Here is a 50,576-nt window from a genome sequence, read left to right on the forward strand (position 1 = left end):
TGGCCGAAGAGGTTGCGGTCGCTGCCCTGCTGGACAGGCGCCGAGGTGGCCGGAGCCGACTTGCCGATCGACGCGGTGTTCGAATTGTCGGTCGAAGCGGCAGCAGCCTGGTTGGCGCCGTTGGAGCCATAGTTGTCGCTGCCCGCGAAAGCGCTGCCGGAGAGGGCCAGAACGGCGGCGGCAGCAATGAGGATCTTGTTCATTTTAATACTCCTGAATTTGTAGGTCCACCAGCGCGGCAGGGTCACCCGCCGCGTGCCGGGGATGGCTATTAATTGTTGCCGAAGAGGTTGTGGTCGGCGCCCGTCACAGGCGTCTGGGCAGCCGGCTCCGACTTCTTGGTCGAAGCGGTGTAGGAGCTGTCGACAGTGGCCGTGGGGGTCGCGGCGTTCGAACCATAATGGTCGCTGCTAGCGAAGGCGCTGCCGGAAATAGCCAGAAGGGCGGTGGCAGTGAGAATGATCTTTTTCATTTTTGTACTCCAGTATTTTTCCCGTCCGTCTAGCGGCGTGTCTTGGGATTAAATCGCGTCGTTCGGACAGCCCCGATGTGGGAGAGCCCCCTTGCCGTTTCCAATCACGAAGTTGTTCAGCGTGGACCATGACTCCACCACTTGAAATTGTACCAACGCCTTCTACATGTCTTATTTTTCCATTTGATATCAAATAGTTGCATAAGATCACGACCCGATCACCAACTGTGTCGGAAGGCTGGGCGTTCACACCGTCCTGCACGCACCGTCAACAGAAACGAACCGTTCGGTTCGATTTTAGACTCTGCTAATAGTCACTTTTCGAAACCATTAACCCTTTTCCGGCCCGCTGAGGGTCGAAAACGGTGCCCGCGCATCTGGCGAGAAGAGGCGATTCCCCCGCTGCAACCGCGCCGGGACGATCCCGCGTACGTGTCGCGCCGCATGGATGCGATGTCGCTTTCGTGCCGATGTCGCAAACCCTGTCGTGATTAGATCGAGCGATCTCAGGTGCCGCTGCGTGACGACGGAGCGGAGAATTGGGAAGCCGGTTAGATTCCGGCGCTGCCCCCGCAACGGTGGTGGAGTTCAAGTCGCAACGGGAGACCACTGGGCGAAAGCTTGGGAAGGTGTCGCGATGGTCCGCCAGGACAACTCCAGAGCCCGGAAACCAGCCCGAGATCGCTAGAACTCGACTGATCGCGGTGGGCGGTCAAGGGGCGGATGGTGTTGTCCGGCTTTCGCCGGCTTGCGCCCAGTCCTTCCTCCATCACCACCAGTTCAGTCCTTGAAAATGAGGACAGGACATGGACGCGCGCAACGACATGCTGAGGCTTTTGAACGGCCGCAGACAGGGCCTTTCGCTGGAACAGCCCTTCTATACCGACCCGGACTACTTCAAGCTTGACATGGAACTGATCTGGTATCGCGACTGGCTGTTCATCGGCCATGATTGCGAGTTGCCCAAGCCGGGCAGCTTCATCACCGTGCAGATCGGCGACTATCCGGTCGTGCTGGTGCGCGATCAGCAGGGCAAGATCAACGCTTTCCACAATTCCTGCCGCCATCGCGGCAGCCGCGTCTGCAACACCGACAAGGGCATGGCCGCCAAACTGGTGTGTCCCTATCACCAGTGGACCTACGAACTCGACGGCCGGCTGCTGTTCGCCCGCCAGATGGCCGATGGGTTCGACAAGAGCCAGTTCGGGCTCAAGCCGGTCGCCTGCGAAAGCGTCGCCGGCTATGTCTTCATCTGCCTGGCCAAGGAGCCCGCCGACTTCGCGCCGATGCGGGCGATGATCGAGCCCTATCTCCAGCCGCACCGGCTGAGCGAGGCCAAGATCGCCTTCGAGAGCACGATCATCGAGAAGGGCAACTGGAAGCTGGTCTGGGAAAACAACCGCGAATGCTACCATTGCGCGGGCAACCATCCTGAGCTGTGCAAGACCTTCCCGGAAGCGCCGACCGTGACCGGCGTGCAAGGCGCCGACAGCGATCCGGAGATGCTGGCCCACTGGGCGAAGTGCGAAGCTGTTGGCCTGCCCAGCAAGTTTCGCATCGACCCGGCCGGACAATACCGCGCCACCCGCGCGCCGCTGCTGCGCGATGCCCAGAGCTACACGACGACCGGCAAGCGGGCGGTGAAGAAGAACCTGTCCGACAGCGTCTCGGCCGACCGGATCGGCACGCTGATGCACTATCACTACCCGACAACCTGGAACCATATCCTCGTGGATCATGCGGTGACGTTCCGCGTGCTGCCGGTCAGCGCCACGGAAACAGCGGTTACGACCAAATGGCTGGTCCACAAGGATGCCGTGGAAGGCGTCGACTACGATCTCGCCGAACTCACCCATGTCTGGACCGAGACCAACGACCAGGACCGCCGCATCGTCGAGGAAAACGCCTTCGGCATCCTGTCGCCGGCCTACGAGCCCGGTCCCTATTCGGAGCTGCACGAGGGCGGCGTCATCCAGTTCGTCGACTGGTACGCGCGCTTTATCGGCCCACGGCTTTCCGAAGACGGCCGGCCTGCTCTGCGCAGTGTCGCCTAGCGCATGTCGGCCAAAACTGTGCAGCGGCTTTGGGATCACGACACGCCCAAAATGAAAGGTATGCAGGGATGAACGCCATGACTGATCTTGGGCTCTATCGCCACCTCGACCAGATGGCGCCGTGGAACGACAGGCTGCAGGTGCTGGAAGTAACCGGCGTCAGCGACGAGGCGCCCGACGTCAAGACCTTCACCTTCCGCTCCGACAACCAGACCTGGTTCCGCTACAAGCCGGGCCAGTTCGTGACGCTGGAATTGCCGACACCGGACGGCCCGCTGATGCGCACCTACACGCTGTCATCATCGCCGTCACGGCCATTCTCGATCGCGGTGACGGTGAAGGCGCAGGCGGGCAGCGTCGGCACACGCTGGATGTTCGATCACCTGACGCCCGGCTCGCACGTCAAGGCCTATGGACCGGGCGGCGGCTTTTCGCTGCACAGCCACCCGGCGGCGAAATACCTGTTCATCTCGGCCGGTTCGGGCGTGACGCCGATGATGTCGATGCTGCGCTGGCTGAACGACTGCGCGCCATGGACCGATGTCGGCTTCGTCAATTGCGCGCGGCGCCCGGAAGAGATCATCTTTCGCAAGGAACTCGAACTGCTCGGCGGCCATATGCCGGGCCTGTCGCTCGGCTTCATGATCGAGGAGCGGTCGAGCCGCGAGGGCTGGTACGGCCATATGGGCCGCATCGACGCCATCCGGCTGCCGCTCCTGGCGCCCGATTTCCGCGAACGCGAAATCTTCTGCTGCGGCCCCGACCCTTTCATGCGCGCCGTGCGCGGCATGCTGGAGGCCGCCGGGTTCGACATGGCAAAATACCATCAGGAGAGCTTTGCCGCGCCGGCGATGGAGGAAATCCCAGCGCCGTTTGCCTCGCCGGCTGAAGACGGCGCGGCGATTTGCGTCGAAGCCGCGACGCCGATCCGCTTCGCGCTTTCGGATGTCGACGCCGACTGTGTCGCCGGCCAGACCGTGCTGCAGACGGCGCGCGCCTCGGGTGTGCGAATACCGGCCGCCTGCGAATTCGGCCTTTGCGGAACTTGCAAAGTGAAGAAAGTCTCCGGCAGCGTCGAGATGAGCCACAATGGCGGCATCCTCGATCATGAGATCGATGATGGCTTCATCCTGGCCTGTTGTTCCAAGCCATTGTCGCCGCTTGAAATCGAGGCTTGATCCGCCCGGCTTTCGACTGAACCCGGAAATGGTCCCGCGTTGCCGGCAAAGGTTACCTTGCCAAGGAAGACCTGAAAGTTTACAGGCGTTGTTGGTGGAAGCGGTCCTGCTGGCGGGCAGGAAATGCAGGACGGGGCAACAATGACGCATGACTCCCACGCCTATGCGGTAGCGAGCCGGGATATCGTTTTCGAATCTTTCGATGGCGAGGCCGTGGTGCTCAATCTTGCCAATGGCAAATATTTCGGCTTTTCCGATTCCGGCAGCAAGGTATGGCAGGCGCTTTCATCCGGCGCGGACGCCCAGGCTCTGGTCGGGCTGAGCGCCGGCGGCTCGACAATAGGCCAGGCCGAACTCGAACGCTTCATATCGCAATTGCTCGAATTGGGTTTGCTGGTGCGCTTGGACGCGGCGGCGCAGCCTTTGCCGGGCGATTTGCCTGCCGAGCTTGCCGCCACGAACGAGCCGCTCAATGTGAGCATTCACGACGACCTCGCCGACCTGATCGTCGTTGATCCCATCCACGAGGTCGAGGAACCCCTCGGCTGGCCGGCGGTCAAGCAGGCTTCCTGACGGGGCGGCCGCAGCGTGATGGAAGGCGATTGATGCCGCGCGTCACGCTCGAAACCTTGCCGGATTACGCCAGGTATCTCATCGCCGCCGCTGAAGGCGCGGCCGCGTACTATCCGACCATGCGAAAGGTTCGCCTGCCCTGGCTTGAACTGACCGCGCATCTCGGTCACGGCGTGCTTGCCGATGCATTGGGCCATGCTTTCATCGAGCCCGCGCATGATCAGCCGGCACCGTCCACGGGTCGCATCTTCATCGCGCATCCCGGCATTGACGGCATCCCGGAGCCGGCGCACTGGGGCGATGCCCATTTCACCGAGCACGGTTTTGCCAAACGGCTCGCCGAAGCCGGTTTGCGCGGGCACCATTTCCACGACCTGGATTTCTGGCAGGTCTACGATCCGCACCGCCGCGTCGGCGTGCAGCTGATGGCCTCGGCCGATGCCTTTCCGCCCTGGGAGCCGGGAGCACCGCTGCGCGCCTTCCTGCACTGGGAATATGCCGCGCGCGGCATGCGGCTGACGCATGCCGGCACGCTTGGCATCGACGGCAACGGTATTCTGCTTGCCGGCTCGGGCGGGGCCGGGAAATCGGGGACCGTCGCCGCCGGCCTGCTTAACGGGCTCGACAGTGTCGGCGACGACTATGTGCTGATCGATCTCACCGACGGCGTGACCGCGCGCCCCCTTTTTTCGACGTTGAAGCAGGACACGGAAGGTTTCGCCCGGCTGGGCCTGCGGCAGCGGCTAACGGCGCAAGGCCCGCTGAACTGGCAAGGCAAGCACACGTTCCATATTCATGATATCGCGCCTCGGCCGGTGCCCGCCATGCTGGACATCGTCGCGCTGGTGGTGCCACATATCAGCGGAGGCGGAGCAAGTTCGATTATGCCGGTGTCGCGCAGGGATGCCATGATTGCCTTGGCGCCGTCCGGCATCGCCCAGATGCCGGGCGAGCGCGAAAGCGGCTTTCGCTTCTTCAGCGAATTGACGCGCCACCTGCCGTGCTTCCGTTTGTCCCTCGGCATCGACCCGGCAGAGATCGCCCGCACGATCGAGGATTTCCTGACACGAGGCGCCCGGTGAAGCTCAGCGTGATCATGCCTGTGTACAATCGCGAGCGCTATGTCGTCTCGGCGCTGCGCTCGCTCGTGCGGCAGCAAGATGCCGCCGATCTCGACATCATCGTGATCGACGACGGCTCGACCGACGGGTCGCCGGAGGCCGTGCGTTCGATGATGGCCGAGAACCCCTGCATTCGTCTTTTCCGGCAAGAGAACATGGGCGTGACCCGGGCTCGCAACGCTGGTCTCAGACTGCTCACGCCGGAAACGGAGCTCGTGTCGTTCCTCGATTCGGATGATGTCTCGCCTGCGGGACGATTCAAGGCCGATATCGCATGCTTTGACGCCGACCCCGCTCTGGAGCTTACCTATTCCCTGATGATGATGGTCGAACACATCGACGACGATCTGCTGGAACCCTGCCCCGGCAGCCATTTCATGACCGTGCGGGGAATTCATCTGTCGTCAGGCATTTTCTCGCGTAAGCTCATCGAACGGATCGGCGGCTTCGACGAGGCCTTCGGCCAGGCCGAAGACACCGACTACCTGCTGCGCACCTTTGAAAGCGGCCCCAGATTCGTCCTGCCGGATACCGTATCGCTTTACTACCGACGTCATCCCGGCAACATGACAAAGCAGGTCGACACATCCCTTCGGGAATTCTTGCGGGCCATCCACAAATCGATGAAACGGCGCAAGGCCGACCCTTCACTGCGCGGGATCGAAGGCATCTTCGATGTCAAAGAACTCGCCAACTGGCGCTTCATGTAGCATGCGGAGCTATGGCGTCGTCATACCGGCCTTCAACGCCAGCGGCACCATCGCCGAGACGCTGCGATCGGTCGCGGCGCAGACAGTGCGGCCTGAGCTGGTGGTGATCGTCGACGATGGATCCAGCGACGATCTCGCGGCGGCGATCGGCGGAACGGACCTGCCGCTGCAATTGCTGCGCCAGGCAAATGCCGGACCTGGGAGCGCCACGACAAGGGGCATCGCCGCCTTGTCGACGCCGCTCATTGCAACGCTCGATGCCGACGATCTGTGGCTGCCGAGCAAGGCCGAAACACAGCTCGCGCATCTCGAAAGGCATCCCGCAACGTCGGGCGTTTTTTGCCATTTGCGAAACTTCCGCAATGACCGGCCCGATGCACCCGAGGACGCGATCGTACCCGGTTGGTCGCGGACCACGATGCTGATCCGGCGCGAGGCCGCCGAGACCGTCGGACCAATCGTCGATCCGCCGGGCGGCCGCGGCGAAATGATCGACTGGATCGCGCGGGCACGCGAGACGGGCCTTGCCCTCGACATGGTGGAAGAGGTGCTGGCGCTGCGCCGCATCAGGCCCGGCAGCCTGTCCTATGGCCGCGATGCGGCGCGCGACCGCGGCTATCTCGAAGTGGCGCGGCTCGCCATGCTGCGACGGGCCCGGAACAAGGCCGGCGCGGGCTGATGGCGGGCATTCGCCGCATCAGCCGACGTTTCCCGGACTATGGCTGGTCCTGGCCGACGGGCGGGCTCGACCAACTGCTCAAGGCTGCCCTTCTTGTCGATGAGGACGCGGCCGCCGGTTGCGCCATGCAGTGGCTAAGCGCGAACGACATCGATCTTGTCTCCTTCAGGGAACACCGGCTGCTGGCCGCGATCTGCGATCGGTTCGGCCGGAAATTGGCCGGCCAATCCGCCTATCCGCGCCTTGTCGGCCTGCAAAAGATGCTGTGGACCAAGTCGCGCATGGCGATGCGCGAGGCCGAACCGGCGCTGCAGGCGATGACGGATTCCGGCTGCCTGGTGATGCTGATCAAGGGTGCCAGCCGCATTGCCTTGAACGCCTCGGCGCAGCGTGGCCGGGTGGCGCACGACATCGACATATTGGTGCGGCCGCAGGACATGCCGGCGGCATTCGGCGTGCTGCGCGACGGCGACTGGCAGATCGCCACCGGGGTGAGTCCCCAATATCTGAGGACAAGGCTGGCGTCGCTGCGCTCGATGAATTTTTTCAAGGGCAGTTATGGCGATATCGATCTGCACCAGCTTGCCTATGACGGCTCGCAGCAAAGCGACGAGGATGACCAGGCGATCTGGCAGCGCGCGGCGACGGCCGAATTCAGCGGTGTCGGCGTGCTGGTGCCGTCGCCCGCGGATCGCATCGCGCTCGCCATCGCGCATGGCGGGCTCGATGCCCATACCCACAGCGATTGGCTGGTCGATTGCGCGGTGGCCATTCGCACCGGCGGCGTCGACTGGGACGTGTTCCTCGATGTCGTCGCCAGGCGTGGCCTTGCCGTTGCCGCGGCGGTGGCGCTTTCCTACCTTGCGCTCGCTGTTGGCGTGACGGTGCCTGACAAGGTGCTGGCGCGCGTGCTGGACATGGCCGACCGCACCGGCCTTGCACGCTGGTCGGCGGTGCTGCAGGCCAAGCCGCGAACCGACTTCGGCAGGCTGACCTGGCTGTCGCGCGGCTTTGCCAAGCAGTTGCGGCTGAGACGCAAGAGCGGTCGGCTGCGGCAGGAGCCGCCCGCCAGGGCATGGCGCGGCAGAGCATGGCGCGGCAGGCAGGCACCTCGCGAGCCGCTGGAAGGACAGTCGCCCCTGGCCTTCTCGCAGACGATACCGTGCCCTGCGACGGCAGGGGAGATGATGCTGGACATCACGATCAGGATCAGCGTCCCGCCGGTCCGGCGCCGCATCGAAATGGAGATCAATGTGGGCGACGACCACGTCGCGCGTCTGCGTGCGATGGCCATCAGCCGGTCTGGTGGAGAGCGGGTGCTGTGCTTTCGCGGCAAGGTTACGTTCGATGGCCGACAGCATGCCCTGACGCTGGAAGCGCGACCGTCCCGGCAGTTCCGCCAATGGGACGATCAGGCGACGGTCGCCACCTACGGCGCTTTGCCTTTCCATCTGGTCTCGGCGATTTTTTCACCGCTGCGCTGAACTGAACTATCGCTGGTCGCCCAAAGGTCGGCGGCGCCGTGCGGGGCGCGAACCCTCGCCTATACGGCGCCCTCGTCGGGCTTCGTCACCCGCCGCAACGTCAGATTGATCCTGCCGCCGTTCTTGAGCAGCGCCGAGGTCGAAGGGTAGATGCGGTCGACGCCATGGAAGGCAAGACGGCCCTCGCCGCCAAGCACGACGACATCGCCGCTTTTGAGCCTGAACGATTTGGTGGCGCCATCACGGGTTGTCTGGCCGACCCTGAACAGGCAATCGTCACCCAGCGAGACGGAGACGACGGGTGCCGAGAAATCGGCCTCGTCGCGATCCTGATGCAGGCCCATCTTCGCTTCCGGCGTGTAGAAATTGATCAGGCAGGCCTGCGGTGGATTGGGATAGCCCGACACCTGACGCCACAGGTCTAGCAGACTGTCGGGGATAGGCGGCCACGGCTCTCCGGTCAGCGGATGCGTCGGCTGGTAGCGATAGCCGCGTTCCTTGTCGGTGACCCAGCCGAGAGGACCGCAATTGGTCATGCGCACGCTCATCTCCTTGCCGGTCCGAGGCATGGCCGGCACGAACAGCGGCGCCTGCTGGACAATGCTTCTCACCTCCTCGACCAGCGTCTCCTGGACGGCGCGGGACAGATGGGCCGGCATGTGACGGATGCCTTTGGGCAGAAAGAGCATGGGTTGGCTCATGTGAATGGTTCGGAGCCTCAGCATGCCACCGCCAGACGAAAACGGCGACCCGAAAGCGGTCGTGGTTTTTACGAGGGATGGCCGCAGCGAATTCGTCTTGGCCAAATGGCGGTTGACGAACAAAGATGACTAACATAGTCAAGATTTAGAACCGGACCGGTTGACACAAGAATTTTCAGCTTCCGCGTCCAGCGAAGCCGCAGGCAGCCAACGAGAGCGAGGGATATGGAAGTGACATTTCTTCAAGGCTTCAACGCGATCGAACGGGGCTGCATCTGGTCGCGGCGAGGACTGCTTGCCACGACATGCCTGGCGACGCTGGCTGGTGCCTACCAAGCCTCCGCCCAGCAGGCAGGCACCCAGGCATCGGGCGGCGCCACCGTGCTCGAGCCCATTACGGTCAGCGGCGAGGCCGGCGGCGACACGTCCCGTGAGGACGACAGGACGGTGGCTGCCAAGCGCAGCTCCGGTGCGACCAAGACGGACACGCCCCTCATCGAAACGCCCCGCTCCGTCTCGGTGGTGACACGCAAGGAACTCGAGGAGCGCGGCGCGCAGGACATTATCGAGGCGGTGCGCTATTCCTCAGGCGTCAGCACCGGCGCTTACGGATTCGACCCGCGATTCGACCAGATCTATATCAGGGGCTACGACGCAACCACGCTCGGCGACTACAAGGACGGCCTGCGCCAGCCCTATATCAACTACGGCACGTTCCGCACCGACCCCTATTCGCTCGAACGCGTCGAGGTGATCAAGGGACCGGTATCGGTGCTTTACGGCGCGGGAACGCCGGCAGGCATCGTCAACAAGGTGCCCAAGCTGCCGACCGAGGACAGGATCAGGGAAGTCGAACTGCTTTATGGCACGAAGGACAGGGCGCAGGCCGCCTTCGATTTCGGCGGCCCGGTCACCAAGGGCAGTGACGATTTCCTCTACAGGATCGTCGGCCTGGCGCGAAACGGCGACACCAATTTCGACATCGCCGACGACCGCTATTTGCTGCAGCCGTCGTTCACCTGGAATCCGGACGCCGCGACGTCCTTCACCATCTATGGGCTGGTGCAGGCGGACGAGACCGATTCCAATGTCGGCGTGATCACCGATCCGTCGGGAAAGGTCCACACCCTGCGCGAGAGCGACCCCGACTATGACCATCAGAAGATCCGGCAGCAGCAGGTCGGCTACAAGTTCGAGCACGATTTCGACGGCGGCATCACGGTGCGCCAGAATGTACGATACTCCCATCTCGACCTGAGGTCGCGCTATCTCGCGGTTTCCGGTTGGACAGGTACGGTCGCGCATCGTTATGCGACCTCAATTCGCGACGAAATGAACGTTTTCCAGGCCGACAACCAGGTCGAGGCCAGGTTCGACACCGGGGCGCTCGCCCACACGCTGCTTCTCGGCCTCGACTACACGAACCTGACCTCGTCCTTCGGCTATGGGTTCGATCCGCCCGATCCGGCCTACGATTTCGACATTGCCAACCCGACCTACGGTTTCTCCGGCCCGACCCCGGACACCACGTTCTCTGCGTCCGACGCGGATCTGAGCCAGACCGGCGTCTATGCGCTGGATCAGGTCGAACTGGACAAATGGCGTTTCACGCTCGGTGGCCGCCAGACCTGGGTCGAGCAGACGCGCGACTATTTTGGGGGCGGTTCCGAAACGGTGGACAAGAACGCCTTCAGCATGCAGGCCGGCGCCCTCTATCTGTTCGATAGCGGCGTCGCGCCCTTCGCCAGCTACGCGACGTCATTCGAACCGATCTCGAACCGCTCGGCCGATGGCGGCGGCATTCTTCAGCCTACGAAGGGCGAACAGTTCGAACTGGGGGTCAAGTACCAGCCACCGGGAACGGATATCCTGCTGTCCGCGGTCGCCTACCATCTGGTCGAGAAGAACAAGCCGGTAGTCGTCGATCCCAATGCGGGCACCTATCGTTCACTGGGCGAGGTCACCAGCAATGGTTTTGAACTGGAAGCCCGCGCGGCCGTCATGGACGGGCTCGACGTGATCGCGGCCTATAACTACAACCATGCCGAGATCACGGGCGCCGGCCCTGACTCGACGGAGTTGGACAAGGTCCCCGCCGTCACCCCCGAACATGTCGCGAGCCTCTGGGCGAACTACAAATTCGACGAGGGCAGTGCGGCACCCGGCCTTTCGGTGGGAGCCGGCGTGCGGCTGCAGAGCGCGACCTATACCGACACGTCAAACACCGCCAAGAACGATGCCGCCGTCTATCTCGATGCCTCGGCGTCCTACGATTTCGGCGCCATCGACAAGAGGTATGAAGGTGTCTCGGCCGCTTTCGCCGTCCGCAACATTGCCGATGACCGCGCGACGGTGTGCAATTCCGGTTATTGCTACATCGGCCAGGGCCGCAACATCACGGCTTCGCTGAAGCGCCGCTGGTAAGGCAACGCCGCGCGCCTTTCGGACGCGCGGCGCACTGATTTCAGCGTTTTGATACAACCATGCCCGGCGATTAGCCAAGTTCTGGAATACGCAGAACCTGGCCCGGATAGATCTTGTCGGGATGGGTCAGCATCGGCTTGTTCGCCTCGAAGATGACCGTGTTCTTGGCGCCCTGGCCCTTGCCATAGCTCTTTTCGGCGATCTTCCAGAGATTGTCGCCCTTCTGGACCGTATAGAAAGTCGGCTCCTTGGCTGCGGCCGCCGTGCCGGAAGCCGGCGCGACCTGCAACTCGTCAGCCTGCACCTTGGAGACGCCCAGCGTGTTGCCGACGGCGATGACCGCCTTTTCGAAGATCGACTGGTCCTTGACGACGCCCTTCAGCACCGCCGTATCGCCCTGGACAACGACCTGCACGCCATCGGTACCGAGCTTGTGTGAATCGAGCTCTTTCTTGAGCGTGTCGGCGGTGGGTGCGGCTTCCTCGTCGCCGCCGATGCCGAGCTTCTTGCCGACGTTCTTGACGAAATCGAACATACCCATCTCTAGGTCTCCCTTGCTGTGGCAATAAGGGAAACCTCGCATCCGCAACGCAAAATTGAAAGTGGTTTTGCGGGCACGATTTGCGTGTTGCTTAATCGCTCTCCACGCGACCGCGCAGCTTCTTGATCGTACCGCGCCCGGCCTTGCTCTTCAGCCGACGCTCGACCGCGCCTTTCGACGGCCGTGTCTTCTTGCGCGGCGGCGGCGGCGGTTCTGCGGCCTTGGCCACCAGTGCCGCCAGCCTGGTCCGTGCGTCGGCGCGGTTTTGCTCCTGTGTGCGAAAGCGTCCGGCCTCGATGACGATGACACCATCCTTGGTGGCGCGCTGGCCGGCAAGTTTTATGGTCCGCTCGCGTACGCGGTCCGATAGGCCCTCGGCGTTCCGCGCGTCGAAGCGAAGCTGCACCGCCGTCGCCACCTTGTTGACGTTCTGGCCGCCGGGACCGGACGAGCGGATGAAATCCTCGTGCAGGTCGCCCGGGTGAATCACGGCTTCGCCCGATATGATGATGTCGTCGTCGATCGGCATGCCGCAGTCATGGCGCGGCGGACCGAAAAAGAAAAGGCCCGATCGAAAGCGCAGCCCCTAACTGACATATACGATCCTGATCACGACGCCCAGGCGAGTTCGCCAAGATGGCGACGAAGCCATTTCGTCTCTTCCGATGCCGTGCGCCCGAAATGCCGTTTGAAGTCGCGGCTGAATTGGGACGGGCTCGCGTAGCCTACCAAAGCCGCGACCTCTGCGATCGTCCTGTTCTGGCGTGCTATCATCAATCGTGCTTCGTGGAGCCGTATCGCCTTCACGTACTGCATTGGACTGTTGCCGGTCAGGCTCTTGAAATGAACATGGTAGGAAGGAACGCTCATGCCCACGTCTTTTGCCAGATCGCCGATCGAAATTTCAGAACCGTAGTTCTCTCGCAACCAGGCCAGGCTCTGGATAATCCTTCCGGACGTACCTTTCTGCTGCAGCGCCGCGAGCATTGCACCGCCCTGCGGGCCGACCAGCACCCGGTAATGCAGTTCGCGCAGAATGCCGTCACCAAGGACGAGAGCTTCAACGGGGCTGCGAAGTGCTACAAGGAGGCGCAGCAGGACATCCTCTATTTCGGGGGCCATCCTGCTTGACACGAGACCTCGCGACTTGCCGCTCGCCGGTTCGGCATGCATCTGCGCTTGCATGGCGAGCTCGGCTGCCATCTGCATATCGAACTCAACATAGACCGCAAGCAATGGTCGCTCCGAACTGGCCATCGATTTCATGCGGAATGGAACGGGCACCGAAACCGCCAGATAGTGTTCCTCGTCGTAGAGGTAGATTTCCCTTTCGAGGATACCTTGCTTGCTTCCCTGTAATACGAACACCGCGCCTGGCTTATAGAGGACCGGGATGTCGTGAAGCACGGCTTCCGTCCGGAGTATGCGGACGCGGCTGAACGCGGTCGGATTGTAGCCGCGACGAGGGGCGAGAGCTCCGGCCAACTCGACCAGCTTGGATCGTCCGTGTTTGGGAGGAATAGGATTTGGCAACAAATTCAGAGAATCCGCGATCGAAACGCTCGGTTCCTCATAATATTTGTCAACTCATCACCAATCAAGGAAAGCTTGCGAGTCATGTCACAGAAGACCTTCTTTATCACCGGCGCGAATTCCGGCTTCGGCTTGGCGATAGCTTCCGCGGCTATCCAGATCGGCCATAAGGTGATTGGCGCAGTTCGCTCGGAGACATCACGCGCAGCGCTCGCCGACGTTCTTCCCGCAGTTCGACCGGTACTGTGCGACGTAACGGAATTCGACGCCATACCCGACGTGGTCAGGCAGGCGGAGAACGAACATGGACCGGTTGACGTGCTGATCAACAATGCCGGCTATGGGCATGAGGGAGTGCTTGAAGAGTCGCCGATCGAAGAGATGCGGCGTCAGTTCGACGTTAATGTCTTCGGCGCTGTCGCCGTCGCTAAGGCTTTTCTTCCCCGGTTCCGGGAGCGACGTCGTGGATTCATCGTCAATGTCACGTCGATGGGCGGCATGATCACCATGCCCGGCATTGCTTACTATTGCGGCAGCAAGTTTGCGCTCCAGGGCATATCGGAGGTGATGCGTTCGGAAATGGCCCCGTTCGGTGTCCGCGTGACCGCGGTCTGCCCCGGCTCGTTCCGGACGGATTGGGCTGGGCGATCAATGGTCCGCACAGAGAGATCAATCACTGACTACGACGCGCTTTTTGATCCGATACGTGAGGCGCGACAGGTAAAGAGCGGCAAGCAGCTCGGTGATCCCGATAAACTGGCAGCCGCCGTTTTAGGCTTGGTAGACGCCAGTGATCCGCCGCCGCAGCTTCTGCTTGGCAGCGATGCTCTCAAGCTCGTGTCGGACAGAATCGAACGTCTCCGGCAGGAAATCGAGGTGTGGAAGTCTGTCACTGTCTCCACCGACGGCTGACGGCACCGACGTCCTGCCTGCGCCTATTCCGCCGCTTCCTGCATGTGCGGCGCCGCGCCGAGGACGGAGGCGTCGACATGGCTTTCGAACTTCTCGAAATTGACGGCGAACATGCCGACCAGCCTTGCCGCTTGCCGGTCATAGGCCGATTTGTCGGCCCAGGTCGATCGCGGATCGAGGATGGCGCTGTCGACACCCGGGACCGCCACCGGCACCTCGAAGCCGAAATTGGCGTCGGTGCGGAAAGCGCCTGCCTTCAGCGAGCCGTCGAGGGCGGCGGCGAGCAAGGCGCGCGTCGCCTTGATCGGCATGCGCTTGCCGGTGCCATGGGCACCGCCGGTCCAGCCGGTGTTGACCAGCCAGCAATCGGCGCCGTGGCGAGCGATGAGCTCGCGCAGAAGATTGCCGTATTCCGACGGATGGCGCGGCATGAACGGCGCGCCGAAACAGGTCGAGAAGGTCGCTTCCGGTTCGGTCACGCCTCTTTCCGTTCCGGCCACCTTGGCCGTGTAGCCGGAAAGGAAATGATACATCGCCTGCGCCGGCGTCAGCCGGGCGATCGGCGGCATCACGCCGAAAGCGTCGGCGGTCAGCATGATGATGTTCTTCGGATGACTGGCGCGCCCGGTCTTCGAGGCATTGGGGATGAAGTCGAGCGGATAGGCGCAGCGTGTGTTTTCGGTGAGCCGGCCGTCATTGAAATCCGGCATGCCATCGGCGTCGAGTACGACGTTTTCCAGCACGGTGCCGAAGCGCTGCGTGGTGGCGAATATCTCCGGTTCGGCTTCCGCCGACAGCTTGATCGTCTTGGCGTAGCAGCCGCCTTCGAAATTGAAGATGCCGTGCGGACCCCAGCCGTGCTCGTCATCGCCGATCAAGGTGCGCGACGGATCGGCCGACAGCGTGGTCTTGCCGGTTCCCGACAGGCCGAAGAAGATGGCGGCATCGCCGGCCGGTCCCTCATTGGCCGAACAGTGCATAGGCATCACGCCTTTCTCCGGCAGGAGATAGTTGAGCATGGTGAACACCGACTTCTTCATCTCGCCGGCGTAGGAGGTGCCCCCGATCAGCACGATCTTGCGCGTCAGGTCGACGGCGATCACCGTTTCGGTGCGGCTGCCGTGGCGGCCGGGATCGGCGCGGAAGGACGGCAGGTCGATGATCGTCATCCCGGGCACGAAGTGTTCGAGTTCGGCCGCCTCGGGACGGATGAGCAGGTTACGGATGAACAACGAGTGCCAGGCAAGTTCGGTGATTACCCTGGTGGGCAGCTTTAGCTCCGCGTCGGCACCGCCGACCAGATCCTGCACATAAAGGTCCTTGTCCCCGGCATGGGCCTGGAAATCGGCGAGCAAGGCGTCGAACTGTGCCGGCGAGATCGCCTTGTTGTTGTCCCACCAGACTTGCGGCTCGGTGGCGGCGTCGCGAACGATGAACTTGTCCTTGGGCGAGCGACCGGTGTGCTGGCCGGTCTCGGCGAGCAGCGCGCCATGCGCGGTCAGCCGGGCTTCACCGCGCCGGATCGCTTCCTCGTAGAGCGCGGCCGCACCGAAATTGTAGCGCACCGTGCCGGAGGTTTTCAGACCGATACGATCGATCGCGCAGGCAGGATTGCGTTTGCCGACTTCCGACATTGGTGACCCTTTTCAAGACTTGCCGCATCTTTGCCGGCGTATTTCCGGCACACCCACTAAGCAGGCTAGGATGGTCAGAACCAGAAAAGCCAAATGATATCAAATCATTAATCGATTTAAATATTTTGAAAGTTGTTTAAATCGTTTATATATGCGAAAAGTTTTACGGTTGCCCAAAGGATTGGCGAGGTTCGTTCGTCCAATCCATGTCGAGGTCGGGTTGTGGCCGGCGGCACCCCGCGCGTGACAGCGGTTAAGGCCTATGCCACATTTTGTACCTAATTTGTCCTGCAAAAGCCCCTTCTCTACGACAGAAGGGACAGCTCATGAGGGAGCCGCTTGAAATGGCAACAATCGCGCTTGTCGATGACGACCGCAACATTCTGACGTCGGTGTCGATCGCCCTCGAATCCGAGGGATATCGTGTCGAGACCTACACGGATGGTGCGTCCGCGCTGGAAGGCCTGGCGGCCAGGCCGCCTAATCTCGCCATCCTCGACATCAAGATGCCGCGCATGGACGGCATGGAGCTGCTGCGCCGGATGCGCCAGAAATCCGACCTGCCGGTGATCTTCCTGACCTCCAAGGACGACGAGATCGATGAATTGTTCGGTCTCAAGATGGGCGCCGACGACTTTATCCGCAAACCGTTCTCGCAGCGCCTGCTGGTCGAGCGGGTGCGCGCCGTGCTGCGCCGTGCCAGTGCCCGCGAGGCCGCGGCAAAAGCGCCGAGTCAGCAGGCCCGCTCGCTCGAACGTGGCCAGCTCGTCATGGACCAGGAACGCCATACCTGCACCTGGAAGGGTGAGCCGGTGACGCTTACCGTCACGGAGTTCCTGATCCTGCATTCGCTGGCGCAGCGTCCCGGCGTGGTAAAAAGCCGTGATGCGCTGATGGATTCGGCCTATGATGAGCAGGTCTATGTCGATGACCGCACGATCGACAGCCACATCAAGCGGCTGCGCAAGAAGTTCAAGGCTGTCGACGACGACTTCGAGATGATCGAAACCCTTTACGGAGTCGGATATCGGTTCCGCGAAGCGTAATTTGATGTATGTCGAGCAGAAGCGGTCCCTAGTGTGGGGCTGCGACATACGTCAAACCTGGGACTAGCGGGAGCTGCTATTCGATGGCAGTGGAAGCACAGCGAACAAGACCGGCGGGCGCCGCCAGGCGGCCGTCGCGCATCATGCCTTCCTTCGTGTCGAAAATCACGGTGCCGATGCGCCGCTTCCTCGGCCACCATATCTTTTCCAGCCTGACGCGGCGTATTCTTTTCCTCAATCTCGCCGGGCTGGCGGTGCTCGTCACCGGCATCCTCTATCTCAACACCTTCCGCGACGGGCTGATCGACGCGCGCGTCGAAAGCCTGATGACGCAGGGCGAAATCATCGCCGGCGCGATTGCGGCGTCGGCGACGGTCGAGACGGATTCGATCAGCATCGACCCGGAAAAACTGCTTGAGCTGCAGGCCGGCGAAAGCCTGGGGCCTGGCTCGGACCAACTCGACAATCTGGATTTTCCGATCAATCCCGAGCGCGTGGCGCCGGTCCTGCGGCGGCTGATCTCGCCGACCCGCACCCGAGCCCGCATCTATGACCGCGACGCCAATTTGCTGCTCGATTCGCGCCATCTCTATTCGCGCGGTCAGATCCTGCGCTACGACCTGCCGCCGGTCGAGGAGGAGGAGCCCGACCTTGTCGAGCGCGTCCAGAAATTCATCTTCGACTTCTTCCGCAACACCGACCTGCCGGTCTATCACGAACAGCCCGGCGGCAACGGCGCCGCCTTCCCGGAAGTGGTCAAGGCATTGACGGGCAGTCCGTCGACCATCGTGCGCGTCTCGGAACAGGGCGAGCAGATCGTCTCGGTGGCGGTGCCGATCCAGCGTTTTCGCGCCGTGCTCGGCGTGCTGATGCTGTCGACCGAAGGCGGTGATATCGACAAGATCGTCGCCGCCGAACGCAAGGCGATCCTGCGCGTCTTCGGCATCGCGGCGCTCGTCACAGCCATCCTGTCGATGCTTTTGGCGTCCACCATCGCCAACCCGCTGCGCCGGCTGTCGGCGGCGGCCGTACGGGTGCGTCGCGGCGTCAAGAGCCGCGAGGAAATCCCAGACTTTTCCGACCGCCAGGACGAGATCGGCAATCTGTCGATTGCCGTGCGCGACATGACCAACGCACTCTATGCGCGCATCGAGGCGATCGAAAGCTTCGCGGCCGATGTCTCGCATGAGTTGAAGAACCCGCTGACGTCGTTGCGCAGTGCTGTCGAAACATTGCCGCTGGCGAAGAATGACACCTCCCGTGCGCGCCTGATGGAGATCATCCAGCATGACGTGAAACGGCTGGACCGCCTCATCACCGACATTTCCGACGCCTCGCGCCTCGACGCGGAATTGGCGCGCGAAGATGCCGGCACCGTCGACCTGAAGAAATTCGTCACCGACCTCGTCGCTGTTTCGCGTGAAACCACGCGCAACAAGAAGGCGGTCGAGATCGAGCTCAAGGTTGCCAAGCTGCCGCAGGGCGCCAAGGGCTATGTCGTCGTAGGTCACGATCTGCGCATCGGCCAGGTCATCACCAATCTGATCGAGAACGCCCGTTCCTTCGTCCCCGAGGACCATGGCCACATCAGCCTGTCGCTGGCGCGCGCCGGCAAGTTCAACATCCTGACCGTCGACGACAACGGTCCCGGCATCCGCGCCGACGCCATCGACCGCATCTTCGAACGTTTTTACACCGACCGGCCCGCCGGCGAGGCGTTCGGCCAGAATTCCGGCCTTGGCCTGTCCATCTCCAGGCAGATCGTCGAGGCCCATGGCGGTACGTTGACCGCCGAAAACATACCAGGCACGAAGCCCGGCGAGATCAAGGGCGCACGCTTCGTCGTGACGCTCCCGGCCGAGGGATGACCGCCAATCGCCAGGGATCGCGACGTGCGGCCTGACAACATACACGCCACGGCGCTGCTGATCGGCGAGAGCGGCATTCTCATCAGCGGCTCATCCGGGTCGGGCAAGACAACGCTGGCTCTGACGCTGATCAGCCATTGCCTGCAACGCGGATTGTTCTCACGGCTCGTCGGCGACGATCAGCTCTTCGTCGAAGCCCATGCCGGGCGGCTGGTGTGCCGTGCGCCCGGCACCATCGAAGGCCTTGCCGAGGTGCCGGGACATGGGCCACGGTCCCTGCCGTTCGAACCGGCCTGCGTCGTCGATCTGCATGTGCGCCTGTTGCCGGCCGGCGAAATCGCACGCTTCCAGGAGGATGCAAGCGACGACATCGCCGGCTGTGCGGTGGCGCGCATCGATCTGGCCGAGCGCAATGTCGCGGCCGCCTTGCTCGCCGTGATGGCGCGGCTGTCGATCCCTCCTTTTCTATGATCCGCGCTGGGTTTTTTGCTGCAATGCGTCAAAATGGCGTGGGCCGGCGCAATTTTGGGCTTGTCAACGGGCCGCGCGTCGACAAGATAGCGCTCCCGCCGCCTGGATTGGCTGGCGAGCATAAAATGCGCCTGTGAAGCGGCGATGACGGGAGCCACCAAAGAATGATCGGACTCGTGCTTGTAACGCACGGTCAACTGGCCACCGAGTTCAGACATGCCGTCGAACATGTCGTCGGGCCACAAGACAATTTCGAAACCGTGGCGATCGGTGCCGACGACGATATGGAACAGCGTCGCCGCGACATCGTCGACGCCGTCGCCCGTGTCGATACGGGGGCGGGTGTAATCGTGTTGACGGACATGTTCGGCGGCACGCCGTCCAACCTTGCCATCTCGGTAATGGAGTCCGGCCGCACCGAGGTGATCGCCGGCATGAACCTGCCGATGCTGATCAAGCTGTCGTCGATCCGCAAGGGCGACAACATGGCGGCCGCGCTCGATGAAGCGCAAGCCGCGGGCCGCAAATATATCAACGTCGCCAGCCAGCTTTTGAGCAGCAAATGAGTACGCTGTCGCCTGACAAGGACCAGATCGTCAGGGAGTTTCCGATCGTCAACCAGCGCGGCCTGCATGCGCGCGCCTCGGCGAAATTCGTCCAGCTTGCCAGCGGTTTCAACGCTTCGGTCCATGTCGAGAAGGACGGCGTCAAGGTCGGCGGCACCTCGATCATGGGCCTGATGATGCTGGCGGCCAGCCCTGGATACTCGATCCGCGTCACCGCCAGCGGCCCGGAGGCGCTCGAGGTCATGGACGCGCTGGAGCAGCTCGTCGCCTCCCGTTTCGGCGAGGAGTGCTGACCCGGAAGTCAGCCATCCGAGACATGCACGAATAAAGATTTCTTTATATCCCATTGTCGTGCGAAGCCCGATCTGCTAGTCAGGCCGGCAATTCGCGCCCTTCGACGCGCCGACCGGCGCGGGCGCATCCGCAACCAATTCGCAAGTCAAACGATCAATTCACAGCAAGACAATTCGCATCGGAGCACTGCCATGACGGGTAGCAAGGACTATGTGGTCGCCGACATCTCTCTTGCCGGCTGGGGCCGCAAGGAACTCGATATCGCCGAAACCGAAATGCCGGGCCTGATGGCCTGCCGCGAGGAATTCGGGGCCAAGAAGCCGCTCAAGGGCGCGCGCATCACCGGCTCGCTGCACATGACGATCCAGACGGCGGTGCTGATCGAGACGCTTAAGGTGCTCGGCGCCGACATCCGCTGGGCTTCCTGCAACATCTTCTCGACCCAGGACCACGCCGCCGCGGCCATCGCCGAGACCGGCATTCCGGTCTTCGCCGTCAAGGGCGAGAGCCTCGAACAGTACTGGGACTACACCGACAGGATCTTCCAGTGGGCCGATGGCGGCCTCTCCAACATGATCCTCGATGACGGCGGCGACGCCACCATGTACATCCTGATCGGCGCCCGTGCCGAAGCCGGCGAGGACGTGCTGTCCAACCCGCAGAGCGAGGAAGAGGAATATTTCTACGCCCAGGTCAAGAAGCGCCTGAAGGCTTCGCCGGGCTTCTTCACCAAGCAGAAGGAAGCGATCCGCGGCGTCACCGAAGAGACGACGACCGGCGTCAACCGGCTCTACCAGTTGCAGAAGAAGGGCCTGCTGCCCTTCCCGGCCATCAACGTCAACGATTCGGTCACCAAGTCGAAATTCGACAACAAATATGGCTGCAAGGAATCGCTGGTCGACGGTATCCGCCGCGGCACCGACACGATGATGGCCGGCAAGGTCGCGGTCGTCTGCGGTTATGGCGACGTCGGCAAGGGTTCGTCCGCCTCGCTCAAGGGCGCGGGCGCCCGCGTCAAGGTCACCGAGGTCGATCCGATCTGCGCGCTGCAGGCGGCGATGGACGGCTTTGAAGTGGTCACGCTGGAAGATGCGGCGCCGACCGCCGACATCGTCATCACCACCACCGGCAACAAGGATGTGGTTACCCTCGACCACATGCGCTCGATGAAGGACATGGTGATCGTCGGCAACATCGGCCATTTCGACAACGAGATCCAGGTTGCGTCGCTGCGCAATCTGAAGTGGACCAACGTCAAGCCGCAGGTCGACATGATCACCTTCCCGGACGGCAAGCGCATGATCCTCCTGTCGGAAGGCCGCCTGCTCAATCTCGGCAACGCCACCGGCCACCCGAGCTTCGTCATGTCGGCCTCCTTCACCAACCAGGTGCTGGCGCAGATCGAGTTGTTCACCAAGGGCGAGCAGTACCAGAACCAGGTCTATGTGCTGCCCAAGCATCTCGACGAGAAGGTCGCACGCCTGCATCTCGACAAGCTAGGCGCCCGCCTGACCGAGCTGTCGGGCGAGCAGGCCGCCTATATCGGCGTCACGCCGCAGGGGCCATTCAAGCCGGAACACTACCGCTATTAACCAAAGCCGAATTTGCTACAAGATATTGATGCCGGGCGATTGACTTTTCGCCCGGCATTATTTTTGCGCCGAATGATTCTTCACGCCGATTCCAGCAGGCGCTATTGTTGTGATTCGCGGGTCCAGGGGCGAGGACCGGCGCACGCGTCAGGGCGGTCTTGCATTCAGGCGGCGAAGAGGACCAAGACATGCCGGGGGAAAACCCGCTTCACGCGGGACAGGCCGTTTCCGGCGGCCATCAGGATTCGGAGACCACTGGCTCGCGGCGCCCTTCGTGGCGTGGCCGCGCGGGGTTGCTGCTTGCCGGCTCCACACTTGCCGGTCCGCTGCTTGGTGGGGTTGCATGCGCCCAGGGCGCCGAAGTGGCGGCCAGCCTTTCGGTCAGCACGATCGAGGTCATGCAGCTAGCCGTCTTTGCCGGAGTGATGGGAGCGGCATTCCTGTCGGCCATCGTTCTCATTCGCGAACGCGCGCGCACCTCGGCGGAAAATGTCGAGCTGAGAAGCCGCGTCGCCGATATCAGCGCGGCGTTGCGACGTTCGGAAGCGCTGCTCAATCTGCGCGACCAGCGTGTGGTGGTCTGGGCCTCGGAAAACAAGAAACCCGAGCTCATCGGCACATTGCCGACCGAAAGCGGAGCGCCGGAGGAACGGGCCGCATTCCTAGCCTTTGGGCGCTGGCTGATGCCGCGCTCGGCGGCGGCACTCGAACATGCCGTGACGGGTTTGCGGGAAAAAGGCAGGGCGTTCGACCTGGTGGTGGAATCGCAGGCCGGCGCTCCGTTGGAAGTGCATGGCCGAAAGAGCGCGGCCCATGTGCTGGTGCGGTTTGTCTCGCTGTCCGAGACACAGCGCAGCCAGGCCCGGCTCAAGATCGAAAACCAGCGGCTGGCCGCCGACCATGACACGATGACCGGCCTGCTCGAGGCGCTGAAGATGCCGGCATGGCTGCGTGACGAGCATGGCCGGCTGAAATGGGTCAACCGGGCCTATGCCGACGCGGTCGAAGCCGAGAACGCTGAAGCCGCCGTGCGTGACGCCCAGGAGTTCCTCGGCGGCCAGGCGCGCGAGGCCATCGCCGCCCAGCACAAATCGCATCCGGTGTTCGAGCAATCGCTTTCGACGGTGATCGAAGGCGACCGCCGCGTGTTTGCCGTGACCGACTTTGCCGGCGCCGACGGTTCGGCCGGCCTTGCCTGCGACACCAGCGCCATCGAGGCCATCCGCGGCGAATATGAGCGGACCGTGCGCAGCCATGCCGATACGCTCGACCAGCTCAACACGGCAGTCGCCATCTTCGACACGAACGAGAAGCTGCGCTTCTTCAACCAGGCTTTCCAGAAACTGTGGGGGCTCGACAGCGGCTTCCTGCACAGCGCGCCCGACAACGCCCTTTTGCTCGACCGGCTGCGCAGCGAGGGCAAGATCGCCGAACAGCCGGAATGGCGCCGCTGGAAGGAAGGCCTGCTCGGCGCTTATCGTGCGGTCGAATCGCAGGAACACTGGTGGCACCTGCCGGACGGCAAGACCATCCGCGTCGTCGCCAACCCGCAACCCAAGGGCGGCGTCACCTGGGTGTTCGAGAACCTGACCGAGAAGATGGATCTCGAAAGCCGCTACCGCACCGCGGTCCGGGTCCAGGGCGAAACGCTCGACAATCTGGCCGAAGGCGTGGCGGTGTTCGGTCCCGATGGCCGGCTGCGGCTGTCGAACCCGGCCTTTGCCACGCTGTGGGGGTTGGGCACGGAAGTCGCCAAGCCCAATGTGCACGTATCGACCATACGCGAGCTCTCAGATCGGCAGGCGGTCGAGAGCCCCTGGCCCGGCTTTGTCGCCGCCATCACCGGCTTCGACGACGAGCGCCGCGAGCGTCACGGCCAGACCGAGCTCAACAACGGCACCGTGCTGCGCTACGCGGTGATTCCGCTGCCCAACGGGCAAGTGATGATGACTTTCGTCGACGTCACGGACAGCGTCCATGTCGAACGCGCGCTCAAGGACAGGAACGAGGCGCTGGAGAAATCGGACCAGCTCAAGAACGACTTCGTCCAGCATGTGTCCTACGAACTGCGTTCGCCGCTGACCAACATCATCGGTTTCACCGAGCTGCTGTCGCTGCCGGCGACTGGCCCGCTGACGCAGAAGCAGCGTGAATATGTCGAACATGTCGGCTCGTCCTCCTCGGTGCTGCTGACCATCGTCAACGACATACTCGACCTGGCGACCGTCGATGCCGGCATCATGCAGCTCGACATTTCCGAGGTGCATGTGGACCGCACCATCGCGGCTGCCGCCGAGCTTGTCGCCGACCGGCTGGAGGAGCATTCGATCCGGCTCGCGGTCGATGCCGCCGCCGCGCCGAAGACGTTCCATGGCGACGAAACGCGCATCCGCCAGATCCTCTACAATCTGCTCAGCAACGCCGCCAACTACGCGCCGGAGGCCAGCACCATCCGGCTGGCCTGCCGTCAGTTGGCGGACGGGGTCGAGTTCTCGGTTCACGACGACGGGCCTGGCATGCCGCCCGATGTGCTCGATTCGGTGTTCCGCCGCTTCGAACCGCGCGCCAATGGGGGCCGCCGGCGCGGCGCCGGCCTCGGCCTGTCGATCGTCAAGAGCTTTGTCGAACTGCATGGCGGCGCCGTTCGCATCGAAACCGGCAAGGACAAGGGCACGACCGTCATCTGCACCTTTCCCGACATGCCGGGTATCCGCGCAGCGGCCGAGTAGCGCGCTCAATGACGGAACCGGTGCTGGAGCGTTTGCTCGCCGACGAGACCCAGACAGCCCGGCTGGGCGAGGATCTGGCGTTGGCGCTGCGCGTGGGCGACGTGCTGGCGCTCAAGGGCGATCTCGGCGCCGGCAAGTCGACGCTGGCAAGGGCACTGATCCGGGCGCTGGCCGACGATGCCGGTCTCGAAGTGCCGAGCCCGACCTTCACGCTGGTACAGAGCTACGATACCCGCGTGCCGGTTCACCATTTCGATCTCTACCGCCTGTCCTCGGCGGCCGAGCTCGACGAACTCGGCTTCGAGGAGGCGCTGGCGCAAGGTGCCGCCCTGATCGAATGGCCGGAACGGGCTGACGGCTATCTGCCCAAAGCGACGGTGCTGATCGAACTCGTCCAGCATGGCGAGGGCCGGCTGGCCCGACTGTCGGGGCAAGGGGTTACCTTCGACCGTGTCGCGCGCTCGCTGGCCATGCGCGGTTTTCTGGAGAGCGCCGGCTGGGGGCAAGCGCGGCGCCGGCATTTCATCGGCGATGCCTCGGCCCGCTCCTACGAGATCGTAACGCTTGTCGGCGAGGCGCCGCGCGTGCTGATGAACTCGCCGCGGCTGGTGCTCGGCCCGCCCGTGCGCGACGGCAAACCCTATGCCGTGATTGCCCATACGGCGCAGTCGGTGTCCGCCTTCGTCGCCATCGACCGTGCGCTGCTGGCCGCCGGGGTCGCGGTGCCCAGGATCGACGCGCAGGATCTCGACCAGGGTTTCCTGCTGCTCGAGCATCTGGGCTCGGAAGGTTTCCTCGACGGCAATGGCGAGCCGGTCGCCGAACGGTACGAGGCGGCGGCCGAACTGCTTGCCATGATGCACGGCAAGGCCTGGCCTCACCGCATGGAGGCGGCTCCCGGCGTCGTTCATGACGTGCCGCCCTTCGATCGCGACGCCATGCTGATCGAGGCCGACCTGCTGATCGACTGGTACGTGCCGGCGATATCGGGCGAGCCGGCAAGCGAGGCGCTGCGTTCCGGCTACCACAAGATATGGAATGCGCTTCTCGACCGGCTGCAAGGCAGCGAATACACGCTGATGCTGCGCGACTTCCACTCGCCTAACATCATCTGGCGCGGCGAGCGATCCGGCCTCGACCGGCTCGGCATCGTCGACGTCCAGGACGCGCTGATCGGGCCTTGCGCCTATGACGTCGCCTCGCTCGCCATGGACGCCCGCGTCACCATGGCGCCCGAGATCGAGAAGCGGACGCTCGACGCCTATGTCGCCGCGCGTCATGCAGCAGGCGGCTTCGACGAAGAAAGCTTCCTCGAAGCCTATGCAATCATGGCCGCGCAGCGCAATTCCAAGATTCTGGGTATTTTCGTGCGCCTCGAAAAACGTGACGGCAAACCCTATTATCTCAGGCACCTGCCGCGCATCCGCGATTATCTCAGGCGGGCGCTGTCGCATCCCACGCTCGCCGACCTGCGGGATTTCTATAGCGCGCACGGGCTGCTGGAGGAACGAGCGCTGTGACAATGAAACCGGACACCGCCATCGTCCTTGCCGCCGGGCTCGGCAAGCGCATGAGGCCGATCACCGACGCTATCCCCAAGCCGCTGGTCCGCATCGCCGGCAAGACGCTGCTCGACTGGGGCCTCGACAGCCTGGCGGCGGCCGGCGTCGGCAAGGCGGTGGTCAATGTCCATTACCTTCCCGAACAGATTGTCGCTCATGTGGCCGCGCGCCGCGCGCCGCGCGTCGTCATTTCCGATGAGAGCGACCGGCTGCTCGATTCCGCCGGCGGCATCGTCAAGGCGCTGCCGGAGCTCGGCCAGGAGCCGTTCTACATCCTCAACGCCGATACATTCTGGATCGACCACGGCCCGCTCAATCTCGGGCGGCTTGCCCTTGCATGGGACGCCGCGAAAATGGATATTCTGCTGATGCTGGCGGATCTCCATCAGGCGACAGGGCACTGTGGCAGCACCGATTTCCTGGTGGCGCCGGATGGCGCCCTGCGGCGTTCGAAAGGCGATCCCGCTGGCCTGATCTATGCCGGCGCGGCGATCATCCATCCGCGCCTGTTCAAAAACGCACCCGCCGAACCGCATTCGCTCAATGCCTATTTCGACAAGGCGATTGCCGCCGGCCGCCTGTTCGGCATGCCGATGCATGGCCACTGGATAACCGTCGGCACGCCCGATGCCATTCCGCTCGCCGAAGACGCAGTGGCCGGCGCACTCATCGGATCGCAATGAGCGGCTCAAGCCGCGTTTTCTCCATTCCCTCCGGAGCGCCGTTTCTGCCGACGCTGGCCGAGGCGCTGCTTGACGGCCGCCTTGTCTCCGGCTTTCGGTTCGACGGTGACCCCCTCGCTTTGGCCGATGTTACCATCTATGTGCCGACGCGCCGGGCCGCACGTGCCTTGCGCGGCGTCTTCGTCGACAGCCTGAAGGCGCGTGGCGGCGGCGGTTCGGCGATCCTGCCGGTGATCCGGCCGCTCGGCGAATTCGACGAGGATGAGGCCGCATTCGAGACCGATCCAACGGCGGCAATCGATCTCGCGCCCGCGATCCCCGCCACCGAGAGACTGTTGCTGCTGACGCCGCTGGTGCGGGCGTGGAAACGCCGGTTGCCCGCCCATGTCGCGGTCCTCTTCGCCGAGGAGATCGTCGTCCCGGCCTCCACCGCCGACGCGATCTGGCTGGCGCGCGATCTGGCCGGGCTGATGGACGAGATCGAGACGGAAGGCACCGATTGGGCCAAACTTGCCGGGCTCGTCAGTGGCAACCTTGCCGGATGGTGGCAGGTCACGCTCGAATTCCTCGGCATCGTCACCGATGCCTGGCCGAAATTCCTCGCAGAGAGCGACCGCTCCAACCCAGCCGCGCATCGCAGCGCCCTGATCCGTGCCGAGGCCGCGCGGCTGCGGCGCAATCCACCCGCCGGGCCGGTCATAGCCGCGGGGTCCACCGGCTCCATACCCGCCACGGCGGAACTGCTTGCGACCATCGCCGGCCTGTCCGGCGGTGCCATCGTGCTGCCCGGGCTGGACCAGATGCTCGACGAAGCCTCCTTCCAGGCGCTCGTCGCTCCCGGCGCGCGTCCAGCCGTGCTGGGCCATCCGCAATACGGCCTGGCAAAGCTGATCGGCAAGATCGGCGTGCTGCGCGGCGATGTCGAGGAGATCGGTGCGGCCGAGCCGAAGCTCGCGCGCCGCGCCGCCCTTGTCGGCGAGGCGCTGCGGCCGGCCGAGACCACGGAATTGTGGGCGGAAACACGAAACGGGTTTTCAGCGTCCGATATTGCCGGCGCCTTCGCCGACGTGACGCTGCTGGAGGCGGCAAGCGAGCGCGACGAAGCCGTCGCGATCGCCGTCGCGCTCAAGCAGGCAGTGGAAGAACCCGGCCAAAGGGCCGCTCTCGTGACCGGCGACCGCGCGCTGGCACGCCGCGTCTCGGTCGAGCTCAAGCGCTTCGGTGTCGTTGCCGACGATTCCGGCGGCACGCCGCTGTCCAACACGCCGGCGGCCAGCCTGCTCAGGCTGGCGCTCGAAGCGGTGTTCCGGCCGGGCGATCCGGTCGGCCTGCTGTCGCTGCTCAAGCATCCCCTGCTTGGCCTGGGTCTGGAACGGGTCAACGTGCGCCACGCGGCGGAATTGGTCGAACTGGTGGCGCTGCGCGGCGGCACCGGCCGCCCCGACATCGCTTCGCTGCCGGATGTTTTCGAGGCCCGCCTCACCGGGCTAGGCGACGGCAGCCGGCCGCCGTTCTGGTTTGCCCGCCTGACCGTGCGCTCCATTGAGGTTGCGCGGACCCTTCTCGCACGCCTGGCTGACGCGCTGGCGCCGCTTTCGGCCTTTCGCGGCCAGGCGGAGGCCGGCCTTGCCGAGCTGGTCGAAGCCAGCGTCGTTGCCCTGGAAAATCTCGGCCGTTCCGCCGACGGTGGTCTTGGCGAACTCTACGCCGGCGATGCCGGCGAAAAACTCGCCGAACTGCTGCGCGGGCTGGTCGCGGCTTCGGCGCGGCTGTCGTTCGCGGCAATCGAATGGCCCGATGTGATGGAGGCGCTGATCGCGCCCGAGACCGTCAAGCCAGCGCAAGGCACCGACAGGAACATCGCCATCTGGGGCGCCCTGGAGGCGCGGCTGCAGGATGTCGACACGCTGGTAATCGGCGGGCTCAACGAAGGAGTCTGGCCGCGCAAGCCGGAGAGCGACCGCTTCATGTCGCGGCTGATGAAGACCGGCATCGACCTAGAACCGCCGGAGCGGCGCATCGGGCTTGCCGCGCACGATTTCCAGATGGCCATGGGCGCGAGACATGTGGTGCTGGCCCGCTCGGCGCGTGCCGGCGACGCGCCCGCCGTGCCGTCGCGCTGGTTGCAGCGGCTGCTCACCTTCATTGGCAACGATCAGGCGGCGGCACTGCGCCGGCGCGGCGATGAACTGCTCGCCTGGGCGCGCGCGCTCGACACGGGGCCGAAGCGGGATTACGCGCCACGGCCGCAGCCGAAGCCACCGCTCTCGGTCCGCCCGACGCATTTCTCTGTCACCGAGATCGAGACGCTGCGCCGCGACCCCTACGCTGTCTATGCCCGGAGGATCCTTGGCCTGACGCCGCTCGATCCGCTCGTCCGCGATCCGGGTGCGGCGGAGCGCGGCACGCTGTTTCACGCCATCCTGCATCTCTTTTCGTCCGAGGTGGCCGACCCGCGCGGGCCGGACGCATTGGCCGGGCTCATCGCCGCCGGCCGCGCCTGTTTTGCCGAGGCGGCGCTTCCCGCCGATGTCGAGGCGGTGTGGTGGCCGCGGTTCGAAAAGCTCGCCGCCAACATCATCGAATGGGAGCGAACGCGCGCCGACGCGGTCATCCAGCGGCATGCCGAGGAGCGCGCCGGCAAGACTGTGGTCGGACAGTCCGGCGTAACGCTGTCCGGCTATGCCGACCGTGTCGACCTGCTGGCCGGCGGCATGGCGGACATTCTGGACTACAAGACGGGCTCATCGCCTTCCAAGGCACAGGCCCATACGCTATTGGCGCCGCAACTGGCGTTGGAAGGGGCGCTGCTCAGGCGTGGCGCATTCAAGGATTTGGGCACGCGCGAACCGTCGCAACTGGCCTTCATCAGGTTGAAGCCGAATGGCGAGGTGTTCGAGGAGTCCATACTCGAACACAACCGCCAACCACGCACCGCCGCCGATCTTGCCGAAGAGGCCTGGGCGCGACTGGAAAAACTGCTGATCCATTATGGCGACCCGGCGACCGGCTATCTGTCACGCGCGCTGCCGTTTCGCGAAGGCGAAACCGATGGCGATTACGACCACCTCGCTCGCGTGCTCGAATGGTCCGCCGGCGGCGACGCCGGGGATGAGGGAGGGGAGGCATGAAGAAAGCCTATCCGATCCCCAGCGATACGGCTTCGAGCCAGGCGCGGGCCGCCGATCCCGGCAATTCGGCCTGGGTGTCGGCCAATGCGGGATCGGGCAAGACGCACGTGCTGGCCCAGCGCGTCATCCGGCTGCTGCTCAACGGCACCGATCCCTCGAAGATATTGTGCCTGACCTATACGCGCGCCGCGGCCGCCAACATGTCGAACCGGGTTTTCTCCACGCTGTCGGAATGGACATCGCTGGGTGATCTGGAGCTGGCCGCCAGAATAGAGGCGCTGGAAGGGCGCCGGGCCGATCGCGACACCATGCGCCGTGCCCGCCGCCTGTTCGCCGAGGCGCTGGAGACGCCTGGCGGGTTGAAAATCCAGACCATTCACGCCTTCTGCGAATCCGTTCTGCATCAGTTCCCCCTGGAAGCCAACATCCCCGCCCATTTCGAAATGCTCGACAGCCAGATGGAGGCCTCGCTTTTTGCCGCTGCGCGCCGCGAGATGATCTCCGCCGCCGGCGACAGGACTTTGGCGGAGGCCTTCGCCACTATCCTGGAACGCGGCGGTGAAGCCGGTCTCGACGCCTTGCTTGGCGAGATCGTGCGCAAGCGTGACGGGTTGCGCCATTTCCTCGATGCTGTGGGGCGTGACGGCTTCCAGCCGCTGTTCGATGAATTCCATTTCCAGCCCGGCCAGACCGCCGAAGGCATAGCGGCATCTGTATGGCCGCTGCCTGGCTTCCTGCCGGACTATTTTTCCGGCTTTGCCCAGGCAGCCGAAGCCACCGACGCCAGGTCGGTGTTGAACAACATCCTGCCCTATGCGCGCCTGGCCTTCGCCGAGAGCGACCCTCTCCGCCGGCTGCAGTTGCTTGCAAGAGCCTTCCTCAAGACCGACGGCGATCCTTATGATCCGGCAAAGGCGTTCAAAAAGGCGCTCACCGACCGGCTGCCTGATCTTGCCGAGCGCTATCTGTCGGCCGCCAGCGCCATCATGGAGACTGTCGACCGGCTGGCGCTATTCCGGATGCTGGAGGGCACCCGCGCGGCCCTGACCATCGCCGACTGGCTGATCGCACGATACGAAGTGCTGAAGCGCGGCCGCGGCTTTCTCGATTTCAACGACCTGATCACCCGCACGGTGAACCTTTTGGCGCGGCCCGATGCCGGCCCATGGGTGCAATACAAGCTCGACCAGGGCATAGATCACATCCTGCTCGACGAGGCGCAGGACACCAGCCCGGATCAATGGGAGGTGGTGAAGCGGCTGGCGGAAGAATTCTTTGCCGGCTTCGGCGCCCGCGAGCGGGTCCACCGCACGGTCTTTGCCGTCGGCGACGAGAAGCAGTCGATCTACTCCTTCCAGGGTGCGGCACCCGACTCCTTCGCCGACAGCCGGTTGTTGTTCGCCGGGCGTGTGCGCGATGCCGAAGCGTCCTTCGCCGACCTCAAGCTGACCTGGTCGTTCCGCTCCACGGACGATGTGCTGGCCGCCGTCGACCGGGTCTTTGCCGATCCCATCGTGCGGCGCGGCATCAGCCACGATCCCGATCCGCTGAACCACAAGGCGATCCGCACCGATGCGCCAGGCTATGTCGAGGTCTGGCCGTCGATCGGTGCCGAGGCCGTCGACGAGCCCGACGACTGGGCGCAAGCGATCGACCATGCCCATGCGCCGGCGGTGCGCGTCGCCGAGAATGTCGCGGCCACCATTGCCGGCTGGATCGGCAAGGGCGAAATCATCGAGGGGCGTGGCAAGCGGCTGCGGCCGGGCGACGTGCTGGTGCTGGTGCGCAAGCGCGACAGCTTCGTCCACGCGCTGACCCGCGCGCTCAAGCGCCGCGACATCCCGGTTGCCGGCGCTGACCGGCTGAGCCTGTCGGGCCATATTGCCGTCAAGGACCTGATCGCGCTCGGCCACCTTTTGATCCAGCCGCAGGACGACTTGTCGCTCGCCGCTCTGCTGCGCAGTCCGGTCTTCGACCTGCCGGAAGAGACACTGTTCACGCTCGCCGCGCAACGGCCGTCCGGCGTGTCGCTGGCGGCATCGCTACGCCAGCATGCCGGCGGAAGCGAAACGCTCGCGGCGGTGGTCGCGCAACTCGACGGCTGGGCTGACGAGGCCGCCTTCAAGCCGGTGTTCGAATTCTATGCCGCCCTGCTGGCGCGCGATGGCGTACGCCGCAAGATGATCGCGCGGCTCGGGCCGGAAGCCGGCGATATTCTCGATGAGTTCCTGAGCTTCTGCCTTGCCGAAGAACGGACTGGCCTGCCCGGGCTGGAAGCCTTCCTGTCGACACTGGAAAACGCCGGCCCCGAGATCAAGCGCGAGATGGACCAGACCCGTGACGAGGTCCGGGTCATGACCGTGCACGCGGCCAAGGGCCTTGAGGCGCCCGTGGTGTTCCTGGTCGACGGCGGTTCCGCCCCGTTCAGCGACCAGCATTTGCCGCGCCTGATGCCTTTCGACGGCTCTGGCCGACATTGGGATGGCAGGGGCTATCTCTGGCGTTCGGCCAGCGACGTCGCCAACGGCTTCTCGAAGACGGCCGCCGCTCGCGCCCGCGAACTCGCCGACGACGAGTACCGCCGGCTGCTCTATGTCGGCATGACGCGCGCCGAGGACCGGCTTATCGTCTGCGGCTATCACGGCAAGCGGGCGCCGAACGCCGGCACCTGGCATTCGATCGTCAGCCGCGCGCTGAGCGGCGCGCCCGAAAGCGAACAGCATCCGCATCCTGCCGGCGGGGAGCCTGTCTACCGTTTCCACATCACCAAACTGCCGCCGGTTGCGCCAAGTCCGGGCGAACAGGCACGGCAGGCCGATGCTTTCGGACCCTTGCCGACGACCCTGTTCAGGCCCTTGCCGCCTTTCGAGGACCTGCCGCGTCCCCTGTCGCCGTCGGGCGCCTCGGCGCTGATCGAGGAAGGCAAGGAAGCGGTGGTCGACAAGGCGTCGCCGGTGCTGGACGCCGCTGCCGAGCCGGGTTTTGCCGTGCTGCGCGGGCTCGCCCTGCACAAACTGCTGCAGATGCTGCCCGGCATCGCCGAGGACGCACGGGTGGACGCTGCGAAGCGTTATCTCTCCCGAACGGGTGCGGCGTGGCCTGAGGCCGAGCGTGAAAAGGCCCTGGCATCGGTCATCGCCATCCTTGCCGACCCCGGCCTCGGTCAGCTGTTCGCGCCCTCCTCGCGCGCCGAGGTCGCGATCATGGGCAGCCTGGAGGTCAAGGGCAAGATCCGCTCCATTTCGGGCAAGATCGATCGGCTGGCGGTGACCCCGAACGCGGTCTCGATCGTCGACTACAAGACCAACCGGCCCGCACCCGCCTCCCTGGCGGAAGTCCCGCCGGCCTATCTGCTTCAGCTCGCGCTCTATCGCGCCCTGCTGCAGCCGCTTTATCCCGGACGGGAGGTCAAGGCAGTCCTGCTGTTCACCGAAGCGCCAAGGCTGATCGAACTGCCGTCCCGGGCCTTGGACGACGCCCTTGCCCGACTCACGGGAGCGTGACACAAGAACTGCTTGAAGAAGGGCGCGACAACCACCACATTTGGTGGGACGAAAAATTTCGAAAGGATTTCAGCATGACCACCGTCAAGGTCGACAAGAACAATTTCCAGGCTGACGTGCTTAATGCCCAGGTGCCGGTTGTGGTTGATTTCTGGGCGGAATGGTGTGGCCCTTGCAAGATGATCGCACCGGCGCTTGAAGACATCGCCACCGAGCTCGGCGCCAAGGTCAAGATCGCCAAGCTGAATATCGACGAGAATCCCGAGCTTGCCGCCCAGTTTGGCGTGCGTTCGATCCCGACGCTGATGATCTTCAAGGGCGGCGAAGTGGCCGACATCAAGGTTGGCGCCGCGCCCAAGACCGCACTGTCGCACTGGGTCAACGGCAATCTCGCCTGATCCCATCTGAATTCCAAGCATTGAGCCCGGCCATCGCGCCGGGCTTTTTGTTGGCGTCATCGGTGCGCCGCTCTGGCCCTCACATCGGGCCACTCCATGTCCTCTGTTGACAGCAGAAGCAGGGAGAGAGAAATGACCGGATCCGCCAAGGCCACCGTCTTCATCGACAACGAACGCGTCATCGTCACCGAATACCGCTTTCAACCGGGCGACAACACCGGCTGGCATCGCCACGGCCACGACTATGTCGTGGTGCCACTGATGGACGGCAAGCTGAAGCTGGTGACCAAGGACGGCGAAACCTTCGCCGAGATGAAGAAAGGCGCGCCGTATTTCCGCAAGGAGGGAGTGGAACACGACGTCGTCAACGCCAATGAGGGCGAGTACGCTTTTATCGAGATCGAGCTGAAGTAAGCGGCAACCCTGACGTTGAGCGAAGCCCCCTTAACTTCGTCATACCAGGGCGAAGCAGGAGCGAAGCTCCGTCGCGAAGACCTTGGTATCCATGCCGTGACGGCCTTCGACGAATGCAGCGGAAGGAAATTCCGCACCGCTGCTTCGCTTCGCTCCTCGCTACGCCCCGGGATAACGAGGCAATGGACGGCCTCAGGTTGGGGGCGTGCCGTTCTCGGCCAGAACCGCGCCGGCCAGGTAAAGCGACCCGCCGATCAGGATGCGCGGCGTGGGGCCGTCCCAGGTGTCGCGCAGCAGCATCAGGGCGCTGGCGACGGAGCTTACCGGCTCGGCCGTCAGCCCGGCTTCCGTGGCACGGATCGCCAGTTCGTCATTCGGCACACCGGCATCGCTCATGCTCACCGGCACGGTGTAGACATGCCGGACGAGGCCCTTGAAGGCGCGGAAATAGCCGGCCTGGTCCTTGGTGTTGATCATGCCCGAAATGAGGAAGAGCGGACGCGGGTTCTTTTCTTCCTGCTCGGCCAGCGCTTCGGCGACGACGACGCCGGCGCCAGGATTATGGCCGCCGTCGAGCCAGATATCGGCGCCCCTAGGCGCCAGTTCCGCCAGCCGGCCCTGCGCCAGCTTCTGCATGCGGCCCGGCCAGGCGACGTTGGTCATTGCCTTCTCGGCGGCGCGGTGGCTGATCTCGAAGCCGGCCGCCTTGACCGCGGCGATCGCGGCGGCCGCATTGGCGAACTGGTGGCGACCGGGCAGCCGCGGCGGCGGCAAATCCATCAACCCATCATCGTCCTGGTAGACCATGCGGCCATTTTCCTCGAAGGCGAGAAAATCCTGCCCGTAGACTAGGGTCGGGCATTCCAGCCGCTCGGCGGCGTCGATCAGCACCTGCAGCGCCGTCTCGCTTTCCTGCGCGCCGATGACCACCGGGCAGCCACGCTTCATGATCCCGGCCTTTTCGGCGGCGATCAGTTCGACGCGATCGCCGAGATAGGCCTCATGGTCCATCGACACCGGCATGATCACCGACACGGCGGGCCGCGCGATGACATTGGTGGCATCGAACCGGCCGCCAAGACCGACCTCGATGATCGCGACATCGGCCGGATGTTCCGAAAACAGGATGAAGGTGACGGCGGTGAGAATTTCGAAGACGGTGATCTTCTGGCCTGCATTGGCCTTGGCAACGCGGGCAATGGCCTCCGCGAAGATGTCGTCGTCGACCAGCCTCCCGCCGCCTTCGGCGGCCAGCCTGTAGCGCTCGTGCCAGCTGACAAGATGCGGCGAGGTGTGGACATGGACGAGCCGGCCGGAGGCTTCCAGCAGCGCCCGCGAGAAGGCGGCGCAGGAACCCTTGCCGTTGGTGCCAGCGATGTGGATGACCGGCGGCAGCAGGTCCTGCGGACTGCCCAACCGTTCCAACAGCCGCGTGATGCGGTCGAGCGAAAGGTCGAAACCCTTCGGGTGAAGCGCCATCAGGGCTTCGATTTCGCGGTCCGCGGCAAGCGTCGTCATGGCAAATCCCGTGCATGGCCTGGAGCCAGAATCGCTCCCGCAAAGACCACGGCTATCAAAAGGCTACAGCGTGCAACGGATGCCGCGCAATCGCTGTTCGCGGCGGCCAATGTCGCGTCAGGCCAGTCTCACGTCAGGCCAGTCTCGCGTTAGGTCGGTGTAGCGTCAAGCTTGCGGCCGGACGTCGGCGGCAACCACGGCCGGCGGCAGGATTTCCGGTTCCAGAGGCTTTTGCTCTTCCGGCATCTTGAGCAGCATCTTCAACAGGCGGGCGATGGTCTCCCGCAGCTCCAGCCGCGACACCACCATGTCGACCATGCCATGCTCCATCAGATATTCGGAGCGCTGGAAGCCGTCCGGCAACTTCTCGCGGATGGTCTGTTCGATGACACGCGGCCCGGCAAAACCGATCAGCGCGCCGGGCTCGGCGATGTGCACGTCGCCCAGCATGGCATAGGAGGCGGTGACGCCGCCGGTGGTCGGGTTGGTCAGCACGACGATGTAGGGCAGGCCGGCTTCCTTCAGCCTATCGACACCAACCGTGGTGCGCGGCAATTGCATGAGGGACAAAATACCTTCCTGCATGCGCGCGCCGCCGGAGGCGGCGAACAGGATCAACGGCCGCTTGCGCTGCAAGGCGACCTCGAAGCCATGCACGATGGCATCACCCGCAGCCATGCCGAGCGAACCGCCCATGAAAGCGAAATCCTGCACCGTCACCACCACCGGCAAGCCCTCGACGGTCCCCAGCGCATTGATGATGGCGTCTTCCAGGCCGGTCTTGGCCTTGGCGTCCTTCAGCCGGTCGACATAGCGTTTCTCGTCGCGGAACTTCAGCGGATCCTGCATGACCTTGGGATTGTCCAGGGTCTCGTACTTGCCGTCATCGAAGAAGAATTTCAGCCGCTCCTTGGCCGAGATCTTCATGTGATGGCCGGAAGACGGGATGACGAACTGGTTGGATTCCAGGTCCTTGTGGAACACCATCTCGCCAGTCTCGGGATCCTTGATCCAGAGATTCTCGGGCATGTCGGTGCGCCGGCCGAGCATCGAATTGATCTTCGGGCGAACGTAATTGGTGATCCAGTTCATCGCTTCGGCTCCTGTCCTGACGAAGAGTTGGGTAAAGACGTAGGGAAACTATTCGGCGGCAGCAAGGCGGGCCGAACGCACGCCTTGCGCAAGGCCGCTGACCAGCGTGGCGACTGCCTCCGCCGGATCGGCGGTCTTTTCACCGTTCGGCCCCAGCACGTTCGCGACCGCGTTGACGATCGCCGTGCCGACGACCACGCCGTCGGCGTTGGCCCCGATCACGCGCGCCTGTTCGGCGGTCTTGACGCCGAACCCGACGCAGACCGGCAGGTTGGTGTGACCCTTGATGCGCTGGACCGCTGTGGCGACCTTGCCGGTGTCGGCAAGCGCCGAGCCGGTGATGCCGGTCATGGACACGTAGTAGACGAAGCCGGATGTGTTCTGCAGCACCTTGGGCAGGCGCTTGTCGTCGGTGGTCGGCGTCGCCAGCCGGATGAAATTGATGCCAGCCTTCAGCGCCGGGATGCAGAGTTCCTCATCCATCTCCGGCGGCAGGTCGACGACGATCAGCCCGTCGATGCCGCTGGCGATCGCGTCCTTCAGGAAACGGTCGACGCCGTAGATGTAGATCGGATTGTAGTAGCCCATCAGCACGATCGGCGTTTCATCGTCGCCGGCGCGGAAGTCCGACGCCATCTTCAGCGTCTTGACCAGCGTCTGGCCGCCTTTGAGCGCCCTGAGGCCCGCCGCCTGGATCGCCGGGCCGTCGGCCATCGGGTCGGAAAACGGCATGCCGAGCTCGATGACGTCGGAGCCGGCGCCGGGCAGCGCCTTCATGATCGACAGCGAGGTTGCATAGTCGGGGTCGCCACCCATGAAATAGGTGACGAGGGCCGGGCGGCCTTCGGCCTTCAGCTTCGTCATGCGGCGGTCGATGCGGGTTGTCATGTCAGGCCCTTTGGACGAATTTTGCTCATAATCAACTCCCAGGTCGAACGGTCCAAAGGGCCTAGATCTCCATGCCCAGCATCGAGGCCACCGTGTGCACGTCCTTGTCGCCACGGCCGGACAGGTTGACAATGACGATCTGGTCCTTGTCCATGGCGGGCACGATCTTGACCGCATGGGCGATGGCGTGCGCGGATTCCAGCGCCGGGATGATGCCTTCGACGCGGGTCGTCAGCTTGAAGGCCTCGAGCGCCTCGTCGTCAAGGATCGGCACATAGTCGACACGCCCGGAGTCGCGCAGCCAGGAATGCTCCGGGCCGACGCCGGGATAATCGAGGCCGGCCGAAATCGAATGGCCGTCCATGATCTGGCCGTCGGCATTCTGCAGGAGATAGGTGCGGTTGCCGTGCAGCACGCCGGGGGAGCCGGCATTCATCGAGGCGCAATGCTCGATGCCGTCGAGGCCGCGCCCGCCGGCTTCGATGCCGATGATCCGAACTTCCTTGTCATCGAGGAAGGGATGGAACATGCCGATGGCATTGGACCCGCCGCCGACGGCGGCGATGATGGTGTCGGGCAGCCGCCCCTCCTGTTCGAGGATCTGCGCGCGCGCCTCGGTTCCGATCACCGACTGGAAATCGCGCACCACTTCCGGATAGGGGTGCGGGCCAGCCGCGGTGCCGATCAAATAATAGGTGTCCTCGACATTGGTCACCCAATCACGAAGGGCTTCGTTCATGGCGTCCTTCAGCGTGCCGTGGCCGGCGGTGACGGGCCGCACTTCGGCGCCGAGCAGCTTCATGCGGAAGACGTTGGGGCTCTGCCGGGCAACGTCGGTCGCGCCCATATAGACGACGCAGGGAAAACCGAAGCGGGCCGCGACGGTCGCGGACGCCACGCCATGCTGGCCAGCACCGGTCTCCGCGATGATGCGCTTCTTGCCCATCCGCTTGGCCAACAGGATCTGGCCCAGACAGTTGTTGATCTTGTGCGAACCGGTATGGTTCAAATCCTCGCGCTTGAAATAGACTTTCGCGCCGCCCCCGAGGCCCTTCGCCGAGGAAACCTCACGAAGATGCCTGGTCAGGCCCTCGGCGAAGTAGAGCTTCGACGGCCGTCCGGCATAATGGGTCGAAAGACCGGTCAGTTCGGCCCTGAATTCCGGATCGTTCTTGACCTCGTTCCAGTTTTTTTCCAAGTCGAGGATCAGCGGCATCAGCGTTTCGGCAACGAAACGACCGCCGAAAATGCCGAACATGCCCTGTTCGTCGGGTCCGGTGCGGAAGGAATTGGGTGTCGCCGGCTTGTTCATCGCCGATCTCCTAGATCTGTACTTTGAGCATGTCCTGTCGGAAAACCGGTTCCCACTTTTCCGGGACATGCTCAGGGTTCGAAATTTTGTTCAGGCAGCGCGGTCGTCCCGCGCGGCCCTGACGGCCCGGAAAAACTGTTCGATCAGCGCCGGATCCTTGACGCCCGGGGCGCTTTCCACGCCTGACGAAATGTCGATCGCGGGCGGATTGGCAAGCCTAAGGGCATCGCCGATGTTGGCGGCGTTGAGCCCACCGGAAAGCATGTAATCGATCCCGGCGTCAAGGCCGGCGAGAATGCGCCAGTCGAAGGCGACGCCATTGCCGCCCGGCAGCTCCGAGCCCTTTGGCGGCTTGGCGTCGAACAGGAACCGGTCGGCGATGCCGACAAACGGCTTTATCCGTTCGAGATCGGCGGCCTCGCTGAGCGGCAACGCCTTCATCACCGGCAGCCCATGGCGGGCTTTCAGTTCAGCCACTCGCTCGGGGGTTTCGGAGCCGTGCAGTTGCAGCATGTCGGGCTGCAGCTTTTCGACGATTTCGTCGAAGAAGGCGTCTCTGGCATCGACGGTGACGGCAATCGCCAAGGCCTTGCCACGAGCCGCTTCGCGCAGACGGCCGGCTTCGGCCGGCTCAACATAACGCGGGCTTTTTGGAAAGAAAATGAACCCGACATGGCTGGCGCCGCCGGCCAGGGCCGCGGCCATTGCCTGGTCGGTCTTCAAGCCGCAGATCTTGATGTCGAGCGCCATGGCGCGGGAATTGGCACGAAAAGCGCCAAGAGTCGAGAAAAAGCATGCTGTTTGCCGGCAGGGCCAAAGGCGCTACCTATGGATTGGACAGCATGCAAGGCGGGAGCACAGCCATGGCCGACCAGACCGTTGCCGAACTGAAGCAGAAGATCGCGCAGGCGCGCGAGGTCATAGCGCACCTCATGGACAGGGCCGCCTTCAATGGCGCCGAGGCGCATCGAGCGCTGGATTATTTCGGCGGCGAAGCTTTCGACCGGAACTTTCTACCCTGGCCGCACCATGGCGACGAAGGGTTGCGGCCGGATGAGCTCAATGCGGCGAATGATGATTGAGGCGCCCTACTCGAACACAATCGCCTGCAGGGCGCCGCCATTGCGCTTCAGCCAATCCTTGCAGCGATCGGTGTCGGGGCAGAGCTTTTCGCACAATTTCCAGAATTTCGGCCCGTGGTTCATCTCCTTGAGATGCGCCACCTCATGCGCGACGAGGTAGTTTATGACAGGCTGCGGCGCCATCATGATGCGCCAGGAAAAGGACAGATTGCCTTCCGAAGTGCAGGAGCCCCAGCGGCTGGAGGTGTCCTTGTAGCGGATCGCCTTGGCGCGTTTGCCGAGCGCCTCCGTATGCTTGACGACCAGCTTTTCGATTTCCTTCTTGGCCTCGCGCTTCAAAAAATCGGCGATGCGACGCGGCAGATGGATGCGGTCGCCATGCACGATCAGCAGCGGGCCACGGTCGTCGCGCGATATGGTGACAGTGCCGCGCTTTGACGGCTCATGCACGATACGGTGGGCCACGCCGCGCACCGGAATCTTTATGCCCGGACGCACCTGCGGCCGCGTCGGCACCTTGGCCAGCCGCTGTTCCAGCCAGCCCTGGTGGCGGTCGAGGAACCTGTCCACTTCACCGCGGCGCAGGCCCGGCGGCACGGTTATGCGCAGGCCCTGTCCGCCGGAATCGATGCGCAGCGTCAGACGCTTTGCCCTGGCGCTCTCGACGATCTTGAGCGGCAGCGTGCGGCCGGCGACGCAATATTCCCGCTCCACCACAGGCGTGGGTTTGGGCTTCGTCAGATTGCGGAAGAACCCGATGGTCATGGCGGGACGATACGCGATTCGAGGAGAACGAATAGAACAAAAAAGAAACGGCGCCGCTCGCGCGACGCCGTCATCATACCTTGGCCCTGTCGCCGGGCTTCAGTCGTCGAGCAGGTTCGAGCCTTTGCCACGCTTGGTGGGGGTCGTTCCGGTGCTCGGATCGGTCTTGGCCGGCGCGGTCGACTTGTTGCGGTTGGCCATGAACCGGTCGAACTCGTCCTGATCCTTGGCGCGGCGCAATTCGCGGGCATACTCGTCGAACTGCGTCAGCATCTCGTCGAGCTTGCGGCGCTCTTCGTTCAGACGCTCAAGCTCCTTTTCGCGCCAGTCGTCGAAAGCGACGTTGCCGGTGCGGGCGGAGCCGTTGCCCCAGCGCGCGGCCTTGTCGGAGCCACGGCGGCAGCCGGCGAAGATGCCGTCGGTCGCGCGGTTGACGTCACGCTTGAAGCCCTCGAGCCGGTCGCCCCAGATGATGTAGGCGAGCATGGCGAAGCCGAGCGGCCAGAACACCATGAAACCGATCACCATCAACGCGATGGTCGCCGGCGTCCAGGCCGGGCGGATCAATGCAGATGTGTTCATTTTCTCCCATTCCTTCGGTTGGAGACAGCCAGAACCGGCTGCGTGGAATCGAAATGGGAAGGCGAAAACGGCGATTCAAGACAATGTCCGCCAAAACCGAACAAGGGCCTGAAATGATTATCGCTTTTTGAGCATATCGAGGAAAAGCACGACCAACCCGGCGATCAGGCCCCAGAATGCGGCGCCGACACCGAACAGCGTCAGCCCGGAGGCGGTCACGACGAAGGTGACGGTTGCGGCCATGCGCTCGCTCTCGTCCTTCAGCGCGATCGCCAGCGCGTTGGCGAGCGACCCCATCAGCGCAAGTCCCGCCACCAGCACGATCAGGGTCTGCGGCAGGACGGCGAAGATCGCCACCAGCGAAGCGCCGAAAATTGCGAAGACGAGATAGGCAAGCGCGTAGAACGGCCCGGTCTTCCAGCGCTCGGCGGGATCGGGATGGACGTCAGGGCCGGTGCAGATGGCCGCCGAGATCGCGGCCAGATTGGTGGTTCCGGCACCGAATGGTGCCGACAGGAGCGAAAACAGGCCGGTGACGCCGATCAGCGGGCCAGGTTCAGGGTGGTAGCCGGCCGCCCGCAGTACCGCCAGCCCCGACAGGTTCTGCGAAGCCATGGTGACGAGGTAGAGCGGCAGCGCCAGGCCGATGATCGCCTTGGCGGTGAAATGGGGAGCGATAAACGTCAGTGTCGACAGTTCGGGCGCGGGCAGGCCGCCGACACGGCCCGTAAGGAAGGCGGCAAGGCCACCGCCAACCAGCACCGCCAGCACCGACAGCGCCGGATTGAACAGCCGGATGACGAAGAATGCCGCGATCAGCGGCAGGATGAGCCAAGGGTCCGCCGGAATGGCCTTCATGGCATTGATGGCGAAGGTGACGACGATGCCGGCCAGCATGCCGGAGGCGACCGAAGCCGGTATTCTCGATATCAGCCGGGTCAGCGGCCCAAACAGGCCGGTAGCGACCAGCAGCACGCCCGTGACGATATAGGCGCCGACGGCCTCGCCCATCGAGAAGCCGCTCGAGGCGGCGACCAGTGCAAGGCCTGGCGTCGACCAGGCGGTGATGACAGGCATTTTCGTGCGCCATGACAGCCACAGGCACTCGACGGTCATGGCCAGGCAGATCGCCGTCACACCGCTTGCCGTCTCGACCTGCGTCGCGCCGACCGCCTTGGCGGCGGCAATGACGATGGCCAGCGTGCCGCCGAAACCGACGATGGCCGCGACGAAGGCGGAGATCGGGATGGACAGGCGCATCGTCACTGGCCTCGCCTGGCCATATCGCCGACCGCCCGCACCAGCATGTCGAGATCCTGCGGCCGCGACAGGCGGTGGTCGCCGTCAGGGATCAGCGACAGCGTGACATCGTCGGCCGGCAGCAGACTGACCAGCCTCAAGGCATGGCTCGACGGCACGTCGGCGTCGGCCAGTCCCTGCACGATGTGAACCGGGCAATGCGTGTCGATCGGCCCGGTCATCACCCGGTTATCGCGCCCATCCTCGATCAGGGCGCGGGTGTAGACGTAAGGCTCGGGGGAATAATCCGAGGGTTCCGCGAAGAAGCCCTTTTCGGCGAGATCGCGCTTCTGTGGCTTGGTCAGCACCGGCTCGATCAGGTCGCTGGTAAAATCCGGCGCCGGGGCCAGCAGCACCAGGCCGACGACGTTTGCGTCGCCCGCCTTGCGCAATTCCTGCACCATGCGCAGCGCGATCCAGGCGCCCATCGACGAGCCGACCAGGATCTGATCGCCTTTGGCGAAATGCCGGAAGACGGCAAGGCTTTGCGCAAGCCATTTCGAGATCGTGCCGTCGGCGAAGGCGCCACCGGATTCGCCATGACCGGAATAATCGTGCCGCAGGAAGGCCCGGCCTTCCGTTGCCGCCCAGTCCGACAGCGTCTCGGCCTTCGTGCCCAGCATGTCCGACTTGTAGCCGCCGAGCCAGACGACGCCGGGCGTCGAGCCGGCTGAATGGCGCACCGCGATATCAGATCCGTCGACATCCAGAAAAGTTGGAGCCAGAGAGGATGGGGGCGTGGCGATCATGGTTTTTTCCTCAGGCCCGTCTTTTGGCACGCGGTCCTTGTGGCACAGCCGGAGGCGTGGCGAAAAGTACTCGCGCTGTTTCTTTGTTTGGTGCAGGCCAGCGATCAGGGTGATTTTCTGTCAATGCTGTGCTATTGACTCCGCCCGCGCGCTCACCACATTGGCGCGTCCACGTATCAAGACCGACAAATCCCGAACGAAACGGCCAAGGAGACCACGACCATTCGCAGACCTTTCAAAGCAGCGGCGCCGACCAAGGATGGGCCGCGCTCCAATCGTGACATCCGGGTTCCCCGGGTCCAGCTTATCGACGCCGACGGCCAGAATCGCGGCGATATTTCCATCAACGATGCATTGCTGCTCGCCGAAGAGGCCGGGCTCGATCTCGTCGAAATATCGCCCAACGCGGTCCCCCCCGTCGTAAAAATCCTCGATCTCGGCAAGTTGAAATACGCCAACCAGAAGAAGGCGGCCGAGGCGCGCAAGAACCAGAAGGTCATCGAGATCAAGGAGATCAAGATGCGCCCGAACATCGACAGCCATGACTACGAAACCAAGATGAAGGCGGTGCGCCGCTTCTTCGAGGAAGGCGACAAGGTCAAGCTGACGCTGCGCTTCCGCGGCCGCGAGATGGCGCATATGGAACTCGGCATGCAGCTTCTGAACAAGGTGCGCGAGGAGGTGGCGACCATCGCCAAGGTGGAAGCCGAGCCGAAGCTCGAAGGCCGCCAGATGATGATGGTGCTGGCGCCGCGCTAAGGTTTGCGGAACGCACTTGGATCACGATGACGTCAGGCCCGGATATCGCGATCCAAATCCGCCTGAATTGTGCTACAGGGCGTCCCGGCGATCGGCGGGACGCCTTATTTCTTAGCTCAAAGCTGCGATCGCCGGCAAAGCTCTTCGACGATCGGATTCCCGCATGGCCAACGACAAGGTTTCGGACGTCAAGGACGTCAAACATGGGCTGGGCAACTACCAGCAGATGCGCCGACTGGTGCTTGCCGTGCTCGTGGTGGTGCTGTTTCTGGCGCTGCTGTTCGGCCAGTCGACCTTCCCGCCGGACACGCCGGTGCACGAAACGATCGAGATGTTCGGCGTGCTCTTGATTTTCCTCGGCATCGTCGGGCGCCTCTGGGCGACGCTCTATATAGGCGGGCGCAAATCCTCCGAGGTGGTGACCGGCGGCCCCTATTCGATCACCCGCAACCCGCTCTACGTGTTCTCGACCGTGGCCGCCGCCGGCGTCGGCGCGCAGATCGGCTCGTTCTCCGGCATCATCCTTTTCGCGGTTCTGTGCGCCGGTGCCTTCCATATCGTCATCCTGCGCGAGGAGAAGTTCCTCAAGGAGGCGCTCGGTGCACCCTATGCCGACTATCTGGCACGCGTGCCGCGCTTCTTCCCCAAGCTTTCGCTCTACCAGGAAGGCGACACCGGCAGCTTCAGGCCGAGCCTGCTTTTGACCACACTGCTCGACGGGCTGGTGTTCCTGATCGCGCTGCCGGCTTTCGAACTGATCGACGGCGCGCAGTTGTCGGGCATGCTGCCGGTCTGGTTTAGGCTGCCCTGACCGGGGACAGTGCGTCGCACGGTGCTGAGGGTGTTGCGCCCGCGCCATCTTTGATCTATAGCACCGCCGTTCCAAGAAAACCGCCCGGCAGGGCATGCCGTGGCGGTTTCATTTGCTTTTCGGGCTTTGGTCGGCCCGGAGCGAACAAGAAGCGCGATCGTGCGCCAACAATACGGAGTAGCAAAATGCCCAAGATGAAGACCAAATCGGCCGCCAAGAAGCGGTTCAAGATCACAGGTACGGGTAAAGTCCTGTCGGCTGCGGCCGGCAAGCGTCACGGCATGATCAAGCGTTCCAACAAGTTCATTCGAAATGCCCGCGGCACGATGGTTCTGGCTGAACCGGATGGCAAGAAGGTCATCAAGAATTTTCTGCCGAACGGCCTCTAAGGCATTCGGTCCGGACACGCATCAGTTTTACGCAATTTCGAACGGAACGCCGCCAGGCACCTGGAATTGCTTTTAAGGAGATCATGACATGGCACGCGTAAAGAGAGGCGTCACCTCGCACGCCAAGCACAAGAAGGTTCTGAAAGCCGCGAAAGGCTTCTACGGCCGCCGCAAGAACACCATCCGCATCGCCAAGCAGGCGGTGGAAAAGTCGCTGCAGTACGCTTACCGCGACCGCAAGAACCGCAAGCGCTCGTTCCGCGCGCTGTGGATCCAGCGCATCAACGCCGCGACGCACGAGCATGGCCTGACCTATGGCCGCTTCATCGACGGTTTGAACAAGGCCGGCATCGAGATCGATCGCAAGATCCTGTCCGACATGGCCATCCACGAGCCGCAGGCTTTCGCCGCCCTGGTGGCCAAGGCCAAGGTTGCTCTTGAGTACCTCAAGAACACCACTCCGAATGCTTTTGAAAGCGCTGTCGCCTAGAGCATGATGCCAAAAAGTTTCTGACTTTTTGGACAACATCATGCTCCAGGGAAATTAGCGGGGAGCGCGATCTTTTCCGAAAAGTCTGCAACTTTTCGGGATCGGGCTCCGAGCCCAGCGCTTCCCAAGCATTCGAAATTCTGATTTGGGGAACCCGCGCTGGCACGGCTGGCGCGGGTTCTTTTGTCTCTGCCTGAAATTTCACTTTTAAAGTGACTTTCACTTAAGCCGACTTCCAACGCAGCGAGTTTGATCGTGAACGACGCAACCATTGGCCTTGATGCACTCGAAAATACCCTGATGGCTGACATCGCCTCGGCCGCCGACGAGACGTCGATCGAGGCGGTGCGCGTCTCGGCGCTTGGCAAGAAGGGCTCAATCTCGGAAATGCTGAAGACGCTCGGCGCGATGAGCGCCGAGGAACGGCAGGTGAAGGGCCCGGCGATCAATGGCCTGAAAAATCGTGTCACCGAGGCGCTGACGGCCCGCAAGGCTGAACTCAGGGATGTGGCGATCGCCGCCCGTCTGGCGGCTGAGAAGGTCGACGTGACGCTGCCGGTGCGGCAGTCGCCGGCCGAGCGCGGCCGCATCCATCCGATCAGCCAGGTCATCGACGAAATCGCCGCGATCTTCGGCGATCTCGGCTTCGCCATCGCCGAAGGACCCGATATCGAGACCGACTACTATAATTTCACCGCGCTGAATTTTCCGGAGGGCCACCCGGCACGCGAGATGCACGACACCTTCTTCTTCCAGCCGGACGAGAAGGGCGAGCGCAAGCTTTTGCGCACTCATACCTCGCCGGTGCAGATCCGCACCATGGAGAAGCAGAAGCCGCCGATCCGCATCGTCATTCCGGGCAAGACCTATCGCCAGGATTCCGACGCCACCCACTCGCCGATGTTCCATCAGGTCGAGGGGCTGGTGATCGACAGATCGGCCAACGTCGCCAACATGAAGTGGGTGCTGGAAGAGTTCTGCAAGGCCTTCTTCGAAGTGCCGCAGGTCAAGATGCGCTTTCGCCCGTCCTTCTTCCCGTTCACCGAGCCGAGCCTCGAGGTCGATATCCAGTGCGACCGCTCCAGGCCCGGCGAAGTGCGCTTCGGCGAAGGCTCCGACTGGATGGAGATCCTGGGCTGCGGCATGGTGCACCCCAATGTGCTCAGGGCCGGCGGGCTCGATCCCGACGAGTACCAGGGTTTTGCCTGGGGCATGGGCATCGACCGCATCGCCATGCTGAAATACGGCATGCCCGACCTGCGCGCCTTCTTCGACGCCGATGTGCGCTGGCTGTCGCATTACGGCTTCCGGCCGCTGGACATGCCGACGCTGTTCGGAGGCCTGAGCGCGTGACGGCCCTGAAGACTCCTGCTGCCAGCTACCACGGAACAGCCCAATGAAATTCACCCTCTCCTGGCTCAAGGATCACCTTGAAACCGACGCCACGCTGGCCGAAATCGTCGAGCGGCTGACCTCGATCGGCCTCGAGGTCGAGCATGTCGACGATAAGGCGGAGTTGAAACCCTTCGTCATCGCCAAGGTGCTGACGGCGGTGCAGCATCCCGACGCCGACCGGCTGCGGGTGCTGACCGTCGATACCGGCGACGGCAAGCCGCCGGTGCAGGTCGTCTGCGGCGCGCCGAATGCCCGCGCCGGCCTGATCGGCGCCTTCGCCGCGCCCGGCACCTATGTGCCCGGCATCGACGTGACGCTGACTGTCGGCAAGATCCGTGGCGTCGAAAGCCATGGTATGATGTGTTCCGAGCGCGAGCTGGAACTGTCCGACGAGCACAATGGCATCATCGACCTGCCCGAGGATGCGCCGGTCGGCACCAGCTTTGCGTCCTATGCGCATCTCGACGATCCGGTCATCGAGATCAATCTGACGCCGAACCGGCCCGACGCCACCAGCGTCTACGGCATCGCCCGGGATCTGGCGGCGAGCGGGCTTGGCCGCCTCGTCGGCGGGGCGATCATGCCGCATGTCGGCAACGGCATGTGCCCGGTGAAGGTGACGATCGAAGCGCCGGAGCTTTGCCCCGGCTTCGCCCTCAGGCTGGTCAAGGATGTCAAGAACGGACCCTCGCCGAAATGGCTGCAGCAGCGGCTGATCGCCATTGGGCTGAGGCCGATCAGCGCGCTGGTCGACATCACCAATTACGTCACCTTCGACCGCGGACGGCCGCTGCATGTCTTCGATGCCGCCAAGGTCGCCGGCAACCTCGTGGTGCGCCGCGCCAAGAATGGCGAAAAGGTGCAGGCGCTCGACGGGCGCGAATACACGCTGACGCCGGAGATGTGCGTGATCGCGGACGACAATGGCGTCGAGTCCATTGCCGGCATCATGGGTGGCGAACACTCCGGCTGTGACGAGAACACGACGGACGTGCTGATCGAATCCGCTCTTTGGGACCCGATCACCACGGCCCGCACCGGCCGCACGCTCGGCATCATCACCGACGCGCGCTACCGTTTCGAGCGCGGTGTCGACCCTGAATTCATGGTGCCGGGCATCGAACTGGCGACCAAGCTGGTGATCGATTTCTGCGGCGGCACGCCGACCGAGGCCGAGGTGGCCGGCTATGCCGGGCATCAGCCGAAGATCGTGTCGCTTCCGCTGTCGGAAGTGAAACGGCTGACCGGTATCGAGGTGCCAAAGGCGGAGAGCCTCGACATCCTGTCGCGTCTCGGCTTCCACGCGCAGGGATCGGGCGACGTCGTCGACGTCACGGTGCCGTCCTGGCGGCCCGATGTCGACGGCAAGGCCGATCTGGTCGAGGAGGTCATGCGAATCCATGGCGTCGACAATATCGCGCCGCAGCCGCTCGGCGCGCATGACGTGGTCAACGGCAAGATCCTGACCACGCTGCAGATCCGCACCCGTGCCGCCAAGCGTTCGCTTGCCGTGCGCGGCATGATGGAGGCCGTTACCTGGTCGTTCATCCCGGCCAAACACGCCGAATTGTTCGGCGGCGGCCAGACGGCGCTGAAGCTTGCCAACCCGATCGCCGCCGACATGTCCGACATGCGGCCCTCGCTGCTGCCGGGGCTGATTTCGGCCGCGCAGCGCAACGCTGACAAGGGCATCGGCGACGTGGCGCTGTTCGAGGTCTCGGGCACCTATGAGGGCGACGGCGCCGACCAGCAGCGGCGCGTCGCCGCCGGCGTGCGTCGCGGCACGGCAAAGCTCGACGGCTCCGGCCGCAACTGGGCCGGCAATTCGGGCCCGGTCGGCGTGTTCGACGCCAAGGCGGATGCGATCGCCGCACTCGAAGCCTGTGGCGCACCGGTCGACCGGCTGCAGATCGAGGCCGGCGGACCCGCCTGGTACCATCCCGGCCGTTCCGGAACGATCAAGCTTGGCCCGAAGACCGTGCTCGGCACGTTCGGCGAGTTCCATCCGAAGACGCTGGAAGGGCTCGATGTCTCGGGGCCGCTCTGCGGCTTCGAGGTGTTCGTTGACGCCGTACCCGAGCCGAAGGCCAAGCCGACCAAGACCAAGCCCAGGCTGGACCTGTCCGCCTTCCAGGCGGTGAAACGCGACTTCGCCTTCGTCGTCGACAAGGGAGTCGAGGCCGGCGCGCTGGTACGTGCCGCGCTTGCCGCCGACAAGAAGCTGATCACGGCTGTCTCGGTCTTCGACGTGTTCGAAGGTGCGTCGCTGGGCGAAGGCAAGAAGTCGATCGCCATCGAAGTGTCGATCCAGCCGGTCGAGAAGACGTTGACCGACGAGGATTTCGAGACGCTGGCCAAGCGCATCGTCGAGAATGTCGGCAAGCAGACGGGCGGCGTGCTGCGCGGCTGAGACTTGCGAGCGGATGGCGAATCGCTTTCCAAAGGGCGATGGACCATCTGCGCTATTCTGGGCTCTCCTTCGAGAAACAGCGTACGGCTTTTCTCGACATCGTCGCGGCTGACCCGCTGCTTGCCGAAATGCTGGCGAGGGTGCGCGCGCTTGCGCTGCCGGATTGGCTGGTGGTTTCCGGCGCGCTTTACAATAGCGTCTGGAACCACCTGACCGGCAAGCCATCGGGCTACGGCATCAGGGATGTCGACCTGTTTTATTTCGACGGTTCCGACCTGTCCTACGAAGCCGAGGACGCGGTGATCCAGCGGGCGGCCAGGCATTTCGAAGGACTGCCGCTGCCGGTGGAAGTACGCAACCAGGCGCGCGTGCATCTGTGGTATCCGCAAAAGTTCGGGCAGCCGTGCCCGCGCTATACGAGTGCCAGCCAATCCGTCAGCTATTTTGCCTCGAAGACGCATGCGGTGGGGGTGCGCTACGACGCCGATGGGCAGCTGGACCTCGTGGCGCCGTTCGGGCTCGACGATCTTTTTTCGTTTCGAATTACGCCCAGCCGGCTGATGGATAACCGGAAGACGCATGAGGAGAAGGGCGCGCGAGCGCGGGCGTATTGGCCGGAGATTACGGTGGTGCCGTGGTGAGCGAATAGAGTTTCAGGTCGGCGCGAGGCACCCCCCTCTGTCCTGTGTCCAGCCGATAGATGGGTTACAGAATGAACCGGATACATAGGTAACAGTTCTCCCCCTATGCGTCCGCCGCAGC

Annotated in this window: 46 protein-coding genes and 1 riboswitch; of the genes, 30 read left to right on the forward strand and 16 right to left on the reverse strand. The window is 63.7% G+C overall.

Annotated elements, in window-relative coordinates; all coding sequences use genetic code 11:
- Window positions 1–203: DUF680 domain-containing protein (locus tag LB516_RS28360; RefSeq protein ID WP_140711620.1), on the reverse strand; the 203-nt coding region annotated here is incomplete at its 3' end.
- 68 nt (window positions 204–271) lie between these two features.
- Window positions 272–472 carry a DUF680 domain-containing protein gene (locus LB516_RS28365; RefSeq protein ID WP_224720796.1) on the reverse strand — a complete coding sequence of 67 codons (201 nt, stop codon included), beginning with the start codon at window positions 470–472 and terminating at the stop codon, window positions 272–274.
- A gap of 491 nt (window positions 473–963) precedes the next feature.
- Window positions 964–1,166, forward strand: a riboswitch (cobalamin riboswitch).
- Window positions 1,167–1,278: 112 nt separating this feature from the next.
- Between LB516_RS28365 and LB516_RS28370 the strand changes: the two genes are divergently transcribed.
- The 7 genes from LB516_RS28370 to LB516_RS28400 all read left to right on the forward strand — a co-directional run bounded on the left by LB516_RS28370 (window position 1,279) and on the right by LB516_RS28400 (window position 8,271).
- Window positions 1,279–2,526 carry an aromatic ring-hydroxylating oxygenase subunit alpha gene (locus LB516_RS28370; protein WP_224720797.1) on the forward strand — a complete coding sequence of 416 codons (1,248 nt, stop codon included), beginning with the start codon at window positions 1,279–1,281 and terminating at the stop codon, window positions 2,524–2,526.
- Window positions 2,527–2,603: 77 nt separating this feature from the next.
- Complete coding sequence (locus LB516_RS28375; RefSeq protein ID WP_224720798.1) at window positions 2,604–3,704, forward strand: hybrid-cluster NAD(P)-dependent oxidoreductase; 1,101 nt, start codon at window positions 2,604–2,606, stop codon at window positions 3,702–3,704.
- Between the two features lie 141 nt (window positions 3,705–3,845).
- The gene (locus LB516_RS28380; RefSeq protein WP_140615104.1) at window positions 3,846–4,277 is read left to right on the forward strand and encodes a PqqD family peptide modification chaperone; all 432 of its coding nucleotides are present in this window, start codon (window positions 3,846–3,848) and stop codon (window positions 4,275–4,277) included.
- Window positions 4,278–4,309: 32 nt separating this feature from the next.
- Window positions 4,310–5,359 (forward strand): serine kinase, encoded by a 1,050-nt coding sequence (locus LB516_RS28385; protein WP_224720799.1) that lies wholly within the window; start codon window positions 4,310–4,312, stop codon window positions 5,357–5,359.
- Entirely contained in the window at window positions 5,356–6,108 is a 753-nt protein-coding gene (locus LB516_RS28390) for a glycosyltransferase family 2 protein (RefSeq protein ID WP_015314347.1), read from the forward strand. Before LB516_RS28385 ends, LB516_RS28390 begins: the two co-directional genes overlap by 4 nt.
- Window position 6,109: 1 nt before the next feature.
- Entirely contained in the window at window positions 6,110–6,787 is a 678-nt protein-coding gene (locus LB516_RS28395) for a glycosyltransferase family 2 protein (RefSeq protein WP_015314348.1), read from the forward strand.
- Window positions 6,787–8,271, forward strand: coding sequence for a nucleotidyltransferase family protein (locus LB516_RS28400; RefSeq protein WP_140711628.1), 1,485 nt, complete (start codon window positions 6,787–6,789; stop codon window positions 8,269–8,271). Before LB516_RS28395 ends, LB516_RS28400 begins: the two co-directional genes overlap by 1 nt.
- A 59-nt stretch (window positions 8,272–8,330) precedes the next feature.
- Here LB516_RS28400 and LB516_RS28405 read toward each other — a convergent pair whose 3' ends face one another.
- Window positions 8,331–8,960 carry an alpha-ketoglutarate-dependent dioxygenase AlkB family protein gene (locus LB516_RS28405; protein ID WP_224720800.1) on the reverse strand — a complete coding sequence of 210 codons (630 nt, stop codon included), beginning with the start codon at window positions 8,958–8,960 and terminating at the stop codon, window positions 8,331–8,333.
- A gap of 237 nt (window positions 8,961–9,197) precedes the next feature.
- Between LB516_RS28405 and LB516_RS28410 the strand changes: the two genes are divergently transcribed.
- Entirely contained in the window at window positions 9,198–11,396 is a 2,199-nt protein-coding gene (locus LB516_RS28410) for a TonB-dependent siderophore receptor (RefSeq protein WP_224643261.1), read from the forward strand.
- 70 nt (window positions 11,397–11,466) lie between these two features.
- Here LB516_RS28410 and lysM read toward each other — a convergent pair whose 3' ends face one another.
- The 3 genes from lysM to LB516_RS28425 all read right to left on the reverse strand — a co-directional run bounded on the left by lysM (window position 11,467) and on the right by LB516_RS28425 (window position 13,473).
- A complete protein-coding gene (gene lysM, locus LB516_RS28415; protein ID WP_015314352.1) occupies window positions 11,467–11,937 on the reverse strand; it encodes a peptidoglycan-binding protein LysM in 471 nt (156 codons plus the stop codon).
- A 91-nt stretch (window positions 11,938–12,028) separates the two neighbouring features.
- Window positions 12,029–12,466 carry an alternative ribosome rescue aminoacyl-tRNA hydrolase ArfB gene (arfB, locus tag LB516_RS28420; protein WP_140615117.1) on the reverse strand — a complete coding sequence of 146 codons (438 nt, stop codon included), beginning with the start codon at window positions 12,464–12,466 and terminating at the stop codon, window positions 12,029–12,031.
- An 80-nt stretch (window positions 12,467–12,546) separates the two neighbouring features.
- The gene (locus LB516_RS28425; RefSeq protein WP_224643262.1) at window positions 12,547–13,473 is read right to left on the reverse strand and encodes an AraC family transcriptional regulator; all 927 of its coding nucleotides are present in this window, start codon (window positions 13,471–13,473) and stop codon (window positions 12,547–12,549) included.
- Window positions 13,474–13,554: 81 nt separating this feature from the next.
- Between LB516_RS28425 and LB516_RS28430 the strand changes: the two genes are divergently transcribed.
- Window positions 13,555–14,382 (forward strand): oxidoreductase, encoded by an 828-nt coding sequence (locus LB516_RS28430; RefSeq protein WP_140824170.1) that lies wholly within the window; start codon window positions 13,555–13,557, stop codon window positions 14,380–14,382.
- 23 nt (window positions 14,383–14,405) lie between these two features.
- Here the strand turns inward: LB516_RS28430 and LB516_RS28435 are convergent, their stop codons facing one another.
- A complete protein-coding gene (locus LB516_RS28435; protein ID WP_224720801.1) occupies window positions 14,406–16,016 on the reverse strand; it encodes a phosphoenolpyruvate carboxykinase in 1,611 nt (536 codons plus the stop codon).
- Window positions 16,017–16,360: 344 nt separating this feature from the next.
- Between LB516_RS28435 and LB516_RS28440 the strand changes: the two genes are divergently transcribed.
- From LB516_RS28440 to LB516_RS28500, 13 genes are all read left to right on the forward strand, one after another.
- Complete coding sequence (locus tag LB516_RS28440) at window positions 16,361–17,062, forward strand: response regulator transcription factor (RefSeq protein ID WP_010912942.1); 702 nt, start codon at window positions 16,361–16,363, stop codon at window positions 17,060–17,062.
- An 83-nt stretch (window positions 17,063–17,145) separates the two neighbouring features.
- A complete protein-coding gene (locus LB516_RS28445; RefSeq protein WP_015314357.1) occupies window positions 17,146–18,930 on the forward strand; it encodes a sensor histidine kinase in 1,785 nt (594 codons plus the stop codon).
- Window positions 18,931–18,954: 24 nt separating this feature from the next.
- Complete coding sequence (locus tag LB516_RS28450; RefSeq protein ID WP_141906021.1) at window positions 18,955–19,401, forward strand: HPr kinase/phosphorylase; 447 nt, start codon at window positions 18,955–18,957, stop codon at window positions 19,399–19,401.
- Window positions 19,402–19,565: 164 nt separating this feature from the next.
- Window positions 19,566–19,967: a PTS sugar transporter subunit IIA gene (locus LB516_RS28455; RefSeq protein WP_010912939.1), complete on the forward strand. Its 402-nt coding sequence runs from the start codon at window positions 19,566–19,568 to the stop codon at window positions 19,965–19,967.
- On the forward strand, window positions 19,964–20,260 hold the full coding sequence (locus tag LB516_RS28460; RefSeq protein WP_015314359.1) for an HPr family phosphocarrier protein: 297 nt from the start codon (window positions 19,964–19,966) through the stop codon (window positions 20,258–20,260). The genes LB516_RS28455 and LB516_RS28460 overlap by 4 nt, the downstream gene beginning before the upstream one ends.
- A gap of 192 nt (window positions 20,261–20,452) precedes the next feature.
- Entirely contained in the window at window positions 20,453–21,853 is a 1,401-nt protein-coding gene (ahcY, locus tag LB516_RS28465) for an adenosylhomocysteinase (protein WP_140719127.1), read from the forward strand.
- A 188-nt stretch (window positions 21,854–22,041) separates the two neighbouring features.
- Window positions 22,042–24,582 carry a PAS domain-containing sensor histidine kinase gene (locus LB516_RS28470; RefSeq protein ID WP_224720802.1) on the forward strand — a complete coding sequence of 847 codons (2,541 nt, stop codon included), beginning with the start codon at window positions 22,042–22,044 and terminating at the stop codon, window positions 24,580–24,582.
- A gap of 8 nt (window positions 24,583–24,590) precedes the next feature.
- Complete coding sequence (tsaE, locus tag LB516_RS28475) at window positions 24,591–26,102, forward strand: tRNA (adenosine(37)-N6)-threonylcarbamoyltransferase complex ATPase subunit type 1 TsaE (protein WP_224720803.1); 1,512 nt, start codon at window positions 24,591–24,593, stop codon at window positions 26,100–26,102.
- A gap of 2 nt (window positions 26,103–26,104) precedes the next feature.
- Window positions 26,105–26,827 (forward strand): nucleotidyltransferase family protein, encoded by a 723-nt coding sequence (locus LB516_RS28480; protein WP_181174466.1) that lies wholly within the window; start codon window positions 26,105–26,107, stop codon window positions 26,825–26,827.
- Window positions 26,824–29,958 carry a double-strand break repair protein AddB gene (gene addB / locus LB516_RS28485; protein WP_224720804.1) on the forward strand — a complete coding sequence of 1,045 codons (3,135 nt, stop codon included), beginning with the start codon at window positions 26,824–26,826 and terminating at the stop codon, window positions 29,956–29,958. Before LB516_RS28480 ends, addB begins: the two co-directional genes overlap by 4 nt.
- Window positions 29,955–33,461, forward strand: coding sequence for a double-strand break repair helicase AddA (addA, locus tag LB516_RS28490; RefSeq protein ID WP_224720805.1), 3,507 nt, complete (start codon window positions 29,955–29,957; stop codon window positions 33,459–33,461). The genes addB and addA overlap by 4 nt, the downstream gene beginning before the upstream one ends.
- Before the next feature lie 74 nt (window positions 33,462–33,535).
- Window positions 33,536–33,859: a thioredoxin gene (gene trxA / locus LB516_RS28495; RefSeq protein WP_015314366.1), complete on the forward strand. Its 324-nt coding sequence runs from the start codon at window positions 33,536–33,538 to the stop codon at window positions 33,857–33,859.
- Between the two features lie 132 nt (window positions 33,860–33,991).
- Window positions 33,992–34,273 (forward strand): cupin domain-containing protein, encoded by a 282-nt coding sequence (locus LB516_RS28500; RefSeq protein WP_224720806.1) that lies wholly within the window; start codon window positions 33,992–33,994, stop codon window positions 34,271–34,273.
- 192 nt (window positions 34,274–34,465) lie between these two features.
- Here LB516_RS28500 and LB516_RS28505 read toward each other — a convergent pair whose 3' ends face one another.
- The 5 genes from LB516_RS28505 to LB516_RS28525 form a co-directional block, all read right to left on the reverse strand.
- Window positions 34,466–35,791, reverse strand: a complete 1,326-nt coding sequence (locus LB516_RS28505) for a bifunctional folylpolyglutamate synthase/dihydrofolate synthase (protein WP_224720807.1) — start codon at window positions 35,789–35,791, stop codon at window positions 34,466–34,468.
- Window positions 35,792–35,956: 165 nt separating this feature from the next.
- Window positions 35,957–36,883, reverse strand: coding sequence for an acetyl-CoA carboxylase, carboxyltransferase subunit beta (gene accD, locus LB516_RS28510; RefSeq protein WP_224598044.1), 927 nt, complete (start codon window positions 36,881–36,883; stop codon window positions 35,957–35,959).
- A gap of 48 nt (window positions 36,884–36,931) precedes the next feature.
- The gene (gene trpA / locus LB516_RS28515; protein WP_140660114.1) at window positions 36,932–37,771 is read right to left on the reverse strand and encodes a tryptophan synthase subunit alpha; all 840 of its coding nucleotides are present in this window, start codon (window positions 37,769–37,771) and stop codon (window positions 36,932–36,934) included.
- 61 nt (window positions 37,772–37,832) lie between these two features.
- A complete protein-coding gene (gene trpB / locus LB516_RS28520; protein ID WP_224720808.1) occupies window positions 37,833–39,083 on the reverse strand; it encodes a tryptophan synthase subunit beta in 1,251 nt (416 codons plus the stop codon).
- Window positions 39,084–39,173: 90 nt separating this feature from the next.
- Window positions 39,174–39,833, reverse strand: coding sequence for a phosphoribosylanthranilate isomerase (locus LB516_RS28525; RefSeq protein WP_224720809.1), 660 nt, complete (start codon window positions 39,831–39,833; stop codon window positions 39,174–39,176).
- A gap of 113 nt (window positions 39,834–39,946) precedes the next feature.
- Here LB516_RS28525 and LB516_RS28530 point away from each other — a divergent pair, with 113 nt between their 5' ends.
- Entirely contained in the window at window positions 39,947–40,165 is a 219-nt protein-coding gene (locus LB516_RS28530; RefSeq protein ID WP_041163587.1) for a hypothetical protein, read from the forward strand.
- A 6-nt stretch (window positions 40,166–40,171) separates the two neighbouring features.
- On the opposite strand, the gene LB516_RS28535 is transcribed toward LB516_RS28530, so the two are convergent.
- The 4 genes from LB516_RS28535 to LB516_RS28550 all read right to left on the reverse strand — a co-directional run bounded on the left by LB516_RS28535 (window position 40,172) and on the right by LB516_RS28550 (window position 43,560).
- Window positions 40,172–40,930, reverse strand: a complete 759-nt coding sequence (locus LB516_RS28535) for a M48 family metallopeptidase (RefSeq protein ID WP_140660116.1) — start codon at window positions 40,928–40,930, stop codon at window positions 40,172–40,174.
- Between the two features lie 99 nt (window positions 40,931–41,029).
- Window positions 41,030–41,512 carry a DUF2852 domain-containing protein gene (locus LB516_RS28540; RefSeq protein ID WP_127873324.1) on the reverse strand — a complete coding sequence of 161 codons (483 nt, stop codon included), beginning with the start codon at window positions 41,510–41,512 and terminating at the stop codon, window positions 41,030–41,032.
- Window positions 41,513–41,629: 117 nt separating this feature from the next.
- Window positions 41,630–42,772, reverse strand: coding sequence for a benzoate/H(+) symporter BenE family transporter (locus tag LB516_RS28545; RefSeq protein WP_140876183.1), 1,143 nt, complete (start codon window positions 42,770–42,772; stop codon window positions 41,630–41,632).
- A 2-nt stretch (window positions 42,773–42,774) separates the two neighbouring features.
- Window positions 42,775–43,560, reverse strand: a complete 786-nt coding sequence (locus LB516_RS28550) for an alpha/beta hydrolase (protein ID WP_224720810.1) — start codon at window positions 43,558–43,560, stop codon at window positions 42,775–42,777.
- A gap of 222 nt (window positions 43,561–43,782) precedes the next feature.
- Between LB516_RS28550 and infC the strand changes: the two genes are divergently transcribed.
- The 7 genes from infC to LB516_RS28585 all read left to right on the forward strand — a co-directional run bounded on the left by infC (window position 43,783) and on the right by LB516_RS28585 (window position 50,455).
- Window positions 43,783–44,319: a translation initiation factor IF-3 gene (gene infC, locus LB516_RS28555; protein ID WP_023772325.1), complete on the forward strand. Its 537-nt coding sequence runs from the start codon at window positions 43,783–43,785 to the stop codon at window positions 44,317–44,319.
- A 163-nt stretch (window positions 44,320–44,482) separates the two neighbouring features.
- Window positions 44,483–45,130, forward strand: a complete 648-nt coding sequence (locus tag LB516_RS28560; protein WP_140660118.1) for a methyltransferase family protein — start codon at window positions 44,483–44,485, stop codon at window positions 45,128–45,130.
- Window positions 45,131–45,315: 185 nt separating this feature from the next.
- Window positions 45,316–45,519, forward strand: a complete 204-nt coding sequence (gene rpmI, locus LB516_RS28565) for a 50S ribosomal protein L35 (RefSeq protein WP_006201248.1) — start codon at window positions 45,316–45,318, stop codon at window positions 45,517–45,519.
- 88 nt (window positions 45,520–45,607) lie between these two features.
- Window positions 45,608–46,009: a 50S ribosomal protein L20 gene (rplT, locus tag LB516_RS28570; RefSeq protein ID WP_006201247.1), complete on the forward strand. Its 402-nt coding sequence runs from the start codon at window positions 45,608–45,610 to the stop codon at window positions 46,007–46,009.
- A 300-nt stretch (window positions 46,010–46,309) separates the two neighbouring features.
- On the forward strand, window positions 46,310–47,362 hold the full coding sequence (gene pheS, locus LB516_RS28575) for a phenylalanine--tRNA ligase subunit alpha (protein WP_041163588.1): 1,053 nt from the start codon (window positions 46,310–46,312) through the stop codon (window positions 47,360–47,362).
- 43 nt (window positions 47,363–47,405) lie between these two features.
- Complete coding sequence (gene pheT, locus LB516_RS28580) at window positions 47,406–49,814, forward strand: phenylalanine--tRNA ligase subunit beta (RefSeq protein ID WP_224720811.1); 2,409 nt, start codon at window positions 47,406–47,408, stop codon at window positions 49,812–49,814.
- Window positions 49,815–49,852: 38 nt separating this feature from the next.
- The gene (locus LB516_RS28585) at window positions 49,853–50,455 is read left to right on the forward strand and encodes a nucleotidyltransferase family protein (RefSeq protein WP_224720812.1); all 603 of its coding nucleotides are present in this window, start codon (window positions 49,853–49,855) and stop codon (window positions 50,453–50,455) included.
- The last annotated feature ends 121 nt before the right edge of the window (window positions 50,456–50,576 follow it).

Origin of the sequence: Mesorhizobium sp. CO1-1-7 (assembly GCF_020164885.1) — a bacterium.
GTDB lineage: Bacteria > Pseudomonadota > Alphaproteobacteria > Rhizobiales > Rhizobiaceae > Mesorhizobium > Mesorhizobium australicum.

Bases quoted from the DNA above. Each gene is read 5' to 3' on its own strand.
- LB516_RS28410 (WP_224643261.1), top strand. From the start codon at position 9,198: ATGGAAGTGACATTTCTTCAAGGCTTCAACGCGATCGAACGGGGCTGC.
- accD (WP_224598044.1), bottom strand. From the start codon at position 36,883: ATGAACTGGATCACCAATTACGTTCGCCCGAAGATCAATTCGATGCTC.
- tsaE (WP_224720803.1), top strand. From the start codon at position 24,591: ATGACGGAACCGGTGCTGGAGCGTTTGCTCGCCGACGAGACCCAGACA.
- addA (WP_224720805.1), top strand. From the start codon at position 29,955: ATGAAGAAAGCCTATCCGATCCCCAGCGATACGGCTTCGAGCCAGGCG.
- LB516_RS28445 (WP_015314357.1), top strand. From the start codon at position 17,146: ATGGCAGTGGAAGCACAGCGAACAAGACCGGCGGGCGCCGCCAGGCGG.
- LB516_RS28525 (WP_224720809.1), bottom strand. From the start codon at position 39,833: ATGGCGCTCGACATCAAGATCTGCGGCTTGAAGACCGACCAGGCAATG.
- LB516_RS28365 (WP_224720796.1), bottom strand. From the start codon at position 472: ATGAAAAAGATCATTCTCACTGCCACCGCCCTTCTGGCTATTTCCGGC.
- LB516_RS28545 (WP_140876183.1), bottom strand. From the start codon at position 42,772: ATGCGCCTGTCCATCCCGATCTCCGCCTTCGTCGCGGCCATCGTCGGT.
- LB516_RS28530 (WP_041163587.1), top strand. From the start codon at position 39,947: ATGGCCGACCAGACCGTTGCCGAACTGAAGCAGAAGATCGCGCAGGCG.
- LB516_RS28535 (WP_140660116.1), bottom strand. From the start codon at position 40,930: ATGACCATCGGGTTCTTCCGCAATCTGACGAAGCCCAAACCCACGCCT.
- LB516_RS28480 (WP_181174466.1), top strand. From the start codon at position 26,105: ATGAAACCGGACACCGCCATCGTCCTTGCCGCCGGGCTCGGCAAGCGC.
- trpA (WP_140660114.1), bottom strand. From the start codon at position 37,771: ATGACAACCCGCATCGACCGCCGCATGACGAAGCTGAAGGCCGAAGGC.
- LB516_RS28550 (WP_224720810.1), bottom strand. From the start codon at position 43,560: ATGATCGCCACGCCCCCATCCTCTCTGGCTCCAACTTTTCTGGATGTC.
- trxA (WP_015314366.1), top strand. From the start codon at position 33,536: ATGACCACCGTCAAGGTCGACAAGAACAATTTCCAGGCTGACGTGCTT.
- LB516_RS28460 (WP_015314359.1), top strand. From the start codon at position 19,964: ATGAGTACGCTGTCGCCTGACAAGGACCAGATCGTCAGGGAGTTTCCG.
- addB (WP_224720804.1), top strand. From the start codon at position 26,824: ATGAGCGGCTCAAGCCGCGTTTTCTCCATTCCCTCCGGAGCGCCGTTT.
- lysM (WP_015314352.1), bottom strand. From the start codon at position 11,937: ATGGGTATGTTCGATTTCGTCAAGAACGTCGGCAAGAAGCTCGGCATC.
- LB516_RS28440 (WP_010912942.1), top strand. From the start codon at position 16,361: ATGGCAACAATCGCGCTTGTCGATGACGACCGCAACATTCTGACGTCG.
- LB516_RS28540 (WP_127873324.1), bottom strand. From the start codon at position 41,512: ATGAACACATCTGCATTGATCCGCCCGGCCTGGACGCCGGCGACCATC.
- LB516_RS28455 (WP_010912939.1), top strand. From the start codon at position 19,566: ATGATCGGACTCGTGCTTGTAACGCACGGTCAACTGGCCACCGAGTTC.
- arfB (WP_140615117.1), bottom strand. From the start codon at position 12,466: ATGCCGATCGACGACGACATCATCATATCGGGCGAAGCCGTGATTCAC.
- rplT (WP_006201247.1), top strand. From the start codon at position 45,608: ATGGCACGCGTAAAGAGAGGCGTCACCTCGCACGCCAAGCACAAGAAG.
- trpB (WP_224720808.1), bottom strand. From the start codon at position 39,083: ATGAACAAGCCGGCGACACCCAATTCCTTCCGCACCGGACCCGACGAA.
- LB516_RS28470 (WP_224720802.1), top strand. From the start codon at position 22,042: ATGCCGGGGGAAAACCCGCTTCACGCGGGACAGGCCGTTTCCGGCGGC.
- LB516_RS28380 (WP_140615104.1), top strand. From the start codon at position 3,846: ATGACGCATGACTCCCACGCCTATGCGGTAGCGAGCCGGGATATCGTT.
- rpmI (WP_006201248.1), top strand. From the start codon at position 45,316: ATGCCCAAGATGAAGACCAAATCGGCCGCCAAGAAGCGGTTCAAGATC.
- LB516_RS28430 (WP_140824170.1), top strand. From the start codon at position 13,555: ATGTCACAGAAGACCTTCTTTATCACCGGCGCGAATTCCGGCTTCGGC.
- LB516_RS28405 (WP_224720800.1), bottom strand. From the start codon at position 8,960: ATGCTCTTTCTGCCCAAAGGCATCCGTCACATGCCGGCCCATCTGTCC.
- LB516_RS28395 (WP_015314348.1), top strand. From the start codon at position 6,110: ATGCGGAGCTATGGCGTCGTCATACCGGCCTTCAACGCCAGCGGCACC.
- pheT (WP_224720811.1), top strand. From the start codon at position 47,406: ATGAAATTCACCCTCTCCTGGCTCAAGGATCACCTTGAAACCGACGCC.
- LB516_RS28400 (WP_140711628.1), top strand. From the start codon at position 6,787: ATGGCGGGCATTCGCCGCATCAGCCGACGTTTCCCGGACTATGGCTGG.
- pheS (WP_041163588.1), top strand. From the start codon at position 46,310: ATGGCTGACATCGCCTCGGCCGCCGACGAGACGTCGATCGAGGCGGTG.
- LB516_RS28370 (WP_224720797.1), top strand. From the start codon at position 1,279: ATGGACGCGCGCAACGACATGCTGAGGCTTTTGAACGGCCGCAGACAG.
- LB516_RS28560 (WP_140660118.1), top strand. From the start codon at position 44,483: ATGGCCAACGACAAGGTTTCGGACGTCAAGGACGTCAAACATGGGCTG.
- LB516_RS28585 (WP_224720812.1), top strand. From the start codon at position 49,853: ATGGACCATCTGCGCTATTCTGGGCTCTCCTTCGAGAAACAGCGTACG.
- LB516_RS28505 (WP_224720807.1), bottom strand. From the start codon at position 35,791: ATGACGACGCTTGCCGCGGACCGCGAAATCGAAGCCCTGATGGCGCTT.
- LB516_RS28500 (WP_224720806.1), top strand. From the start codon at position 33,992: ATGACCGGATCCGCCAAGGCCACCGTCTTCATCGACAACGAACGCGTC.
- LB516_RS28375 (WP_224720798.1), top strand. From the start codon at position 2,604: ATGACTGATCTTGGGCTCTATCGCCACCTCGACCAGATGGCGCCGTGG.
- LB516_RS28435 (WP_224720801.1), bottom strand. From the start codon at position 16,016: ATGTCGGAAGTCGGCAAACGCAATCCTGCCTGCGCGATCGATCGTATC.
- ahcY (WP_140719127.1), top strand. From the start codon at position 20,453: ATGACGGGTAGCAAGGACTATGTGGTCGCCGACATCTCTCTTGCCGGC.
- LB516_RS28385 (WP_224720799.1), top strand. From the start codon at position 4,310: ATGCCGCGCGTCACGCTCGAAACCTTGCCGGATTACGCCAGGTATCTC.